Source organism: Pseudomonas sp. EB271-G4-1 (assembly GCF_058791355.1).
Window position 1 is genome coordinate 57,672 of sequence record NZ_JBYTEO010000008.1, and the last position, 56,841, is coordinate 114,512.

At 55.5% G+C, this 56,841-nt stretch carries 51 protein-coding genes and 2 pseudogenes (2 of these 53 running past the window's edge); 14 read left to right on the forward strand and 39 right to left on the reverse strand.

The genetic code is table 11. The features are described from left to right. From AC3WWR_RS06200 to AC3WWR_RS06210, 3 genes are all read right to left on the reverse strand, one after another. A protein-coding gene (locus AC3WWR_RS06200) for a CusA/CzcA family heavy metal efflux RND transporter (RefSeq protein WP_020797652.1) crosses the window boundary here: on the reverse strand, nucleotides 1-1,756 show its 5' portion. The gene continues 1,412 nt to the left of window position 1, outside the view; 1,756 of the gene's 3,168 nt are visible here — the first part of the coding sequence; its start codon is at nucleotides 1,754-1,756; the stop codon falls past the left edge of the window. A gap of 26 nt (nucleotides 1,757-1,782) precedes the next feature. Further along, nucleotides 1,783-3,015: an efflux RND transporter periplasmic adaptor subunit gene (locus tag AC3WWR_RS06205; RefSeq protein ID WP_020797653.1), complete on the reverse strand. Its 1,233-nt coding sequence runs from the start codon at nucleotides 3,013-3,015 to the stop codon at nucleotides 1,783-1,785. 88 nt (nucleotides 3,016-3,103) lie between these two features. Further along, nucleotides 3,104-4,390: a TolC family protein gene (locus AC3WWR_RS06210; protein ID WP_020797654.1), complete on the reverse strand. Its 1,287-nt coding sequence runs from the start codon at nucleotides 4,388-4,390 to the stop codon at nucleotides 3,104-3,106. A gap of 487 nt (nucleotides 4,391-4,877) precedes the next feature. Here AC3WWR_RS06210 and AC3WWR_RS06215 point away from each other — a divergent pair, with 487 nt between their 5' ends. Then, nucleotides 4,878-5,552: a heavy metal response regulator transcription factor gene (locus tag AC3WWR_RS06215; protein WP_020797656.1), complete on the forward strand. Its 675-nt coding sequence runs from the start codon at nucleotides 4,878-4,880 to the stop codon at nucleotides 5,550-5,552. Further along, nucleotides 5,549-6,985 carry a heavy metal sensor histidine kinase gene (locus tag AC3WWR_RS06220; RefSeq protein ID WP_020797657.1) on the forward strand — a complete coding sequence of 479 codons (1,437 nt, stop codon included), beginning with the start codon at nucleotides 5,549-5,551 and terminating at the stop codon, nucleotides 6,983-6,985. Before AC3WWR_RS06215 ends, AC3WWR_RS06220 begins: the two co-directional genes overlap by 4 nt. 138 nt (nucleotides 6,986-7,123) lie before the next feature. Here the strand turns inward: AC3WWR_RS06220 and AC3WWR_RS06225 are convergent, their stop codons facing one another. The 5 genes from AC3WWR_RS06225 to AC3WWR_RS06245 form a co-directional block, all read right to left on the reverse strand. Further along, the gene (locus AC3WWR_RS06225; protein ID WP_042955382.1) at nucleotides 7,124-8,035 is read right to left on the reverse strand and encodes a cation diffusion facilitator family transporter; all 912 of its coding nucleotides are present in this window, start codon (nucleotides 8,033-8,035) and stop codon (nucleotides 7,124-7,126) included. 56 nt (nucleotides 8,036-8,091) lie between these two features. Beyond that, on the reverse strand, nucleotides 8,092-8,433 hold the full coding sequence (locus tag AC3WWR_RS06230) for a DUF3703 domain-containing protein (RefSeq protein WP_042955383.1): 342 nt from the start codon (nucleotides 8,431-8,433) through the stop codon (nucleotides 8,092-8,094). A gap of 14 nt (nucleotides 8,434-8,447) precedes the next feature. Next, nucleotides 8,448-10,544 (reverse strand): heavy metal translocating P-type ATPase, encoded by a 2,097-nt coding sequence (locus AC3WWR_RS06235; protein WP_042955384.1) that lies wholly within the window; start codon nucleotides 10,542-10,544, stop codon nucleotides 8,448-8,450. A gap of 536 nt (nucleotides 10,545-11,080) precedes the next feature. Beyond that, entirely contained in the window at nucleotides 11,081-11,725 is a 645-nt protein-coding gene (locus AC3WWR_RS06240) for a DsbA family protein (RefSeq protein ID WP_020797661.1), read from the reverse strand. Beyond that, nucleotides 11,722-12,162, reverse strand: coding sequence for a disulfide bond formation protein B (locus AC3WWR_RS06245; protein WP_020797662.1), 441 nt, complete (start codon nucleotides 12,160-12,162; stop codon nucleotides 11,722-11,724). Before AC3WWR_RS06245 ends, AC3WWR_RS06240 begins: the two co-directional genes overlap by 4 nt. A gap of 102 nt (nucleotides 12,163-12,264) precedes the next feature. Here AC3WWR_RS06245 and AC3WWR_RS06250 point away from each other — a divergent pair, with 102 nt between their 5' ends. Further along, nucleotides 12,265-12,672, forward strand: a complete 408-nt coding sequence (locus AC3WWR_RS06250; RefSeq protein ID WP_020797663.1) for a MerR family transcriptional regulator — start codon at nucleotides 12,265-12,267, stop codon at nucleotides 12,670-12,672. A gap of 190 nt (nucleotides 12,673-12,862) precedes the next feature. Here AC3WWR_RS06250 and AC3WWR_RS06255 read toward each other — a convergent pair whose 3' ends face one another. Next, nucleotides 12,863-13,015, reverse strand: a complete 153-nt coding sequence (locus tag AC3WWR_RS06255) for a YHYH domain-containing protein (RefSeq protein WP_020797664.1) — start codon at nucleotides 13,013-13,015, stop codon at nucleotides 12,863-12,865. 191 nt (nucleotides 13,016-13,206) lie between these two features. Next, nucleotides 13,207-13,707: a hypothetical protein gene (locus AC3WWR_RS06260; protein ID WP_020797665.1), complete on the reverse strand. Its 501-nt coding sequence runs from the start codon at nucleotides 13,705-13,707 to the stop codon at nucleotides 13,207-13,209. A 496-nt stretch (nucleotides 13,708-14,203) separates the two neighbouring features. Here AC3WWR_RS06260 and AC3WWR_RS06265 point away from each other — a divergent pair, with 496 nt between their 5' ends. Beyond that, the gene (locus AC3WWR_RS06265) at nucleotides 14,204-15,190 is read left to right on the forward strand and encodes an arsenic resistance protein (protein WP_020797666.1); all 987 of its coding nucleotides are present in this window, start codon (nucleotides 14,204-14,206) and stop codon (nucleotides 15,188-15,190) included. A 245-nt stretch (nucleotides 15,191-15,435) separates the two neighbouring features. Here AC3WWR_RS06265 and AC3WWR_RS06270 read toward each other — a convergent pair whose 3' ends face one another. The 6 genes from AC3WWR_RS06270 to AC3WWR_RS06295 form a co-directional block, all read right to left on the reverse strand. After that, nucleotides 15,436-16,212, reverse strand: coding sequence for an NAD(P)/FAD-dependent oxidoreductase (locus AC3WWR_RS06270; protein ID WP_052024687.1), 777 nt, complete (start codon nucleotides 16,210-16,212; stop codon nucleotides 15,436-15,438). Between the two features lie 134 nt (nucleotides 16,213-16,346). Next, the gene (locus AC3WWR_RS06275; RefSeq protein ID WP_020797669.1) at nucleotides 16,347-16,697 is read right to left on the reverse strand and encodes a copper-binding protein; all 351 of its coding nucleotides are present in this window, start codon (nucleotides 16,695-16,697) and stop codon (nucleotides 16,347-16,349) included. 5 nt (nucleotides 16,698-16,702) lie between these two features. Then, nucleotides 16,703-19,852, reverse strand: coding sequence for an efflux RND transporter permease subunit (locus AC3WWR_RS06280; protein ID WP_020797670.1), 3,150 nt, complete (start codon nucleotides 19,850-19,852; stop codon nucleotides 16,703-16,705). Next, nucleotides 19,849-21,333, reverse strand: a complete 1,485-nt coding sequence (locus AC3WWR_RS06285; protein ID WP_020797671.1) for an efflux RND transporter periplasmic adaptor subunit — start codon at nucleotides 21,331-21,333, stop codon at nucleotides 19,849-19,851. The genes AC3WWR_RS06280 and AC3WWR_RS06285 overlap by 4 nt, the downstream gene beginning before the upstream one ends. Then, nucleotides 21,330-22,586 (reverse strand): TolC family protein, encoded by a 1,257-nt coding sequence (locus AC3WWR_RS06290; RefSeq protein ID WP_020797672.1) that lies wholly within the window; start codon nucleotides 22,584-22,586, stop codon nucleotides 21,330-21,332. The genes AC3WWR_RS06285 and AC3WWR_RS06290 overlap by 4 nt, the downstream gene beginning before the upstream one ends. A gap of 98 nt (nucleotides 22,587-22,684) precedes the next feature. Next, nucleotides 22,685-23,026: a hypothetical protein gene (locus AC3WWR_RS06295; RefSeq protein ID WP_020797673.1), complete on the reverse strand. Its 342-nt coding sequence runs from the start codon at nucleotides 23,024-23,026 to the stop codon at nucleotides 22,685-22,687. A gap of 195 nt (nucleotides 23,027-23,221) precedes the next feature. On the opposite strand from AC3WWR_RS06295, the gene AC3WWR_RS06300 reads away from it, so the two are divergent. Further along, complete coding sequence (locus AC3WWR_RS06300) at nucleotides 23,222-23,413, forward strand: MbcA/ParS/Xre antitoxin family protein (protein WP_020797674.1); 192 nt, start codon at nucleotides 23,222-23,224, stop codon at nucleotides 23,411-23,413. A 111-nt stretch (nucleotides 23,414-23,524) separates the two neighbouring features. On the opposite strand, the gene AC3WWR_RS06305 is transcribed toward AC3WWR_RS06300, so the two are convergent. Beyond that, nucleotides 23,525-23,890: a histone-like nucleoid-structuring protein, MvaT/MvaU family gene (locus AC3WWR_RS06305; RefSeq protein ID WP_020797675.1), complete on the reverse strand. Its 366-nt coding sequence runs from the start codon at nucleotides 23,888-23,890 to the stop codon at nucleotides 23,525-23,527. Nucleotides 23,891-24,159: 269 nt separating this feature from the next. Continuing rightward, nucleotides 24,160-24,762, reverse strand: coding sequence for a hypothetical protein (locus AC3WWR_RS06310; protein WP_042955385.1), 603 nt, complete (start codon nucleotides 24,760-24,762; stop codon nucleotides 24,160-24,162). Between the two features lie 299 nt (nucleotides 24,763-25,061). Between AC3WWR_RS06310 and AC3WWR_RS06315 the strand changes: the two genes are divergently transcribed. Further along, a complete protein-coding gene (locus AC3WWR_RS06315) occupies nucleotides 25,062-25,223 on the forward strand; it encodes a type II toxin-antitoxin system CcdA family antitoxin (RefSeq protein ID WP_020797677.1) in 162 nt (53 codons plus the stop codon). Between the two features lie 358 nt (nucleotides 25,224-25,581). On the opposite strand, the gene AC3WWR_RS06320 is transcribed toward AC3WWR_RS06315, so the two are convergent. The 7 genes from AC3WWR_RS06320 to AC3WWR_RS06350 all read right to left on the reverse strand — a co-directional run bounded on the left by AC3WWR_RS06320 (nucleotide 25,582) and on the right by AC3WWR_RS06350 (nucleotide 32,607). Then, the gene (locus AC3WWR_RS06320; RefSeq protein WP_042955386.1) at nucleotides 25,582-26,055 is read right to left on the reverse strand and encodes a hypothetical protein; all 474 of its coding nucleotides are present in this window, start codon (nucleotides 26,053-26,055) and stop codon (nucleotides 25,582-25,584) included. 45 nt (nucleotides 26,056-26,100) lie between these two features. Next, nucleotides 26,101-27,381, reverse strand: coding sequence for a DUF5623 domain-containing protein (locus tag AC3WWR_RS06325; protein WP_102669260.1), 1,281 nt, complete (start codon nucleotides 27,379-27,381; stop codon nucleotides 26,101-26,103). Nucleotides 27,382-27,892: 511 nt separating this feature from the next. Further along, nucleotides 27,893-28,393: a KilA-N domain-containing protein gene (locus AC3WWR_RS06330; RefSeq protein WP_042955387.1), complete on the reverse strand. Its 501-nt coding sequence runs from the start codon at nucleotides 28,391-28,393 to the stop codon at nucleotides 27,893-27,895. Nucleotides 28,394-28,644: 251 nt separating this feature from the next. Then, nucleotides 28,645-29,634, reverse strand: a complete 990-nt coding sequence (locus tag AC3WWR_RS06335; protein WP_042955388.1) for a hypothetical protein — start codon at nucleotides 29,632-29,634, stop codon at nucleotides 28,645-28,647. A gap of 161 nt (nucleotides 29,635-29,795) precedes the next feature. Then, nucleotides 29,796-30,131 (reverse strand): ubiquitination-like system serine protease family protein, encoded by a 336-nt coding sequence (locus AC3WWR_RS06340; RefSeq protein ID WP_081648157.1) that lies wholly within the window; start codon nucleotides 30,129-30,131, stop codon nucleotides 29,796-29,798. After that, nucleotides 30,131-31,525: a ThiF family adenylyltransferase gene (locus AC3WWR_RS06345; protein ID WP_020797680.1), complete on the reverse strand. Its 1,395-nt coding sequence runs from the start codon at nucleotides 31,523-31,525 to the stop codon at nucleotides 30,131-30,133. The genes AC3WWR_RS06340 and AC3WWR_RS06345 overlap by 1 nt, the downstream gene beginning before the upstream one ends. Beyond that, nucleotides 31,522-32,607 (reverse strand): multiubiquitin domain-containing protein, encoded by a 1,086-nt coding sequence (locus AC3WWR_RS06350; protein ID WP_020797681.1) that lies wholly within the window; start codon nucleotides 32,605-32,607, stop codon nucleotides 31,522-31,524. Before AC3WWR_RS06350 ends, AC3WWR_RS06345 begins: the two co-directional genes overlap by 4 nt. Nucleotides 32,608-33,109: 502 nt before the next feature. Here AC3WWR_RS06350 and AC3WWR_RS06355 point away from each other — a divergent pair. The 3 genes from AC3WWR_RS06355 (at nucleotide 33,110) to AC3WWR_RS06365 (ending at nucleotide 35,406) form a co-directional block, all read left to right on the forward strand. Continuing rightward, entirely contained in the window at nucleotides 33,110-33,430 is a 321-nt protein-coding gene (locus AC3WWR_RS06355; RefSeq protein ID WP_042955404.1) for a helix-turn-helix domain-containing protein, read from the forward strand. A gap of 2 nt (nucleotides 33,431-33,432) precedes the next feature. Beyond that, entirely contained in the window at nucleotides 33,433-34,317 is an 885-nt protein-coding gene (locus tag AC3WWR_RS06360) for an ImmA/IrrE family metallo-endopeptidase (protein WP_052024688.1), read from the forward strand. Between the two features lie 441 nt (nucleotides 34,318-34,758). Continuing rightward, entirely contained in the window at nucleotides 34,759-35,406 is a 648-nt protein-coding gene (locus tag AC3WWR_RS06365; protein ID WP_020797684.1) for a hypothetical protein, read from the forward strand. Nucleotides 35,407-35,453: 47 nt separating this feature from the next. Here AC3WWR_RS06365 and AC3WWR_RS06370 read toward each other — a convergent pair whose 3' ends face one another. Next, complete coding sequence (locus AC3WWR_RS06370) at nucleotides 35,454-36,155, reverse strand: RES family NAD+ phosphorylase (RefSeq protein ID WP_042955389.1); 702 nt, start codon at nucleotides 36,153-36,155, stop codon at nucleotides 35,454-35,456. A gap of 571 nt (nucleotides 36,156-36,726) precedes the next feature. Between AC3WWR_RS06370 and AC3WWR_RS06375 the strand changes: the two genes are divergently transcribed. Next, the gene (locus AC3WWR_RS06375) at nucleotides 36,727-36,903 is read left to right on the forward strand and encodes a type II toxin-antitoxin system CcdA family antitoxin (RefSeq protein WP_256228289.1); all 177 of its coding nucleotides are present in this window, start codon (nucleotides 36,727-36,729) and stop codon (nucleotides 36,901-36,903) included. 651 nt (nucleotides 36,904-37,554) lie between these two features. On the opposite strand, the gene AC3WWR_RS06380 is transcribed toward AC3WWR_RS06375, so the two are convergent. The 4 genes from AC3WWR_RS06380 to AC3WWR_RS06395 all read right to left on the reverse strand — a co-directional run bounded on the left by AC3WWR_RS06380 (nucleotide 37,555) and on the right by AC3WWR_RS06395 (nucleotide 39,668). After that, entirely contained in the window at nucleotides 37,555-37,911 is a 357-nt protein-coding gene (locus AC3WWR_RS06380) for a hypothetical protein (protein WP_020797686.1), read from the reverse strand. Nucleotides 37,912-37,963: 52 nt separating this feature from the next. Next, complete coding sequence (locus AC3WWR_RS06385; protein WP_042955390.1) at nucleotides 37,964-38,365, reverse strand: DUF6957 family protein; 402 nt, start codon at nucleotides 38,363-38,365, stop codon at nucleotides 37,964-37,966. 108 nt (nucleotides 38,366-38,473) lie between these two features. After that, nucleotides 38,474-39,202: a metallophosphoesterase gene (locus AC3WWR_RS06390; protein WP_042955391.1), complete on the reverse strand. Its 729-nt coding sequence runs from the start codon at nucleotides 39,200-39,202 to the stop codon at nucleotides 38,474-38,476. An 85-nt stretch (nucleotides 39,203-39,287) separates the two neighbouring features. Further along, nucleotides 39,288-39,668 carry a hypothetical protein gene (locus AC3WWR_RS06395; RefSeq protein ID WP_020797688.1) on the reverse strand — a complete coding sequence of 127 codons (381 nt, stop codon included), beginning with the start codon at nucleotides 39,666-39,668 and terminating at the stop codon, nucleotides 39,288-39,290. Between the two features lie 229 nt (nucleotides 39,669-39,897). Here AC3WWR_RS06395 and AC3WWR_RS06400 point away from each other — a divergent pair, with 229 nt between their 5' ends. After that, nucleotides 39,898-40,377 (forward strand): helix-turn-helix domain-containing protein, encoded by a 480-nt coding sequence (locus AC3WWR_RS06400; protein WP_146023687.1) that lies wholly within the window; start codon nucleotides 39,898-39,900, stop codon nucleotides 40,375-40,377. A gap of 68 nt (nucleotides 40,378-40,445) precedes the next feature. Here the strand turns inward: AC3WWR_RS06400 and AC3WWR_RS06405 are convergent, their stop codons facing one another. Then, entirely contained in the window at nucleotides 40,446-42,101 is a 1,656-nt protein-coding gene (locus AC3WWR_RS06405; RefSeq protein WP_042955392.1) for an NAD+ synthase, read from the reverse strand. A gap of 304 nt (nucleotides 42,102-42,405) precedes the next feature. Here AC3WWR_RS06405 and nadE point away from each other — a divergent pair. Further along, nucleotides 42,406-42,714 (forward strand): annotated as a pseudogene (gene nadE, locus AC3WWR_RS06410) (NAD(+) synthase); the annotation flags it as partial. Between the two features lie 188 nt (nucleotides 42,715-42,902). On the opposite strand, the gene azu reads toward nadE, so the two are convergent. Further along, the gene (gene azu / locus AC3WWR_RS06415) at nucleotides 42,903-43,349 is read right to left on the reverse strand and encodes an azurin (protein ID WP_020797692.1); all 447 of its coding nucleotides are present in this window, start codon (nucleotides 43,347-43,349) and stop codon (nucleotides 42,903-42,905) included. Between the two features lie 343 nt (nucleotides 43,350-43,692). Between azu and AC3WWR_RS06420 the strand changes: the two are divergent. Then, nucleotides 43,693-44,272 (forward strand): annotated as a pseudogene (locus AC3WWR_RS06420) (cytokinin riboside 5'-monophosphate phosphoribohydrolase). Nucleotides 44,273-44,341: 69 nt separating this feature from the next. Next, nucleotides 44,342-44,533 carry a hypothetical protein gene (locus AC3WWR_RS06425; RefSeq protein ID WP_020797694.1) on the forward strand — a complete coding sequence of 64 codons (192 nt, stop codon included), beginning with the start codon at nucleotides 44,342-44,344 and terminating at the stop codon, nucleotides 44,531-44,533. A gap of 205 nt (nucleotides 44,534-44,738) precedes the next feature. Here AC3WWR_RS06425 and AC3WWR_RS06430 read toward each other — a convergent pair whose 3' ends face one another. The 7 genes from AC3WWR_RS06430 to AC3WWR_RS06460 all read right to left on the reverse strand — a co-directional run. Next, nucleotides 44,739-45,629 carry a transglutaminase family protein gene (locus AC3WWR_RS06430; RefSeq protein WP_020797695.1) on the reverse strand — a complete coding sequence of 297 codons (891 nt, stop codon included), beginning with the start codon at nucleotides 45,627-45,629 and terminating at the stop codon, nucleotides 44,739-44,741. Further along, nucleotides 45,629-48,115: a circularly permuted type 2 ATP-grasp protein gene (locus AC3WWR_RS06435; RefSeq protein ID WP_492598562.1), complete on the reverse strand. Its 2,487-nt coding sequence runs from the start codon at nucleotides 48,113-48,115 to the stop codon at nucleotides 45,629-45,631. Before AC3WWR_RS06435 ends, AC3WWR_RS06430 begins: the two co-directional genes overlap by 1 nt. 88 nt (nucleotides 48,116-48,203) lie before the next feature. Next, on the reverse strand, nucleotides 48,204-51,479 hold the full coding sequence (locus AC3WWR_RS06440; protein ID WP_432668923.1) for a transglutaminase family protein: 3,276 nt from the start codon (nucleotides 51,477-51,479) through the stop codon (nucleotides 48,204-48,206). A gap of 298 nt (nucleotides 51,480-51,777) precedes the next feature. Next, the gene (locus AC3WWR_RS06445) at nucleotides 51,778-54,081 is read right to left on the reverse strand and encodes a YgiQ family radical SAM protein (RefSeq protein ID WP_020797698.1); all 2,304 of its coding nucleotides are present in this window, start codon (nucleotides 54,079-54,081) and stop codon (nucleotides 51,778-51,780) included. Nucleotides 54,082-54,270: 189 nt separating this feature from the next. Then, nucleotides 54,271-55,668, reverse strand: coding sequence for a replicative DNA helicase (gene dnaB / locus AC3WWR_RS06450; RefSeq protein ID WP_008058980.1), 1,398 nt, complete (start codon nucleotides 55,666-55,668; stop codon nucleotides 54,271-54,273). A gap of 134 nt (nucleotides 55,669-55,802) precedes the next feature. Further along, nucleotides 55,803-56,249, reverse strand: coding sequence for a 50S ribosomal protein L9 (gene rplI / locus AC3WWR_RS06455; RefSeq protein WP_008058981.1), 447 nt, complete (start codon nucleotides 56,247-56,249; stop codon nucleotides 55,803-55,805). 19 nt (nucleotides 56,250-56,268) lie between these two features. Continuing rightward, nucleotides 56,269-56,841: the 3' portion of a YybS family protein gene (locus AC3WWR_RS06460; RefSeq protein ID WP_020797699.1), read on the reverse strand. Its footprint extends 321 nt past the window's final position; the window shows 573 of its 894 coding nt (coding positions 322-894); its start codon lies off the right edge, out of view; the stop codon is at nucleotides 56,269-56,271.

Genomic DNA, 56,841 nt, shown 5'->3' on the forward strand with positions numbered 1-56,841 from the left:
ATTGTGTCAGGCTGGTGCCCGGTACACGCAATGCTTGCAGGGCCAAATCCCCTTCGCTAAGGCTCGGCACAAACTCACTACCCATTCGACTGGCGACGACACCGCACACAGCGATAACGCCGAGTGCCATGGCGAATGCCAGAGACCGATGCCCCATGACCCAGGCAAGCGCGGGGGCATAGACTCGGCGCGCCCCTCGCATGACCGCGTTCTCTTCTTCCTTAACCTTGCCAGTCACGAACATGGCAATCGCCGCAGGAACAAAAGTAACGGACAGCAGCATAGCACCCAACAAAGCGATCACGACGGTAAACGCCATTGGGTGGAACATTTTCCCTTCGACGCCGGTGAGTGCAAAAATCGGCAAGTACACGACCATGATAATCAACTGACCAAAAATCAGCGGTCGTCGGGCTTCCTTGGCTGCTGCAAAGACCTCGTGAAAGCGTTCTGAGCGAGTGAGGATTCGCCCATGATGTTGTTGCGCATGGGCCAGACGCCGGATGGCGTTCTCGACAATAACTACCGCACCATCGACGATGATGCCAAAGTCCAACGCCCCTAGACTCATCAGGTTAGCGCTGACCTTGTTGGTGAACATACCGGTGAAGGTGAAGAGCATGGCCAGTGGAATGACCATGGCTGTGATCAGCGCGGCGCGAATATTGCCAAGGAACAGAAACAGAATCGCGATCACCAGGATCGCACCTTCAATCAGGTTCTTCTTAACCGTGGCAATTGCTTTGTCCACCAAATTGGTACGGTCATAGACGGTGACCGCCACCACACCTTTTGGCAGTGAGCGGTTGATTTGCTCCAGTTTAGCGGCAACGGCCTGAGACACGGTTCGACTGTTTTCGCCAATCAGCATGAAGACCGTGCCAAGTACAACTTCACGACCGTTTTCGGTAGCCGCGCCAGTGCGCAACTCACGCCCAATATCCACGGTCGCGACGTTTTTTATGCGGATTGGCGTGCCATCGACGTTGGCCATCACAATGTTGGCGATGTCGTCGGTAGTCGCCACTTGGCCAGGCGCACGAATCAGCAGTTGTTCGCCGTTGTGTTCAATGTAGCCAGCACCGACGTTGGCGTTGTTCCGCTCCAGCGCTGTCACAAGGTCGGTCAGTGTCAGTTTGTAAGCCGCTAAACGTTTCGGATCGGGAGCAATCTGATACTCCTTGGCGAAGCCGCCAATGGTGTTGATTTCTGCGACTCCCGGAACATTGCGCAACTGGGGTTTGATGATCCAATCCTGGATCACCCTCAGGTCGGTCGGCGTATATGGAGTGCCATCCTCCTTGACTGCACCTTCCTCGGCTTCGACCGTCCACAGGAAAATCTCACCCAGACCGGTAGAGATCGGCCCCATGACCGCTTCCACACCCTCGGGAAGTTGCTCCTTGGCTACTTGCAAACGCTCGTTGACTAATTGCCGGGCAAAGAAGAGGTCGGTGCCTTCTTTGAAGATCACCGTGACTTGCGATAGGCCGGAGCGTGAGAGGGAACGTGTCTGCTCAAGAGCGGGCAAGCCAGCCATCGCGGTTTCGATGGGGAAAGTGATGCGCTGCTCGGTTTCTAGTGGCGAGAAACCTGCGGCGCCAGTATTGATCTGTACCTGGACGTTGGTAATGTCGGGTACGGCGTCGATCGGAAGCTTTTGGTAGCTGGCTATGCCAAGGCCGGCCATGAGGAAAACCGCGAGCAGCACAATAATGCGCTGCTCAATGGCAAATTGGATCAGGCGTTCGAACATGAGAACCTTCTCGTGGAAGTGGCGGATCAGTGGGCGTGTTCAGCCGAGGCTTTACCCAGTTCTGATTTCAGAATAAAGCTACCGGCAGCAGCAACTTGAACACCGGGCTCCAAGCCCCCTGTGATTTCGACCAAACCCGCCGCACGGCTACCCACCTCCACCGGCTTCGCCTGAAATCCGTCATCGGTTCGAACGAAAACGGTTGGTTTGTCCTCGACCGTCTGGATGGCGATTTCTGGCACCGCGATTCTCGTCTGTCGGGTATCGGTCTCAACCAGCACGGTCACGAACAACCCCGGACGCCAGGCACCGTTTGGGTTGGTCAAGGTCACCCGGACTGTTGCAGTGCGGGTCTGCTCACCCAACAAGCTTCCGACGTAAGCCACGGTTCCAGTGACTTCGGCGTTCAGCTCTGTTGCACTGACCGTGACAGACTTACCAACCACTACCTTGCTCAAATCTTTGGGAGAGACACCAAAGGTCACCCAAACGCGTGATAAGTCAGAGAGCGTAAACGCGTTAGTGGTTTCACTGACGACCTCACCGAGACCCAGATGCTTTTCGACCACGACGCCGTCGAATGGCGCACGTAATTCATACCGATTACCGCCGCTGGCCACCGAGCTACCACTGAGTACACTGATTTTTTGGCGAGCATTGCTGAGAGCGATTTCGGCCTCTTGTAATGCCTGACGAGCCTGAAGAAAATCCTGTTCGGCGGAGATTTTGTCCTGCCATAACTGGCGCTCACGTTCGTAGGTGGTACGCGCTAACTCAAGACGGCGTTGCGCAGCAGCTTGCTCACTGCGCTGGTCAGAAATTTGTTGGCTGGCGATGACGGCCAGTAACTGGCCTTTTTTAACCTGCTGACCCAGATTGACATGTACCGACTCGACGACACCGGGTACCCGGGGCACAACATGCGTTGTGCGGTCTTCGTCGAAACGAATTTCTCCAGGAAAGGGCAATGAAAGGCTGATGCTCTGTGCCTTGGCTTCGACCAACTGAATACCAGCCGAGTTGATCTGCTCGTCGCTCAGTGTCAGATGACCTTCTTCCTCCTCGCCTTCGGCATGCTCGCCCTCAGCTGACTCCTTTGAGGCACCCTCGTTGCCGTGTTCGTCGTGACCGTCGTGGCCCTGTTCTTCTTGCGCCTGAGCCTCACTGGACGGTGCCGAGGAGCTACCCATCCAGAGGGAACCGATTCCTATGCCCACCGTCAGGGTCAGTGCGGTGACAAGGATTTGTTTTTTATCCATGGAGACTCCCTGCGCAACTCGGTTGGCAGCCACGAAATACCGTGGCACTGCAACACCGAGCAACGGTGAAAAAAAGTTATTTGAAAATTCAAGGGGTACGATAAAGCTGGTCGACATCACCAAAAATTCGCTCAATGCGCACCCAGGCGTCTGTCGCCTCAGCAATGGCCTGGATATATTGAGTGCGTGCGCTGATCAAGGTGCGCTGAGCATCGAGCACGTCCAGGAAATTGAACTTGCCCATTTCAAACCCCCGCGTAGCGGTGTCGACTGCATTTTGTGCGGCAGGCAGGATGGTCTGATTGAACGAGGCGACTTCAGTGTTTGCCGTCATCCACTGATCCAGAGTGGTTTGAATTTCTGTGCGCAGGCGTAACTCACTGGCATTGCGAAGGTCGCGGGCTTGATCGGTACGGCGAGCAGCTGCCAGTACATTGCCCTGGTTACGGTTGAATAACGGTATAGGCATCGACAGCCCCACGACATTGACCCGCTCCCGTTCCCGTTCATCGTATTGGCTACCTACACTCACGGTGAGGTCTGGAATACGCTGAGCTTTCTCCAAACTAAGGGATGCTTCTCGCTGGTCGATTTGAAGCTTTGCCAACCGTAGCTCTGCGGTCTCGCCGATGCGGTTAATCAACAGCGAGAGTTTCGGCACATCTGGCATCGATTGACCGGTTTCCCCCACAGACACGAACGCAGGCAATGGTGCCCCCATTACCTGAGCGAGCTGCTGATAGGCACTGGCCTCATCCCGCTCGGCCCGTCTCAACTCTAGGCGCACCTCCGACAACTGGACTTCAGCTCGTGTGCCCTCAACAGGTGAAGATTTGCCACTTTTGATACGACCTTGAGCGACACGCAAACCACGCTCGGCGAGCTCAAGGGATTGACGTGCCAAGAGCAACCTTTGCTGGGCCGTTGATGAGTTGTAAAACGCCTGAATGACATCGGCACGCAAAACATTACGCTTGCGCTCCAATTCAATCCCAGCTGCATCCTGAGCTCGGCTGGCAACATCTATCCTGGCCCCACGCTTGCCACCCAGCTCAATCGGCTGGTTGATCATTACCGTCGTAGTCCGTGAATTTCGTCGAGTATCTTCAGCCTCCCAGGACAGTTCGGGATTAGGAATCAAGCCCGCTTGCTGTCGATCTCCTTGAGCGATACCAATTTCCCACTGTGCTGCAGCCAGATCGGGATTGTTGGCAAAAGCCGTTTCCAGTGCTTGATCGATGGTTAGCGTCTGCGAAGACGAAACTGCGGCAAAACTGGGGCCTGCCAGTGAGAGCATAAAACTGAAGCCTACAATCAGTAAGGCTTTTTTTATGCTAAAGGGTGCAGTTAATTTTATATGCCGCCGCAATTTCATAGTTCCTTTAAAGCCAATATTTTCTATGCACAAATGGTAGAGTTTTCCACTTATCAGCAAGGTGACTGAAAAATTACAAATACGTTATCAACCGATCTGGCTGTATTTTTTGCATTAGCATATGAGGTGTTAAAAAATAGATGCACAAGGTCGGCAACATGACGAAACAAATACCAACCAATATCTTCCGAACAGCACTTGCCGAAGCTCGAAAACCATGCGCGTTGTCATTTATAGCTAAATTCAAGAGTGTTTTGTGCGACACGTTGTCGCAAGACGCTGGCTTGATGGCTCAAGAGCGGAGCTTTGGCTTGACCCTGTAGCAGCTATAGGCTTTAGGGTGATGATCATTACCGAGCAAACGGACGTTGAGACGCAAAAACAGCTTAACAGTTTCAAAGTCGTATTGTTTCGGTCGGAAACCCTTATAAATACTAACTTTTTTAATTAACTAATATTAATTATCCTATTAAAATGGTGACATATCATGCGAATCCTTGTAATTGAGGACGAGCCTAAAACTGCCGAATACTTGCATCAGGGGCTGACTGAAAGTGGCTATGTCGTTGACCGTGCAATAACTGGCGCGGATGGACTTCATCTGTCGCGTCAACATGTCTATGACTTGGTGATACTTGACGTTAATCTTCCAGAACTTGATGGTTGGGGTGTTCTTGAACGTCTGCGCCAAAGCAGTAATGCCCGGGTCATGATGTTGACGGCCCGAGGGCGCCTGGCGGACAAAATCCGCGGACTAGATTTAGGCGCCGATGACTATCTGGTCAAGCCGTTTGAGTTTCCTGAGCTACTGGCACGGGTACGAACCCTTATGCGTCGCAGTGAGCACATTCCTGTCCCGCAGGTACTCAAGGTAGCCGATCTGGAGCTCGACCAAGGACGCCACCGTGCTTTTCGTGGAGATCAGCGCATAGACCTGACGACCAAGGAGTTTGCGCTTCTGCACCTGCTGATGCGTCACACTGGAGAAGTGCTTTCCCGTACCCAAATCATTTCATTGGTCTGGGACATGAATTTTGACTGCGACACCAACGTTGTCGAGGTTTCAATCCGTAGGTTGAGGGCCAAAATAGACGACCCCTTCGATAACAAATTGATCCACACCCTTCGCGGTGTTGGTTACGTATTGGAGGCACGCGAATGAAGCCGGTCAGCCTGTCAATGCGACTAGGTTTGACGGTAAGTATTCTGGGAGCATTGTTGGTGGTGTTTCTGGCTATCCTGGCCTTTTTCGCCCTGACGCATGAGCTGGATAAGCTGGCGAAAAATAGCCTGTACAATAAAATGCAGCAAGTTGAGCACAGCCTCTCACTATACGAGGACACGGCTGACGTAAACTCGACACCGCACTCGTTGCTGGATCAAGTCATGGGGCATGACAATCTGAACCTGGCCATCTATGACCTGACAAACCTCAGGACACCCTTACTGAAATTCGGGTCTGGTTTGTCGGATCCGCAGATTGAGTTGAAAGCTGCGACTGCTGCCGTTGACAAGATTTCATACTCCACCAATTCCGATGGTGAGGGTCGACACTTCCTTACCGCATCCAAGCTCATCCGATTAAAGAACGGTGTGAGCGTTCCCGTATTGCTGTCGATGGATTGTGCGAACGATGAAGCGCTGCTCAGCGCGTATCTTCGATCGACGATTATTGCTCTGCCTCTTTTACTGATACTCATTGGAATAAGTGCCTGGGCCGTTGTGCAACGAGGACTTGCTCCCCTGAGAGAGTTCCGGAAGGTCGCCGCCATGATCTCTGCTCAAGACCTCAGCCATCGACTCTCTGAGGTCAAAATGCCTCAAGAGCTCAGTGAATTGGCCCATGGCATCAACTTCATGCTGCACCGACTCGACAGCGGTATTCAGCAGCTGTCGCAGTTCTCGGATGACTTAGCCCACGAATTGCGATCCCCCATCACCAATTTGATGGGCAAGGCCCAGGTTACCCTGTCTCGGGAGCGTCCGGCAGAAGAATACAAAGCAGTGCTTGGGTCATGCACCGAAGAGTTGGGGCGTGTCACCCGAATTGTCTCGGATATGCTCTTCCTTGCTCAGGTCAGTCACCCCGCCGCGCTCGTCCCGTTCGAGACAATTACCCTGGAAGATGAAGCGTTGAAAGTCATCGATCTGTTTTCACTGTCTGCGGAAGAAAAACGGATCAGCCTGAGCGTCGCCGGAAACGGCAAGACCATTGGCGACAGGTTGATGATTCAGCGAGCAATATCAAATCTGTTGTCCAACGCGATACGTCACTGCCCGGCCGGACAATCCATTTCAATCGTTATCGAAAACCATGCCGATCAAGTCTCGCTACTTGTCGGCAACCCTGGCGCGGGGATCGAGCCTCAGCATCTGTCGCACTTGTTCGACCGCTTTTATCGGGTCGACACCAGTCGTTCACGTGCAGAAGGTGGTACCGGTCTTGGTTTGGCCATTGTTCGATCGATCATGAGCCTCCACCAGGGAACGGCGGACGTTCAAAGCATGCCTGGCAGCATGACCGTTTTCAGGCTGAACTTCCCAAACCTCGATGGACAGACCACCTGGCAACAGGCTAGAAAGGCTCAAGGGTAAATTCCCGCAACTAGCTTGTATAACCCGCCCCTTCCCTGCACCGCTGGAGATGCTCCGGCGGTCAGGGCTTTATGTCCGTTGGGTTCTCAGCACATCAGCAGCCCCTACCCCGACATGGGATGTTCACAAGATCCCGCTCTAGTGCTGCATGCCTTCGTTTTCTTCGAGTCCCGCATGAAACTGCGAGTTTTCTAATTGAAGAGTCGTATGGCTGATATGGAATACCTCGCTCATCAGTCGCGTCACCTCAGCCAATATATCTTGCTCGGCACGGGAGGAGCGCTGGATGACAAGGTGAGCACTCATGACATTCTTGCCGCTGGTCAGGGCCCAGATATGCAGATCATGGATATCCTCAATGCCTTCAACCGCCCTGATGCTCGCATCCACTTCAGCGATATCGATGCCATCCGGAACCCCTTGCAACAGGATGTTCATGCTTTCTTTGAGCAAAACCCAGGTTCTGGGAAGCACCCACAGGCCGATGGCTGCGGCAACGATCGAGTCAACCCAAGTCAATCCGGTAAAACGAATGATCAATGCTGCCCCTATTACGCCTATGGAGCCCAACATGTCACTCCAGACTTCTAGGTACGCGCCTTTTACGTTAAGGCTTTCGGCACTGGCAGACATGAGCAACCGCATTGAAACAAGGTTCACAACGAGCCCTATCACCGCGACGATCAGCATGCCTGTCGATTGGATTTCTGTCGGAGTTTTAAACCTCTGATAAGCCTCGTACAAGATGTACACCGCCACCATGAACAACAGGATCGCGTTAAAAGCAGCTGCGAGGATCTCAAATCGTGCGTAGCCGAATGTCCGTTTTTTATCCGCAGCGCGTTTGGCGATCTGAATAGCGATCAATGAAATAGCCAGGGCAGTGGAATCGGTCAGCATGTGAGCCGCATCGGATAACAACGCCAAGCTGCCCGTAACGAAAGCCCCAATGACCTCCGCGATCATGAAGCTTGTCGTTAACGCCAGAGCGATCCACAACTTTTTCTCGTGTCCGGCACGAGCTTGACCGTGACTATGACCAGCGCTCATATGACTCTCCAGGTGGATGAAAGGATGAGGCAACTACTCAGAAAACCGTCTGCGGGTCAATCTTCGTCAAGAAGGGATTCCAGTTCCGGAGAGAGAGGCATCACCTGAAAAGCGCTGATTCGGGCGCGACCGGTGTTCCCACGAGGCACCCATACTCTAGAAAATAGCAGTGCAGCGATGACACGTGGTATTTGCCCCAAAACCTCCCGGGGATCTTGTGCCCTGATGCCCACGAACAACATCAAGACGTGGGATTTTGCATGTAGCAGGGTGCGACGTTGCGTAAGGATGTGGGTGCGCTCGAGCCAATGGTAAGCGCGCCCATAATCCCGGGAACGAATCGCTACACGGGCTTCGCCGAAGCCCTCGAGAATTGCGTAATGCAACCTCTCTTTCATGCTCAGCCTCCGGACTATTTTTTCAGCAAGCGCAACCCATTCAGTACGACCAACAGGCTGACGCCGACATCTGCAAACACCGCCATCCACATGGTGGCGAAACCCATCAATGTGAACACTACAAACACAGCTTTGATCCCTAAGGCGAAGAAGATGTTTTGCTTTAGAATCGATGCGGTCTGTCGCGACAGGCGAACAAAGGCCGGAATCTTGCGCAGGTCATCATCCATCAACGCAACGTCAGCCGTTTCAATGGCAGTGCCCGTACCAGCGGCAGCCATAGCGAAACCAATCTGAGACTTCGCCAGTGCCGGTGCATCGTTTATCCCGTCACCGACCATCCCCACCACGTGCTTTCGGCTCTGCAACTCGCCAATGGCCGCCAGCTTGTCAGCTGGCAACAAGTTACCTCGCGGCTCATCAATGCCGACACGTTGGGCGATGGCCTGAGCCGTGTGCGCGTTGTCACCGGTCAGCATCATGGTCTTAATGCCCAGTTCGTGCAGTTCCTTGATCGCGGTCTGGCTTGAGTCCTTTACGGTATCGGCCACGGCAAACAGGGCGAAGACCTGAGTAGAGTTGGTCAACGCTACAACCGTTTTTCCCTGACGCTCCAGTCGACTCAGTGAGGCTTCCAACTGCGGTGTTCCAAGCCCCAGTTCATCGACCAGGCGATGATTGCCGAGGTGATAAAGCTGCCCCCCGATCAAGCCTTTCACCCCACGCCCAGGAATAGCTTCAAAGCTCTCCACTTGTCTGAGCGTTGAGGTATCCAGTCCTACGTGCTTGGCGATTGCCTGCGACACCGGGTGATCTGAACGAGCCCCCAAACTGGCGGCCAGCAATTGAGGTGTAGCGTCTGAAACCTCGGTCAACGGCAAGTAATCGGTTTGAACCGGTTTGCCGTGAGTGATGGTGCCGGTTTTATCCAGCGCGACAAAACTCAGCCTGGCACCAATTTCCAGGTAGACACCGCCCTTGACCAGAATCCCTTTTCGGGCCGCTGCCGCCAGCCCGCTGACGATGGACACCGGTGTGGAAATAACCAAGGCACACGGGCAAGCAACGACCAGCAGCACCAAGGCGCGATAGATCCAGTCCGTCCATACCCCGCCCATGAACAAAGGTGGCAAGACCGCAATGGCGAGGGCAAAGAAGAACACCCCCGGTGTATAAATCTTGGCGAACTGGTCGACGAATCGCTGGGTAGGTGCTCGCGAACTTTGGGCTTCTTCCACCGCGTGAATGATCCGAGCCAGCGTCGTATTGTTGGACTCAGCCGTTACCTGGTACTCAAAAGATCCCGACTCATTAATGGTACCGGCATACACAGGATCATCGACCGCCTTCTCGATGGGCAGGCTCTCCCCCGTGATTGGTGCCTGATTAACAGTGGAGGTGCCAGAAATTACGTCACCATCCAGGCCGATACGCTCACCGGGACGCACCCTGACCAGAGCCCCGATCCCGACCGACTTCACATCGACTTCCAGCCAGGAGCCGTCGAGTTGACGGACTGTCGCTCGTTCGGGACTCAAATCCAGCAAACCTTTGATGGCGTGGCGGGCACGATCCAGCGACTTCGCCTCGACCATTTCGGCAATGGTGAACAGCACCATGACCATCGCCGCTTCTGGCCACTGGCCGATCAATACGGCGCCGGTCACCGCGATGCTCATCAGGGCATTGATGTTGAGGTTCAGGTGTTTGAGCGCAACCCAGCCCTTCTTGTAAGTCGTCGGCCCACAGAGTGCGATGGCGAACAAGGCGACGACGGCAATCACCCATTCCGGGGCCGATTGGGTGAAGTGCAAGACTTCTGCGATCACCGCAGCGATACCGGATAGCGCTAATGGCCACCAAGTGCTTTTTGGTTTGTGTGGAGCTTGCGACTTGGCTTGCGCTGAATTGGCGACAGGTGCGTTGCTCTCAGACGTTTGTGGCTCTGCATGCATACCCAACGACAGCACCGCCGCTTCGATACCCAAGGTATCCGGCAGTTCGTGCCAGACGCCCAGCGTGCGGTTCATCATGTTGAATTCGAGCTTTCGAATGCCGCTCATTCGAGCGAGCTTGCCCTCGATCATAGTCTGCTCGGAAGGACAGCACATTTGTCCGATCCAGAAACTACTGAAGCGCGCCGTGTCCCCGACACCAACCTGAAGCTCCTCCGCCTCACGAGATTGTAAGTCAGATGGCGAGCAGCACACGTCAGTAAAAAGATCGTTGCCGACCAGAGCGACAGATTTGCTCGGCTCCGCCAGGGCATGCAGGTTGGACGGAGCAGTTTTAGCCGAGCAGTATGATTTGCCGGCATCCGGCAAAGACGCGCAACGACCTGCGTCTTCTGGTCTGGAGCGGGTTGTACTCCCGTCTGCAGCTTCCGGAGCACAACAACTGCTTGCGGACTGAACTTTGGCTGCGCCAGGATCGCAAGCCGTGGGGGCAGGTGCACAGCAGCCCGAGCCTGCGGATGGATCAAAAACTTCGACACAAGCCTGAGTTTCCGGCGTTGGTTTGTCACCGCAACAGCTTTTCATAAGTGCACTCTCGGCAAGTCATGGCGAAGAGTGAACACCCTATAGCCACTATAAGGTCAAGCACTTCGTGAAGCGCTTTGACCCGTTCTTAGCATCACTAACTGTGCTTATCGCGACTGTTTGATCTCAGTCCAGATCAAGTCATAAAGCTGTTGGGCACCGAAGTTGGTCAGTGGCTTACCGTTGACGAAGAAGGTCGGCGTACCACTTACGCCAACCTTTTTCGCATCGGCGGCGTCTCGTTCAATGGTGGCGGTGATCTCGGGAGACATCATGTCCTCGCGTGCCTTGGCCACATCCAAGCCTGCCTGGTCGGCAGCGTCCCACGCCGCCATAGCCTTGGCGTCATCATGCCATTGCGGCTGCGACTCAAGGACAGCTTCCAGCACCGGCACAAACACGCCTTGTTTGCGTGCGGTTTCCAGGATACGGATGGCCTCTTCAGACCCGACGTGAAGTCGAACATAACGCAGCACCAGACGAACATCGCCTGGATGCTGGGACATCATCTTTTTGACAATGGGATAGAAGGCGCGACAGCTCTCACACGATGGGTCAAAGAATTCGACAATAGTGACCGGTGCCTTGGCAGGGCCAAAGCTTGGCGAATTGAATCGCACCAAAGCGCCAGCTTCCTGCACGGGAGCAGTCGCCTGAGGCACTGTGGAGGCACGGTCATAAAAGAATGCAGCGACTGCGAAGCCAATCACGGCCATGACACTGATAGCGAGGACAAGGATGCGTCGGCTCATAGGGTGAATCTCCGGCGGATAAGAACGAAAAGAAGGATCAGAAGACTAAATACACCCAGCGATAACAATGGCAACGGCGCACCGCCGAGGATGGTCATATCCGCGCCAGAGCAAGACGGGCCCGATCCACAGGGTTTAATGCTTTCCGGGATCAGCCCGAAATAAAGCAGGTTGTGGTACAGGGCGATCAGCCACCCCATAACTGCCAAAGGCAATGCGTATCGCCAGACGCTCGTGTCCGAAATACAGCAAGCCACACCCAGCACAATCACCATAGGAAACATGAAGGCACGCTGAAACCAGCAAAGCACGCAGGGTTCTTGCCCCATGACTTCACCCACGAATAACACGGCGATGGTTGAAACAAGGGCCAGCAGCCAGGCACAGAGCAGGATCGCCCAGCCTTTGGATTGAGGCTTTTGATGTGAGGTTCGCATAGGTGTAAAGCCCTTTTTAGACGTGGTAGGGCGTGCGCACGGATTTGCTTATCGCCTGATCTGGGTAGAATGAAGGTTCTAGCGACTATAAGGTCAAGCGAAATGAATGCGGCCACGTACACGGTCGGTACCTTGGCGAAAGAAACCGACACCAAAGCGGTGACCATCCGTTATTACGAACAGCTGGGGCTGCTGCCCTCCGCCGGAAGATCGCCATCAGGCTATCGCTTCTACACCGATGAGGAGCGCGACCGCCTTTTGTTCATCCGCCGCAGTCGTTCACTGGGATTCAGCTTGGATGACATTCGTGAATTATTGGGCTTTGCTGACCGACGTGATGCTTCCTGTGCCGGGGTAGACGCAAAAGTCGAAGGACAATTGGAGCAGGTGCGAATGCGTATTCGCGACTTGCAGGGCCTGGAGGCTGAACTGGAGCATCTGACCGTCTGTTGTCAGGGTGGTGTGATCGAGCAATGCCGGATCATTGAGTCATTGTCGAAACGTGATTAGCTCGGCAATGGATTATTGTCCGAAAACAGGGACTCAAGCTCTCTAAGAATGTCCGTTTTGGGTTATCAGCCATCAAAACATGAAGTAATCGGCCAACACCGGACACTCATCGCGAACGTCTAACTGGCCTCCACAAATGTGAGAAAGCCAGTTTGCATTAAAGCCCAGCTTCAAGCTGGGCTTTTGCCGTTTAGTGGCAGTGGTAGTCGTTCGTTTTATGGTTGCGATGGCAACCTTTTGAATCAGTGCCGCCGCTGTGCGCGAAGGCAGCAACGGACGTAATCGAAAGTAAAGCGGCGATCAAAATGGCGGACAGTTTCATCAGGGCTTGCTCCATGCTCATGTTTTTACATCCGTGAGACCTCTCACGCTTCGCAGCGTATGGCTAATTGCCTTCGCTAGGCAAGTGGCTTCCTTAACCGCAGAGGGCACTGCCGGGCCAGCTGCAAGCCTTAGGCGAAAGGGCGAGTTAGGAGTACGTCCGAACAGCGGAGAACGTACTCTGCGATCTAAATAGCTAGCAAATACTTACTTTCAAGGCTTCGCCGGTAACGGCCCTTGCATATAGTTTTGATGCCACATCATGTGATCCATCATCATCTGTTGCATACCTGTGTACCTGTCCATCATGTACTGGCGTTGACTTTTTTGCTCTGGGGTCAACTTTGAGTAGTCCTGCCACCCCATCATATGGCCGCCCATCATGTGTCCATTGCCCATCCTGCCGCCTCCGCAGCAGCCCATCATTCCCGGCCCCCACATGTTGTTCATCATGCCCATGCCGCTTTGCATCGTATTCCAATGCTCCTGAAGGAGCTTCTGGCGCTGCTGGGGATCTTGGGTCTGCTGAATTTTCTCCATCTGCGTCTGCATCTTCTGGAAGGTTTCTTGCGCCTGAGTCATCTGCTTATCGAATTCGGCAACATTCGGAGCTTGTTGCTGCGTCTGCGTCGTTTGAGGTTGCTCTGCTGCTAACGCCCACATGGGGGAAAGCGATGCGGCGAGAAAAAGCACGGCCAATTTGATATTTTTCATTTCGAGCTGCCTTTGTGAAGGTGAGCTGAACCAAAATCTAATGTGCCAACCGATTGCGGTGCTTGGGTTCAAGCGCACTCACCGAGAATTATAGACTTCAGCATGACAATCGCCTGTTTACACTCAATAATTAGCAGGTCTGCCCAAAACCACCTTGACTTATGTCATTACTGAGGTGATCTCCGAAGTTCGCTGTTTACGCCGGACGCCAAAGAGTCCGCAGTGAACAGGCACAGCCCGCCAATGAACACTCGACGCTGTACAGCAGCCTCCTATCGCTGCAAGGGGCATCATTTACGCGACCATGACCAGTAATAGGCCGTGACCATCCGATCTGCACGTACAACGCACATGAATATGCTCATTGCAATGCAGTCATGACCGATGCAAATGGCTGGTCAAGTCGAATGCAAACAGGTGGTCAGGTGAATGACAGCGCGTTGACTTGGGCGCCCGTTTAGGCTGACGGCCTTTTTTGATATCCGAGGAGAGCACTATGGATAGGGATGCACTTGAACAGAACCAGATACCGATCTACTTGGTTGCAGTGATAGCGGCTGCAATTGGTGGGTTGGTGGCGCCTACAGCAGCTCAAGGCCTGAACGCGTTGGTGACCCCGACTATTGCCGTGCTGATGTACGCGATGTTCCTACAGATCCCCTTTCTTGACCTGCGCGAAGGCCTCAGCAACAAACGCTTCATTTCCGCTTTGCTTATCGCCAACTTCGTGTTGATTCCGCTGCTGGTGTGGGGGCTCACCAGAGGTCTTACGGATCACCCGGCAATCCTTGTCGGCGCACTCCTGGTGCTGCTGACCCCCTGCATCGATTACGTGGTGGTTTTTACGCACATTGGCAAGGGCGACTCTCGCGGGATCCTTGCGGCAACACCGATTTTGTTGCTGCTTCAGCTTGTACTACTACCCGTGTACTTGGCCTTCATGCTGGGTGGGCAGTCCGAAGTCGTGATCTCAGTGGGCCCCTTTGTCGAAGCCTTTCTCGTGCTGATTGTCGCGCCTTTGTTGTTGGCCGTGGTTACAGCAGCCCTGGCCAAAAAGTCGAAAATCGTCGGTGGCTGGAACGCCGCCTGGGCCTGGCTACCCGTCCCAGCAATGGCAGCGGTTCTGATCGCGGTGGTTGGTTCCCAAATCTCCTCGGTAGTTCGCGACATCGACAAGCTTGCTCCAGTCATCCCTGTGTACCTCGGCTTCATGTTGTTGGCTCCGCTGATGGGCGCTTTGGCTTCAAGAGTTTTCAAGCTGCCCTCCACGACGGCCAGAGCGGTCACCTTCAGCTCGTCAACGCGTAACTCTTTGGTGGTTCTTCCGCTGGCTCTGGCATTGCCTGAAGAAATTCGAGGGCTTGCTGCCGCTGCGGTGATTACCCAGACATTGGTTGAGTTGGTTGGTGAACTGATCTACATCCGGGCAATACCTGCTCTCGTTTGGCGCAAAAAATCGCAAATTGTGTCGATGACTTCGTAAGTACATCAGCTGCGTGCAACTTGATTCGAGCAGCCCTCTTTAAAGTTGCGGAGGACTATTTATGCTTTGCGTCGATACAACGATGAGACTTCCAGCGCATCACTGGAAGGGCTTGAGTAGCTCAAGGCAAATACTGAGGCAAAATTCGCCAGTGCCAGCTGTGCCAGCAGCGCATCCTGTCCGGACTCACTGACCGGCTCCATTGAACCGAACTATAGGTGGTCAGGACGAATGCAAATGCCTGGCTAATGCATGTAGATTTGCACACAGCCACGAGCAGCAAGAACCCGTTGACGCAGCCGCAACTTCGGCAGTCTCAGCCGCATCGGTGCAACAACTTGGCTCGCAGCAGTCTGAGTTGGCGGCACGCTCGCAGCAGTCAGAATCATCGAGCTGCGTACTGCACACGCCCATCTCTGGCAAGACCAATTCAACCGCTTGGCCGCATCCCAATCACCGGCCAGGGCCGCTACCACCGAACGCACCTGCTCATAGCCTGTTATGAGCAGGAAAGTCGGGGCACGGCCATAGCTCTTCATTCCTACGATGAAGACCCCTTCATCGGGGTGAACCAGCTCATTTGGGCGAACAGTGCCGCAACTATGCTCATTCGGATCAATCAGCGGAGCAAGATGAATGGGGCTCTGGGTCGCCGAATCTAGCGCCAAACGCAGTTCGGCAAGCAGCTCCAATTTAGGTCGGCAGCCCGTTGCTACCACTACCTCATCCACTGCGGGGAGCGCTTGACCGCCCGCCTCAACAACGATGCCATTGTCGGTTGCGGTAACCCTATCGATGGCGATGTTGGTGAACAGCTCAATGCCCCCATCATTCAACAGCTGGCGAACCGTCTGCCCCAGTTTCCCTCGCTCCTCCAGCATGTCGTTTGCCCCACCGCCCAATATGCGATCCAAGGAGGCGCCGCGAATCACCCAAAAGACTTTCGTGCGCGGCTCCTGTAGGGCAAGCCGAGCCAAGTCTTGCAAGACATTGAACGCCAAATGGCCGCCGCCAACCACCATGACTCGCCGATTTGCATAGCGTTGCCGCTTACTATGAAGTACTTCGGGAATGCCGTATCTCCATCAAGATTTTTTCTGCGTAGACGGAAAAAACCGGCACGACAATGCGTGCCGGTTTTTTCATCATTACAGTCTCATTTATTAATGGAAACAATTTCGGCTTTGCCATCCTTTACTCTAAAGGAAAACGATACATGGTCGCCGACAGTCAGACCTGTCATCTGCTTCTCTGTTACGGAAAAAGCCATCGTCATTGGCGGCCATTGCATGGCGGGAACAGCGCCGTGGGAGATGGTCACTGTTTGCTTCGTAGTATCTATAGCCTTGATCGTCCCCTCGGTGTTAGCGACTGGAGACTGTTTGGTTTCCTGCTCCATCTGCATGCCTTCCATACCGTCCATTTTCATGCCCGGCATGTCCTCGGCGTGGGCAAAAAGTGAAAGCGAAAATACGGTGCTTGCAACTGCAATCATGGTCAGTTTCATGCGACTTATCCTTGAGGGTTGAGGGGGGCAACTGAGAGGTGCCGACGACGCATCAGACGATAGGCTGCCGGAATGACGAACAGGGAAAGCAGGGGTGCCGTAACCATGCCGCCGACCATAGGCGCGGCAATGCGGCTCATCACTTCGCTGCCGGTACCGCTGCCCAATAGGATCGGCAACAGACCGGCAATGATGACGGCCACGGTCATGGCCTTGGGTCGAACGCGCTGCACAGCGCCTTCACGAATCGCTGCAACCAGCCCGCGCTCAGTGCTGTCGCCGAGGTCTTCACGTTCGGCCCAGGCGTTCTTCAGATAGAGCAGCATGATCACGCCGAACTCGGCAGAAACCCCGGCCAAGGCGATAAAGCCGACTCCGGTGGCGACCGACAGGTTGAATCCCAACAGATAGAGGAACCATGCTCCACCAGTCAGTGCGAATGGCAGCGTGGCCATGATCAGCAACGCCTCATCGAAGCGGGCGAAAGTCAGGTAGAGCAGCACTAAGATGATCAACAGCGTGGCCGGCACCACCAGTTTGAGGCGTGCGTTGGCCCTTTCGAGAAATTCGAACTGTCCTGAGTAGCTCAGGCTCATGCCGGGCTGCAACTTGACCTGTTCATTGACAACTTGGCGTAGATCGGCGACCACGGAAGCAATGTCCCGACCACGCACATCGATATACACCCAGCCTGAAGGCCGTGCATTCTCGCTCTTGAGCATCGGCGGCCCGTCCGTGACTTTGACCTTCGCCACTGTGCCGAGGGTGATCTGGCTACCTAGCGGGGTATAGATTGGCAATTGCTCCAAGGCACCGAGCGAGTCACGCCACTCCCGAGGGTAACGGACGTTGATCGGGAAACGTGCAAGACCTTCGATGGTCTCCCCGACGTTTTCACCGCCGATAGCGCCAGCCACGATGGACTGCACATCGGCGATATTCAGTCCGTAGCGCGCGGCCGCCTTGCGGTCGATATCCACGTCGATATAGCGGCCCCCGGTCAGTCGCTCGGCCAGAGCCGAACTGACACCCGGCACATCCTTGGCCACCCGCTCGACCGCCTGAGTCGCGGCGTCAATCTCCGTCAGGTTGGTGCCAGCAACCTTCACCCCGATGGGGCTCTTAATCCCCGTGGCCAGCATGTCGATTCGGTTGCGAATCGGCGGTATCCAAATATTCGTCAGCCCGGGAACCCGCACCACCCGATCCAGTTCTTCCACCAGTTTCTCCTGGGTCATGCCTGGGCGCCATTGCGCGTATGGCTTGAACTGAATGGTGGTTTCGAACATCTCCAGCGGCGCGGGGTCGGTGGCGGTTTCAGCGCGTCCCGCTTTACCGAAGACGTGTTCGACTTCGGGCACGGTTTTGATCAGGCGGTCGGTCTGTTGCAGCAGCTGCGCCGCTTTATGCACCGACAATCCCGGCAGAGCTGAGGGCATATAGAGCAGGTCGCCTTCGTCCAACGGGGGGAGAAACTCACCACCCAGGCGCGATATTGGCCATAGCGCACTGACAAAAACCAAGAGTGCCACCAGTAGCGTGATCTTTGGTCGACGCAAGACTACGTCCAGGGCAGGCTGATACATCCGAATCAACCACCGATTCAACGGGTTCTGTTGCTCACTGGGGATTCGCCCCCGAATCCAATAACCCATCAGCACTGGCACCAGGGTCACTGACAATCCCGCCGCTGCGGCCATCGCGTAGGTCTTGGTGAAAGCCAAAGGGCCGAACAGCCGTCCTTCCTGTGCTTCCAGCGTGAACACCGGAATGAACGACAAGGTGATGATCAACAGGCAGAAGAACAGTGCCGGGCCTACCTCTGCCGCTGCTTCGGTCATCACGTGCCAATGACGCTCACCCTGCAACTCCTCCCCAGGATTGGCTAGGTGCCAGACCTCAATCTTCTTGTGAGCGTTCTCGATCATCACCACGGCGGCATCAACCATGGCGCCGATGGCGATGGCAATCCCACCCAAGGACATGATGTTGGCGTTGAGTCCCTGGTAGCGCATGACGATGAAGGCAATCAACACACCAACCGGCAAGGAGATGATCGCCACCAGCGATGAGCGCAAGTGCCAGAGGAAGATCCCGCAAACCAATGCGACGACGATAAACTCTTCAATGAGCTTGTGGCTGAGATTTTCCACGGCGCGGTCAATCAGCTTACTGCGGTCGTAGGTGGTGACGATTTCCACACCTGCCGGCAAACTGCTTTTCAGTTCATCGAGCTTTGTCTTGACCGCCGCAATGGTTTCGCGAGCGTTCTTGCCGCTGCGCAAAATCACCACGCCGCCGACCGTCTCACCTTCGCCGTCGAGTTCGGAGATGCCCCGCCGCATTTCCGGCCCTAACTGAATCGTGGCGACATCACCAAGGGTTACTGGCACGCCACCCGCACCCAACTTCAGCGGGATCGCCCGAAAGTCATTGAGTGTATTTAAGTAGCCCGACGCACGCACGATGAACTCGGTCTCTGCCATCTCCAACACGGCACCACCGGTTTCCTGGTTGGCCTTACCAATAGCCTCGCTCACCTCGACTTGAGTGATACCGAGGTTAGCCAGTTTGAGCGGATCAAGCTGCACTTGGTACTGCTTGACCATGCCTCCCACCGTAGCCACTTCCGCAACGTTGGGCAAAGTCTTGAGTTCGAACTTGAGGAACCAGTCCTGGAGTGCGCGAAGCTGTGCCAGGTCGTGCCCCCCACTGCGATCTACCAGTGCATATTGATAGATCCAACCCACCCCTGTCGCATCCGGCCCCAACGCCGGCTTGGCACTGGCTGGTAACCGACTTTGTATTTGGCTTAGGTACTCCAACACCCGCGAACGGGCCCAGTACAAGTCAGTGCCCTCTTCGAACAACACGTAAACGAAGCTGTCACCAAAAAAGGAGTAACCACGTACCGTTCTGGCGCCCGGCACCGAGAGCATGGTGGTGGCTAACGGATATGTCACCTGGTTCTCGACAATCTGCGGCGCCTGGCCTGCGTAAGGTGTCCGGATGATCACCTGCACATCGGAGAGATCCGGCAGCGCGTCGATGGGCGTGCTCTGCACCGACCAAATGCCCCACGCCGTGACGAACAGTGTCGCCAGTATTACCAGGAATCGGTTGGCCACTGACCAACGAATCAGGGCCGCGATCATGGCTGCCCCCCCGATTTATCCAAACGCTCAACCCGCAAACCATCGTCGGTCTGGCTCACCGCGATCCGAACCTTGTCGCCCGTTTTGAGGCCCTGCATCAGCGCCGGATTGCCGAGCGGGAACGTCATCGTCATGCCAGGCATGCCCAGCGTCTTGAAAGGGCCATGGGCAAGCGTGACTTCTTTGTCGTTGATCTCCACGATCTGCCCATCCGCCTCATGAAAACTGGAGGCTGCTGCGCTGGGTGGTGACGCTTCCTCTGAGCTTGCAATAATGCCCTTAAGACTGGCCTCCGAGTCGAGCAGGAACTGTCCAGAAGTAACTACCTTCTGGCCTTCTTCCAGACCCTTCAGGATTGCCGTTCTGCCATCGTTTTCCTGCCCGATTTGTACCTCCACGGGACGGTAGCGTCCGGCGTCTTCGGCGAGCATCACCAGGGCACGTCGACCGGTACGAATGACGGCTTCGCTTGGCACCCACATCACACTTTGCTCGGTCGAACGATTCAGGCTCACCCCCGCTGTCATACCTGGTCTCAGGCGACCGTCCAGATTCGGGAGTTCCACCCGTACACGAATCGTGCGACTGTCCGGATTGGTCTCGGGCAAAATTGCGCTGACCTTGCCATTGAGTGTTGTCCCTGGAAAGGCAGGTAAGCGCGCTTCGACTGTCTGTCCTACGGTGATAGCTCCGGTTTCCGATTCTGGAATGGCCACGGCTAGCCAGATACTGCTCAAGCCATTCACACGTGCCAGAGTGTCGCCAATCGCCACGGTCATGCCGGCACGGACATTCAGTTCTTGCAACACACCACCAATGGGACTGGTGAGAGTCAGGTAAGGTTGAACCTTGCCGCTACGCCCTACCTGAGTAATCAGTGATGCCGGCATCCCCGTGAGCAGCAGTCGTTGGCGGGCCGCAGCTAACAGGTCAGCATCCCCGTTGCGCTTCAAGGCAAGAAATTCTGTCTGCGCAGCAGCCCACTCTGGCACCAGGATATCCGCCAACGCCGCGTTGGCCTTGAGCACATCGCCGGGAGCATGGGGGTAGACTCGCTCCACAAAGCCAGTGGTGCGTGCCTGAATCACGGCGACATCACGCTCGTTAAACGCCAGGATGCCTGTCACGTTGAGGCTGGAATGTAAGACACCACGGGTGACAGTCGCAAAACGCAGCCCAAGATTCTGAGTCAGACGCGGATCAATAGTGACAGTCGCCCGAACTCCTTCACCGCTGGCGTACTGGGGAACCAGCTGCATGTCCATGAAGGGGGATTTCCCCGGCTTATCGAATTTTTGCTGCGGGTACATGGGGTCGTACCAATACAGCGCCTTGCGTTCCGCCGCTGAATTGAGGGCCTGTTGCGGGGCGGTACTGGGGTCTCCGCTCATGCGCTGTTGAGCGAACCAGTACCCGCCGGCAACACCCAATGCGAGCGAGATGCCCACCAGCACTGCACCGTTCCATTTTTTGAGGCTCATTGGCTGGACTCCCCATAAGCAAAATACAGGCGCGCACTGGTCAGCGCTCGCTGTTCTTCCACTTCAACCTGTTTGAGTCGGGCTTCGATGAGCTCACGCCGCGCGGCAACCACGGCGTTTAAATCGCCCTTGCCTGCACGGTAACTGGCCATGGTGAGTTCAACCTTTTCCTTGGCCAACGGAAGCAAGCTTTCCTGGTTTCGGCGCACGGCACGATTGAGGCGCTCATAATCAGCTAGCTCGCTTTCCAGTTGCTGAGTGTGCTCGCGTGATAATACTTCTCGCTCAGCCTCAAGCCGGCTCAGTTCAGCCTGTTTGGCCGCGATTTTTGGGTTTTGGCGAGAGTCAGGAAACAGCGGTAAATCCCAGGAAAATTGCACGCTGACCATGTCGCCAAACTCACGGCCACGGTGCTGGTAGTCCACTTCCCAGCTCCAGTCCGACTGCTTCTCCGACACGGCTTCACGAACCTTGGCTTGCGCTTCGCGGGTCATCGGGGCAAACGCTGCCAACTCGGGATGGTGTTGCAATTTATGAGAATAACTTGAGGTGTCGACAGGCCATTCAGGCAAACGGCCCACGGGCTTCTCGTTAGCGGCATTGCCAATCCAGCGCTTGAGGGCCGCTCGTGCTTGCGTTCTCTGGAGGTTCAGATCGTCCTGTTGTTCTGCCAGTTGAGCTGCCTCTTGCTTGGGCGTCACCGCGTCAGCAGGTTGAGCGCGGCCACCGGCAATTTGGGCCCGGACTGTATCGGTTAGCAGACGATTTTCTTTGTAGAAGTCCTGGAACAGCGCATCTTTGCGCTCAACCGAGTAGCTACTGATCCACGCCAACGCTGTGGACTGGCGTACCTTCAGGCGTTCGACTAGACGTTCCGCAGAGACGCGATCAATAGCCGCATCGGCGACCTCGATGCGCGCCTTCCGCTTGTCACTATTGGGCATTTCCTGCCTGACCCCGACCATTTGCATGGTCATGAAGTCCTGGTCGATGCTCCAACGATCCGGGCCGCCAATAGGGTAGTTCTGCACGCCCACCAGGAGCTTGGGATCAGGTAATTCACCAGCAGGGATGGCTGCACTGCTGACAGCCTGAATTTTCGCGTCTTGTGCGGTCAGCGACGGCGCATTGTTTTCTGCCAGCCGCAACGCTTCATCGAGCGTCAATGCGGCAGCGAAACTCGGCAATGCCAGCACGCTTGCCGCTAGGCCGGTCACGAGAGACCAGCCTGCGCAAAAGCACTTGGAGTTCATGTTTACGATTCCTGTGATCATCCACTGCACGCGGTAAAGACGTGCGCACAGCTAGTCCATTCCGCTAATGCGGAATGAGGCTCAATGTGGGACTGGAATCAAACGCGAGGCGGTCGCCATACCCCGGAAGGGGTCTGTTCAGGTAGGGAGTCGCTGAAAAAGGAAAGCACTACGGGGCTGAATACGGTAAGCAGCGGCTTGAGGATCGAGACTTGCAACATGCCGCCCGTCTTGCACTCCTGGCCAAGCTTGCAAGGCTTGCCGTGTTCGGTAGGGCTTTTCATGTCGTTGCAGCAGTCCATCCCCATGTCGTCCATCATCGCCATGCCCATCGTCTTCATCGGGCAAGGCTCTGTCGGCGGCTGAACGCCCGCCATCCCGCTGAGGGGAAGCGCCAGGCTGATCAGAAAAATGAGGTAAAACCGCAGATAGCGTTTCATGGGCTGGAGTGTAGTCGTTGGAAATGGCTCTTACAATTGGACACGCGTCATCAATAACCTATCGTTAGGCTCCGACGTAGGCGATAACGCCGAATAGGAATTAAGCCAGCATTACGTGTAAAAAATAGACAATTAACTGTCACATTAGGTTATTTTGCAGCTTACTAGAAGATCGGTTTCACAGGAGCCCGATTGTTGGATCATGTTGATCTGATTCAGCTGCAAGCAGAGCAAGTCTTTGCAGACAAAGAGAAAGCGGCAGCTTGGCTGAACAAACCGAAAACCGCGTTGGGTGGGATGACGCCATTGCAGGTTTCAAATAGTGAGGCTGGGTACGTTGTCGTGAAAGAAGCGCTTGAGAGATTGAATCAAGGCTCTGTCGCTTGAACCCGGCAAGCTGATGCGATTCCAGACTCTCCTTTTCCAAGCGCCATGTTCGTCCCAACGCCAACAAAAAAAGGCCCTGTTTATGAGCCTTTGTTTGTACTCAAACCAAAATCAGTTGGTCAGCCAGGATTCCACGGTATCGGAACCGTACTGCGCTTTCCATTCCTTCAGCGTTTTGTGATTGCCACCTTTGGTTTCGACGACTTCGCCGGTGTGAGGATTTTTGTAGACCTTCACTTGACGAGGTTTGCGGGTGCCTGCTTTGGATTCGACGACTGGAGCGCGACGGCCAGCTTGAGGATCAAGCAGAGCGATCACTTTTGGCAGGCTGTAACTGTATTCGGCAAGCAAGGCGCGCAGCTTGGTCTCAAATTCGATTTCTTGCTTCAAGCCAGCATCACCCTTCAGGGCTTCCAAGGCCTGGATTTGCTCGGCAAGGTGTTTTTCGAGCTGGCGATATTCTGCAAGTTTAGACATGATAGATCTCTATGTAGTTAGTCACCTAACAATACACCAATATCAACAGTTCAATCAGGTGTTTTTGGCAGACTTCCGTTACTGCCTGCCGATGTAAAAGGACGCCTAGTCAACGATCTCATGCCCACGCGTCGTGCCGTAAAGCTTGTTAAAGCCCCATCGATCCCAAGTGATAGTCAGCAGCAAGTGCAAAGGTTCAAGGGGCCTACGCCCGCTTTGGGGCGAGGCCTGTTGTGTCGGGATGACGGAAGATACGCTCCCAACAAGTATCAGATCGCGCATACTCCTTTTGCACGCTCCTGATTAATCTGCGCTTTAGGCTTTGTTGCCAAAAAAACTGCAGTCCAAAGCTGTTCTGCCAGCCACTGTGCTTCGCTTCGCCTGAGACTCCAGCTAACCCAACCGAAACTCATTATGACGTATTGGCCGTCTAGTCTGATCTGAAATTCGTAGATAGGCTCTTCACCATCCCCAAATTCCACCATCGGCTCGGGATCGAGCAGGGCTCCTTCCATTAGGAAATTTCTACCAGTACTCACAACGTGGAGCAGATCAGATGTTTGGTGTGATCCAAACGGGTTATGGCGCAAAATGAGAGCAGTCCAATGATCATGAGCACTCTGGACTTTAGACTTATCCGGCTTTGAGTGATTGTGATCAAACGAGCTAATTACTGCGTTGATTAGACCAGTTGCGATCTCATAAACTTGCTGTGTGGTGAAGCTTGCTTTGAAGTCGCTTAGGGTTACACGTATGAGTCGAGACGGAGTGAGTTTGACAGTCGCACGATAATGCTCGTCTGTTTCCGGAAAAGTGAAAAACTCAGACGACTTGAAGGTGATGCGGGATTTCAGACGGTCGTTGTCGCTCATAGCACTCTCGAAAAATTGGCTTGCTAATTCCAATCGGCTCAACTCTTACGAACCTTTAACGGGTTCAAAAAATTTATTGAGCACGTCTGCCTGAGGGATGAGCCGAAATTGACCAGGGTCTCTTGAGATGGAACCAAAAACTGCCGCCAATGTGCCATTAGCAGAAGCGTCGCTTCTTCGCGTAAGCGGCTATCCGTGCGGGCTGGAATGTTCCACTCAGGAACAGCTCTATTAGCCGCCTTGAAATGAGGTGCCTGCTTAAGGGTAAGCTTGGGTATCGCGGTTGAGAGGACAAGACCATGCAAACCCAGGAAGAATCTCACACGGAGCAGGCTCTGGCCGAGGCCTTGAGGACGAAAAAGCGAGAACAATGGCTGGCAGAGAACAGCGAAGCCATGAATGCCTACAACGAGCATGTGGAAGCCCAGGGAGTATTCAGCGACAACGTATGGAGCTTCTGATGCCTATCTCTCACACCTGAGCGACGGATTGGTGAATGCCAGCCCACCCGCATCGCCCTTCTCATCTGTACGCCTCGAATCGCCCTCCCTCGCACATCCTTGGAGGAACAGCATAGGCGGACACTTCGTGTCCGTAGCAGCGACATTCTCACGGGATAGACTACAGCGCCGTCAACAACGCAAGTCCCAGCTGCGAGCCCTTTCCCGAACCGAGGCTAGGTGGACGAATCGAGCAAGAATCCCTCACCGGCCCAACTCCTTGTTCCCGCGCAAGCGGCTAGGCTAATGAAGGTAAGCCCGGCTGATCATTCCTTTCGTCAGCCAGCCTAGAGGGCTCACCTACTACGGTGAGCCTATCTCAATCTCGGACTGTCCGACGCCTCACCACCGTCCCTTTCAAAATTCTGTTATTAATTTTCTTTTTCCAAGAAATTTGATCAGGAGACAACTTTCGCTTATTCATGGTGCGTTTCAAGAACAAGTATTCGTTCTCACCGAACAGGTAACCCTTTTCCCAAGAGTACTCGATTAAATCTTCGTTTGCATTCGCGCTCGGATTAAGCGTAATTTTCCGCAATCCGGCAAACAGATTGCCCGTCTCGATTTGCAGGAAACGGTTGATACACACGTTGCCTACGTAAGTTTTGTTACCATTCCTAGAATTTATAATATAGCAGTGCTCTTTAATATCCTTCCCGCACGGACACTGATCAAACTCTTCACTAACCTCAACAGCGTGAAGTTTCCATTCAAGCCTAGCCCGATCGAACTCCGAGGCTACTGACAACTGCAATATGTGGGCCTTTAAACGCTCAAAATTATGACCTTCCACCCCTGGACTCCGAAATTAAAAACAACAAAAGCTCTTAGCCTGAGTTTACGACTTAGCGATATGCTGACGTGCCAAATCCAGCTTTCTGAAATGATCTCTCAAAGGTTTAGAGTCCAGATACGTGCCCGCCATGATCGAACGGAGACGATCCAGCGCTTCAAGCACCTCAATGCGGTTTTGGTAGCAAGGGATATCGTAGCCGCCATAGTAGGCATCTGGATCAAAGTCTGGATGGCGTTCACCCTTGTATTCGGCATCCATCCAGTTTTCCAGCTCAGCATGGAGCTCCGAGAGCTGCGTGCGGACAGTGAAAGGCATAGCTGTTGCGTACAAACGCTTAAGTATCCATCCCATTGCGTTATGGTCAGCGATGCTCATTTGCTGAGCTGGTCGCCAGTAGGAACCCCATCCTTCCTTGCGACGGTATTCGATCGCGTTTTTACTGGATCCGTACGTGGTACCAGGACGAGGCTTGCGCTTCTTCCCAGACTGCGCTCGTGCAGGGCTCACGAACTGGCTGCTGAAGTTTTCTGACTGAAAAGCCCAAGTACTAGCCTCACCTAAACTGAGGTGCTCCACCGTGGCGACGACACGGTTTATGAGATCGACGTCGTGCCCCAATAAATGCGGCGTCGCATAACCAGGGTTGTATAAACCTTCCCAGCCAGGCATTGCCAGCTTGAAGCCATTTTCGTTAGACCAGTCGTTGCGCCTAGCTTGATACTCAGGCGCAAGTACATGCCCATAGGGCTCATCAAGCATCAGCCATGCGCCGGTGTCGGCACACACCCAACGAGAGATATGATCTGAAGAAGGGAGTTCGCCTGCCCTCTCCATGGCTGACCACTGAACCTTCGTTGTTGCAGGCTGGAGCCGTGCAGCTTCCATGAATTGAAGAGAAAGAGCTGCACGAGTCAGCAACCCCTTTGCTTTCTCCAAGCTGTCGACAGTGCTCCTCATTTCGACATGATCCGACGACTCGACGAAGAACCCTTGTAGATTTTGAGCAAAGTGACATTGATGCTTGCCTAGGAAGTCTGTCAGCGGCCTCCGGAGTTTAATCCCAAGAACTTCAAGCCCAGTTGATCGTGGCTTTGTCGAAGAGTCACGCCAATACGCCGAGAGGTAAATGCTGTGCAGTGAAGGAGCACTCAGCCCGGCCTGCAGCACTCTGCGTGCGTGATGGTAGCTTTCGTAGCCGGACTGCTTTGCAGACAGATCCAAAGCAACAAGGTAGACGATTTCAGGGTTCAGGCCATTGATGCGCTTGGCCTTACGCTTGATACCGGAAAGGGTAGACGGACGAACGTCGGGAATGGTGCTCATGTTGGTTTCTCCGCCCCTAATGCAACGCCACCCGCCTACGCCGCCGCAGGGCCTCGAAATAACATGGCCTTGAGCATAAGAGAACCAACAGGTAGTGCCGTTTCCAGCTTTCAAAGACGGGTGTGATGCGCCTACCCTGCGCGGACATAAATCTAGCAAACCGGTTAACGAAAGCGCAAGCCCTCTCTACCTTGGTACCGGCGACCCTGTAGCAATGATGCGGCATTTCAATCTCTACCAAAAGGCTGGCTACCTTACAGAACCCAGCGATCCGGCACCTCGATGACGCCGGGATTCGAATAAGCCAGGGTTAGTACAAGTCCCGCCGTATTGGCCGCCTCTGAGCGCGGGATGTAGAAGCCCTCCGCTTCTGGAGGAGGCTTACGGCGCAACGTATCAGTGAGACCTCAGCCCGAAGCGCCAGGCGATCGGAAATAACCGCTGCAAGTCTCGATTTAGCTGACTCCAAAAACGACGAAGCCCGCACTAGGCGGGCTTTCGTTCGTCTTTTTCAGTTGGGATTATTAAGCCCCAATGTAAGCTGCAATTGATCCTTCAGATGGGCCACATGATATTCGAGCCCTCGTTTCTTCAAGCGCCATTCCATCAGCCCCCTTCCGTGCTTGCTCGCCTCATGCCGACTCTCATCCAACACCTTGCACGCTGCGTCGAAACGCTTTTTCACTGAAAAGGTGCCACGCAAAATTCTATCGATGGTCAAGTCGCACCAGCGAGAGAGCTTACGATCAATCTCCCTAACAAAATCGATCGCCACCTTCGGGTGCAGCCAAATGCCACCCGCTCGATCTCCACTGATCTGGATGAGCTCCTGAGGCCCTTCGGCACCTAGTGCAGTAGCAACATCAGCCAGATACTCCTGTGTCTCACGGGATCTCAACCAGCCGTCTACTGAAGCAGAATAAAGCTCCGCGACGTGGCTAGCATTCAACCAGCCGCTCGAGCTGAAAACGATGGTCTTATTTTGATAATCAATCTGGATCGAATTTTTCATATCAGGGCCTCCGCCCATTTTCTATAGACGTGCGTAAGTCTCACGAACGAGTGCTCGCGATTCTTCAGCCATTAGGCACGTAAATTAAGGGACACAAACTGCCGCTGGATGCGGCGATAGGAGAAAACCAAGACATAAAAAAACCGGCCAAAAAGCCGGTCTCTATGTCTTTATGATGCAATTACCACATCATAGGGTTTATATTGATTTAACTGTACATTTTGCGCAAGCCCCTCGTGAGACTATTTCTACTAAGAGGATTTGGTCATCCATCGGAGGCAGGAATGGCAGACGCGAAGGCTTGACCCCGCCGAGTCCTTAGTAAGCTCAGATTGGTCTCTGGTTGTGGGGCGGCGACAGGTTCTGCAGCTCATTGTCCTGCCTCGACTTGAGCGAGTGACGAGATTGCCAGGCTCGCAGTTGAGGTAATTGCCATCTTGCATGACCACCTTTTTACCTGGAGTGCGGCCTCCCTCAGCAATCAACTCAGCAAGGGGGAGATGACTACCGCCTGCCTCGCCTGCATAGCTGATCCTGATTCTGGCTCGACGACCTCTTTCAGCGAACAGGCTTTCCACGATCTGCTCAAGCCAGTGCTGATGAGAGCCTTCCGCCCCATATTCCCTGGCCAGGTTCTCTTTCTCCGAAGGCTTCAAGCTGCTGAACAGTGTTGCTGGTGATTGCGAGCGGATCGGCGTGAGGCCAGATAAGCTGATCTCGATGGTAATGCCGAGCCTATCTCGAGGGGTCTCTCCTCGAGGAAGCGCGAGCCACTGCTTAGGTTTCTTATACCCGTCGGAGCTCAGTTCTGATCTCCTGTCCAGGTAGATCCAGGTATCCTCGTAGGGGAAATACCCATACAGCATGAGCTCAAGCAAACGTGTCGTGGGAGGCGCCTTAAATTCGACGCCGTGGTATACCCCCCGCCGACTGAAATGATAGGCATGATGAAGTCGCAGCTTCGCCTCTGTCGGGGCTAGGAAATGGCTCGCGGGCGGGCATTTAAAAATCTCGTCCAAGTGGCCGATGAACTGGGCCTCTGCCTCAATGCAATCCAAACGATGGCCCTCCACCCCGAAAAGCTGCCACCACCGAACTGAGGCCTCATGCTCCATCCTTTCACGAATTTTGATCGCCAGCTCGCGATCTAAATACTCCTCCTCCTCAGCCGAGAGGCATCTTGCTTGTTTGGCCTTGGCACGTAGCCACGCCCAATTTCTTTCCCAATCACTGTAAGACACGAACACCTGACCTTAACGAGCATCTGAGCCGGTGATGCTGCTGGATTCCAACTCAGAACGAAAGATCCAAGAGGCAGATGTGAAGAAGCCCTCCTCTCCAGCGAGTCCTAGTCCTCGAATGTGCGAAACACTGACCCAAGCGCCAGCGCTCCGCTTCGTCTTCACACCCAAATGACCCTGCCCTCTCGCAGCCAGAAATGTGACTTACAGCCATTTTTTAGCCACACGGATGGATGCAGCGTTGGCCGCCCTAGGGGATCGGTACTGCATGTCCACCTTGGCGTCATATCCGGCGGCAGTGAAAGCTCAATCGTCCGACCACAACCACATGGACATTTGAACCCAACGCACCAGTCCTCCGCGCCATCCTTAACAAGAATTAGAGATCGAAAAGGCAGTTGGCTTGGCAGGACATCGCCTTGCACGACCTGCAATTTCCTAGCGGGGAGCAGGCCGTCTAACCAGCGGTAAACAGCTTTCTTTAAGGCCTTGAGCATCACACATCACCTGCCAAGTCAGCGATCCCGAGAAGCGGCTCAACGGCGCCGAGCGCAAGCCCTGGATCCGGGATCTTCGGAAAGTCATTTTCTGCGGTGAACTCCTGCTCTGCCTCTCTGAACTTGATTAACGTTCGCGCGTAGTTTCTGTTTGGCTCTTCACGCATCGGAAATGCTCTGGCCAAAAACTCCATCACACATGAGGATGCCGCTAGCATGTTCAGGGAAATCACAGCGGGAGCTTCCTCATGGAACCCTCGAATGTACCCATGCTGAATCTGCTGTTGATAGGCCTCAGGATTCGCAGCCAGAAGACTCTCGGCACGAAGCGATTCACCGGTGTAGACCTCACGATCAGCGAGAGATGATCCACCAGGCTGCACATAATCTATGCGGCCATAAACTCCCGCGATCATCACTCCCGATTCATCCTTCATCGTAGGAATGAGCACGCCAACATCAAAGAGCGGGATGAGAAAACGGCTAGCGATTCGATCAGCGATCATCCTGGCGTATCGCGTGTCCACACAGCAGAAGAGAATGTCCGCATCAGCTGCCGCTAATACTGCCTCGCGAGTCCCGATCGATTTTGCAATCGGGCGGGCCACTCCTTTACCCCGCACACGCTCGATGGAGCTCGCGAACATCTCCACCTTGGATGCAGAGTAGTTCGCGTCCTCCTGGGTGCTGTTCAAAATCCGATTGAGGTTTCTCTCCTCAACGCGGTCATGGTCAATCAAGATGATCTCGCCAAAGCCCAAACGGGTAACTTGCTCGGCCACAACTGAGCCAGTACCAGAGACCCCGATGACAGCCACGCTCAGCTTCGCCAACGCTTGGGTCATTTCAGAGGTGAATGCCATCGGCGCTCCAGATCTACCGTCCAGGACTACATGGTCTTCGACTTCGTCGAAATACAACCTTATGTCATCACCGATTACTGAGACCAGCCGTACATTGGTAGGGCATTGCGAATCATCGTACGTGCGAGCCACCACCCTGCCGTCCGGGATCATGACAGCTGAGCCATGGATCACTTCCACTCCAGCGTACAGCGATCGCATGGTGATCTGGTCGCTCTCATCATCCAGATCTGAGAAGCCCAAGAAACCGCCTGGATGAGAATGGACGAGCACGATTGAGGACTGAGTTTCCTCACTCTGAGCTATAGCAAGATCAAGGTACTCGCCAGGCCAATTCAAAAAATCCTTCTGCCTGACACACGCTCCATGGGGAACCGGGATCACAGATTTCGCGAGCAACTTGGTGCGCTCACCTTCGTGTCGCGTGCAGATGAGGATGGCCGCTGCCTCTAAACCGTCCCCCGGGAACAGATGCTCCCGGAGTGCGGAGTGCAGGGCTTCGGTCATTACGAGCGTCGCCCCAGCTTTCATTGACCAACCTCCTTGTGAAGGCAGCCTTCGACCAGAGCCAGTTGCGAAATGACGTTATCGGCATGCGGATTCCACGGAACAGTTGTCCGGTGGCGTGACCACCCCTGGAAGCCCAAACCGTCGATCTGAGCCGTCAGTTGCACGTTGGGAGGGAGCACACCTGTGGCCAGTGACACATGTGGGTACAAGTAGAAGCTATCCAACGGCTCGACCGGGTAACCTGCCAGGACTTGAATCGCCAGCTGAACATACTGGTGGTTGTAGCCCGCCGGCAGTTCATAGTTGTGGATCACCAAATAGCGCAGGCCATCTGTCCCGATGCAGGTTTCCCAGCACAAGCCAAGCTGGTCAAGGTACGCCGTGTCAGCTGGAAGCAAGTTGAAAACACGACGGGGCGCCGTTGCGACCTCACCGTTCCCAACATCCTTAGGAGTGAAGCGCAGCTTCTCAATGCCCGGAGCGCTGAGGTCAACGATCGCGTCCATGCTGGGCAGTTCGGAATGGTGCCCTGCAGCCGTGAGGGTAATCTTCCAATGCTGGGAGACATCCAGCCCAGCGCGCAAAGCGGCTTCACGAACAGTGACCTGTGGCTTGCCGAACTCCAAGGTACGACCTTGGATCTTGAGCTTCCAGATCGCCTCGCGAATGACAAAGCGCTCAATGCCCTCCTCACCCAGATTGATAACGTCAGCGTCTGCGATTTCGCGATCGACTTCTTCTTCCAGCTGCTGCACCAGGCGCATGTTCTCAGCAATCTGTGCCAGCTTCCGGACTGTGTGGCCATTGATGATCTTGCATGGCCATTCATAACGCTGGCCATCGACCGCGAAGAAGTAGGAGCGGTCAGATTCGACCACGATGAAGCGGCGCGACGTTGCCACCAAATCCACAAGCTCGTCCGGACGAATATCTTCGAATGCACCGGATGGAAGTGCCTGGAGAATCGTAGGCATCTGATCAGGGAGATAGCCACCGGCACGGGCAATCTGTGTACCGATCGGTGTCTCGTCGTTGATGGGAACCGGCTTGAATTCAAGATCCAATCCGGCGATGAAAATATGACTCTGAGTAATTTCGTTCATACGTATCTCCACACGCCTTTTCTCTGGCGTGAACAGGTGCCCCGACGGGCTTCGTGAGTGCGTCAGAGCAGCGAGTAGCCTTGACTACCCGATGGCGCATGAAGATACTGAATCTGTGCCTGCATTCTTCATGCACTCGCTGGGGCGCAATTGCAGTTGCGATTCCCAGCATCTCCGACTCGGTGAGCGGTCAATTTCTTTCTTCGCTAGTCCATCCTTGCCCCCTTAATTCCCCTTCCGTCGTAGCGTCTCCGCTCATCCGGACGTTAAGCCTATCCTCATTGTCATACGGCCAAGCTGACCAATGAGCACCTCAGCCTGCCTAAACGTAGAGCCCATTCCAACGATATTACAAAGCTCTACATTCCTTTTCACCGAACGCTGACATATCAGGCCACCGAACGACGACTTCACTGTGCGCCTGATCTAACCACCCTGTCAATAGGGTTTTTTTCGTTCGGTACAGTGGTACACTCACCGAACGACTTGGGAGGTGATTACGGTGGCATCAAGCCTTGGAATGAAAATCAGCGCCAGGAGGCGAGAGCTCGGCATTTCTCTGGAGCGCTTGGCGGAGCTAACAGACTCCAGCAAGAGCTACCTGTGGGAGCTCGAGAACCGAGACAAACCTAATCCGTCAATGGACAAGGTGAACAAGATTGCGCTCGCGTTGAATCTCGCGCCTGAAACACTGCTCGGAAGCGCTACAGAAACTTCTCAAGATGTGGAAACTGACAGCGCTTTCTTTAGGAAATATCAAGCGCTTGACGAAGGTGACAAGAAGCGCCTTCGAAAAATCGTGGACGATTGGTGGGAAGACTGACGATGCAAAAGAACCCGAAGAATGAAGCAAACAAAATCACGAAGGTTCTACGTACTGCTGGATTCGACCAGTTTCCAATCAAGGTTAGGGAGGTTGCGCTCGAGTACTCGAAAGCTGTGTGCCCTGAAGCACCTATTTCGGCTATCAAGCCGGTACCTATCCCTAGCTTTGAAGGCATGCTCAAAAAAAGCCCCAAGGGGGACAAATGGATCATTGGGGTCAACGAAAATGTGGCTTCATCGGGACGGATAAACTTCACGATCGCTCATGAGTTCGCTCACTACATACTTCATCGCGATCTGCAGCAGGATTTCCAATGCGCCCCCAAGGACATGCACACCTGGGATGCACTTGGGAAGAAAATTGAAGCAGAGGCAGACGTATTCGCCTCCTATCTCCTCATGCCCGCTGACGACTTCCGTAGCCAAGTGTCCGGTCATGAGCTTTCCATAGATTTGCTCAGGCATTGTGCGGATCGATATGACGTATCTCTCACCGCTGCAGCCCTCAAGTGGCGGGAGATTGCTCCTGGGCGGGTAGTCGTACTTGCCGCCAAGGATGGGTTCCTCGATTGGTCATCTTCGAATGATCGGGCATTCAAAAGCGGAGCCTACTTAGCCACCTCTAAGCAGCCCATCGAGGTGCCTGCGGCATCGGTGCTCACACGCTCTTTTCGTTCAGCATCGGGAGATAAGGCGCGAGTTGATGCGCGAGCTTGGTTCCCGAAAGAGCCCGAAGGGCTGGAAATCACAGAACACGCATTTGTGGTGGAAGGTGATGGGTACAACTACACCCTGGGAATCTTGACGCTGCCCGAGCGGGATCGCGAAGAGGATGACGAGGAAGATTTACTGGCCCCTCTTACGGGCATGCCTACATTTCGCTGAATGGTACCAGCTGAAGCGTGGGACGTACGATGACAAAGCACTGGCGAGTCGCAGTCTCCCGTAAAGCACCAATAAGATCTTACCCCAGCGGGTTTGCCCATGAGATAGCGCATAGCTGAAGCCATTCCCAGGTCGAAAATCCCGATGAACAAATCGCCACGGCGACAGACATCCCGGGATGTGTATCCCGCAGCAGCTCATGAGGCAGCGGAGCCATGCAGTTGCTGCCCTCAAGCCTCATCAGGTTCGGCATCTCAACCCCATCCTTACCCTTCCAAGAAGATCAGTCATCCCCCCCCAAACCACGTATGGTTACGTCGACTCGGGCGTGGTTTTCCCAGACGCTCGCGGCTCCGTCCGTCGCCTGACCAGCAATATGTTTGACGATTTTTTACAGTTATTGTTATAGTGAATCGTCAACCAAGAACACTGAGGTGCTTTATGGACTCGCACAGATCAATTCATGCAATAGTCGATACCCTGGCCGCTACCCTGGAAAAGGTTCCAGATGTAGCAGGTGGATCGGTGCGCGTGCTGAAGCTCCTAACCAATGTGTTCCAGCAGTGGTCTGAGGAAAAAACCAAGGAAAATCTCGGATCCTTGACTGATGCAGAGCTTCTCCAAAAGCTTGCAACCAGCGGATCTATTGCCGGGGCCCTGAGTACTCGGGAGACGCGAAAGCAAGCTCGACGCGTAGCCGCAAAGATTGAGTTCTTCGAACGACTCAAAGAGTTTGGCGGTGTACTGAAAAGTCAGGCTGTAGCGAGCGCCTTGGGTACGACGAGGCAAACCATTAATAACCACGTGAAGAAAGGTACTTTAATCGCGATCCAGGAAGGAAACGATTACCTCTACCCTGCATTCCAATTTGTGGGGGACGTGAAGTTGCCTCACCTCGAAGAAATTTTGGGTCTAATGAAAAAAAATGTCAGCGCTGAGGCTCAGTGTACATTTTTCCTAAACCCTATTGCCTTCGGTGATGGGCAGGTAGAGTTACCGTATGTAGTACTAAAAGGCGGAGCTAATGAGGAACAGTTGAGTGCGATCAAGCGTGAAGCTGCTCTTTTCATGAGCTCAACTCCTGCTTAAAAAACAGCGCACCCAAAGGTGGGGCGCTGTGTGAAGGGTAGCGGAGCTTAAGAGCCAAGCACCTTATAGCCGAGGATTTCGGTCATGATTTCCTCTGCATCAATGCTGTCTTCTTCAAAGCCTTCCGGAAGTTCTCCTTTGTACTCGAACTCCGAAAGCTTCGTCATCTTAACGGTCTTAACCGTTGTGGCCTCACCTGGTGCCGTCCACAGTGCATAACAACTGTGGCCGTCCGGGTGATGCCGTGACTCGTAAGCGATACCATCGAAAGGGTTGCCTGGCAACCTGGCCACCGCTGCCACAATTTCTTGCGTAAGCGTATAGTCAGGGCCGGTCACTTCGTCCACCGTCCGGTTCATTTTGGACAGACATAGCCTCAGATTCAGCAGCTTCAAATCTCGGGTCGTCTCAACTACACACATATCCCTTGTTTCGAGATCTGTGGCGTTGATTACGATACCCAGCCCTCTCGACTCCTTGGGCCGAAGCCTTCCGAACGTCTCGGCCAGCGCTCCGCTAGGGTGTTCAGCCCCATACCAGATCCCGATTTCTTTTTTGGGATCGTTAAACCTACCCAGTTCTTCAGGCTCTTGAGGGCATCCGTAGTACTCCGCATTCTCATGCCCGGAATCCTGAGCCCTGTAGGAAGTTGAGCCGCCCGGGAGCAGTTTTACGCTCAGCTTACCTCCAGAGTGCAGCTTTTGAACCAGTTGCTCGGTTTGTTTAATATCGTCGTCGCCTGTAGCCATTAATCACCTCGTTAAAGAAAAGTAGTGTCATAAGTTCACCATTCAAAGGTTTCTTACGAAAAGGACGCTGGAAACCCAGCGGCGTCGACACCCGCCGAGCGCACGCGAATTCTACCCTTCCATTTCAAGTAGTGGGCATTACTATTTGGCTGCCATCGCCCAGAGGGAAGTTGGCTTCCTATAGATGACTCTTCCCCTTCCGATAATGTTTTCTCGCTCCTCCCAACTACCACGTGATGATCTGGCGCGTGCATTTGCTTTCGGCTTACCCGCCAGTTCACGAGCTGTCTTCTCGATCACCACACTGAATTTCTTGCGCAACGTTCAGGGATTCGTTTTGGAAAGATCCCAGGCTGTCTTGCTACCCATCCCCTCCAGGCACTGCGGGCGATCACGCCCTACTCAGATCGTTGTTCGATAGCACCGCGATAGGTGTCTTGGCCAGGTCAGGTCGGAATACGCGCTCACACGCTGAACGTCACCACAGCCCAGATGACCAGTTCATCGCCCTCGAGGAAATAGCGCGACAGATAAGGGTAAGCCTGGGTATCGCGGCTGAGAGGACAAGACCATGCAAACTCAGGAAGAATCTCAATTGGGGCCGGCTTTAGCCGAGGTCTTGAGGACGAAACAGCGCGAACAATGGCTGACAGAGAACAGCGAAGCCGTAAATGCCCATAACGAAGACGTAGAAGCCCCTGGCGTTCAGCGACGACGTACGGAGCTTCTGATGTCTATCTCTCGCTAATTGGTTGTTTTTCGGCCTGCAACAACGAGCCTCAGATGAATATCCGGTGCTTCATCTCTCACCCGGTGGCGCGAGCCGAATAGCTTGCCGATACGAATATCGAGCGTTTCATCTTTCGGCTCTCCATCCCCGTTTGAGCCTTAAAACGCGGGCATCAGACGAATATCAGGAGTTTCATCTCCCACCGGCTGGAGCGGGATAAATCAGCTGACCGATACGAATATCGAGCGTTTCATCTCTCGACACTCCATCGCCGTTTGCGGCAGACAACGCGGGCCTGAGACGAATATCAGGAGTTTCATCTCCCATCTGAAGGCGCGGGCGAATAAGCTGGCGGATACGAATATCGAGAGCTCTGTCTCTCAACTCCAGGGTTGCTGAGGCACGCAACTCCGGGCCTCGGAGGAATATCAAGGTTTTCATCTCTCACCGGCTAGAGCGGGTCGGATTGCCTGGCTTAAACGAATATCGAGCGTTTCATCTCTCGGCTGTGTGGCTGTTGTCCAGCGCCGACGTGAGTTTCTACAGAAATTGCTGGCTGACTACGGATATTAAACGCAGCTACAGATTGAAAATGGCTTACAGCTGATGTGTCCGGTGCACCAGTATCAGCGTCCTGTTGCGCCACTGAAACGTTGCTGATTTAACCCCTCAACAACGCTCACCTGAGCGAAGCAATTCGCGAAAACTGCGCCGTCCAAAATCTCGCAGGAAGCTGCAGAGGACGTAGTTGCCGGTTTGAGATTCAAGAAGCCAGTAACGCCCCTCTTTCCATGCCCTCTGAATTTTTCCTGTACGAAGAAGGCCGCCATCTGCTGGGCGAAAAGCGTCACCTTGCCCAACATGATCGAAGGACACGCCCAGGCATGTGTCATCTGCGATGAAGGCGTCACTGACGAATGCAGTGACCGGCACCGAATACTTTCGGATGCTCGCTTGCCCGAGGCGGCAAAGCTGAAAGTCGGTCAACTCTTTGCTATGAAATTCGACTTCGATGATTTCAGACATCCCGAAAATACTCCAAAACGAATCCAGATGATTTGCCGGCGCGTTTCACTCGTCAGGCCGACATCGAAAAAGCTGCACCGACGGAGGCCTCTTTTCTCAGGCCCGCCCCCCAGAGGAGATACACGGTACTTTTGGTTTCAAACATGCAACCCTGGCTAAAAGACACGCCAAAGTTGCTGCGTACCCACATGCTGGGCTGAAATCGATTTCGACTATCGAAAACGACTTCGTGCGCATACATCGTTGCGGGAAGCAGACCGAGTCCGGTGAGCCTTTCTTTCTCACCCGAATTAACCGTAAGGTCGATCAAAATCCATTGCCGTACTACGCAAAATGGTTTCCCTGGGAACGCTTTTGCAGCCAACGCAATCAGCTCATCCTGGGTACCCTGCCAGCCAGCCATCACCTCCCCTGCGCCGTAAAGGAGCTGGGAAATTTCTTCCAATGTAACCATGTAAATTTCTCGAATTCGATTCAGGTGCAGCTGACACCGATAGTGGAGCCCGACGCCTACATGCAGTGAAACTCTGTCCGCGGAGTGTCATGACTGAACGACTGCATATCAAAGCTCGATCAAAAAATCCGGATCGAAACCAGTCTGTTGATTTGGATATCCGCGAGCATTGGAAACGACTCGGCATCCACACCTTAAGAAATCCGCTGCAATGTGTGTATGTCCGTAAACCCAAAGATCCGCCTTGCCCAGAAGCTCCGGCCAATCGTTGGCGTAGGCTGCGATCAGGTGTGCGGGAAGATCATCAGCCACGTGATCCAATGCCGGCGCATGGTGCGTAACTACAACGGTTTTGCCATCAAATGGTTTGCCCAGTTCCTGTGTGAGCCAAGCATAAGCTGCTTTAGATTTAGCGATCAGATCATCGGGACGAAGGCGTCGGTAACTCTCATCTGTTCTGATAACGGTGAAGTCGTTCATCCATTCCCAGGCGACGCGTTTCGCGGCAACGACATCTCCGGTCGAGGAGTAATCTGTCCAAGCTGTAGTGGCCAAAAACCTAGTTTGGTTCAGGATCAAAGCTTCGTTTTCCAGGACGTGGACATGAGGAGCTGCCGCCTCTTTCATTTTGCGAAGCGTGCGCCCGGTGTGGCCGCCGTAGTACTCATGATTTCCGCAGACGTAAATCACCGGGCAGTGGAATGTGTCGTTCGCCCATGAGACTCCACGCGATTTGATATCAATGTCGCCGGCCAGGATGACCACATCAGCATTGCTTGAGGCCGGCTCGAACCGAGCGAACTCGAGGTGCAGATCTGAGTAGACTTGAAGCTTCATTGCGTCGCCGTGTTGTTCAGTGTTGAGCACATTCCAGAATTGCTGAATGAGCAGTTTTCGTAACTGCAGCCAGCCTCGCCAGTCATCACCCTCTAGCGCTTGAGTAGATCTGCCCGCTTTTGGTAACAAACTCGTAGACAGGACTGGCTTCACTACCTTCCTTGATCCGGATCTCCGACAAGGGCTGCATAGAAAATCCCGACTGCTTCGTCATGGCGGGCGGCGCCATCAGCTGAATCTTGTTCACGCTCAACGTGTCGACCTGTCCTCCCCTACACAGGGAATCGACTTCATCGACGCTCGACACTAGACGTACCCAAGGCCCAAAGGAACCATCCACCAGCCCGCAACCTTCGACTACGAAGTAGTAACTGTCCGGATTGAGACTTGCTGATTTCCACAGCAAGCGAAGGCTGTCCTGAGCAAGAAACTGTCCCTGAAGTTTTGCCTGATTAGTGACCAACACGACTTACTTCCCGCCTATCTCTTACGGGCTCAATCGGTACTGACGAGCCCTGACAACAATGCATGTAAATTGACAACTCTGCGTCTGCCAGCGATTGTCCTGCTACACCACCTTCCACCTGCTGGAACGGATAGATACACCATATCATCGATTCACATTCGCATACTATATTTCATGGATGTGAATTTTGCGATATGGCCTTATCCTTCCCTTTGCGGGAAGACGCCTCATGCCATCGCGATACACTCTGGCAGCAGTACTCCGCACCGTTCGCGCCGCACGCGGCCTCTCCCAAGAGCAGCTCGGAAGCGCATTGGAAGCTCGCCATCTGCACAACGTAGAGCATGGTACGTCCAACGTGACCTTGAAGATGCTGGAAAGCATTAGCGAACGCTTGGACGTTGATGTTGTAGCTTTGCTAGCTGTCGCCTCCAGCTACGACCGACAAGAGACGCTTGAGGACTACATGTCCTATCTTCAGTCAGAAATTGAAAAGCTGCGTGATTTGCGAGTATTGGAAAACGTCCCAGCGAAGTTTGATAACGGAGAATTAGTTGCTGCGAAAGCGGGCAAGCCACCAATTGCTTCAGACAAAATTAAAGCCGTACTAAGCTTTAAAGCTGATGGACTGACTCAAAAAGAGATTTCAGTGAAATTGGGTATGCCGGTGTCCACGGTGCATAAGATTTGGCACAGTGGGAATAGTTGAATGCGATTTTAGGCTGGGCCTGTTAGTACCAGCCCCATTGCTGGAGCTGGCTATCTTATATCGACTATTTAATCGCCAATGCGCCACCCCGAGGTAATCGGGTAACGGCGATCCCTTCCAAAACCTCGCTCAGTTACTCGCGGGCCAACTGCAGCCTGGCGGCGCTTATACTCGTTAATATCAACGAGTCTAATTACCTTGCGCACCACTTCTTTGTCGAAACCGGCATCAATAATGGCGTCTGCTGAGTAGTCATGTTCAACGTACAATCGCAAGATTTCATCGAGGACAGGATATGGAGGAAGCGAATCTTCATCCTTCTGATCCGGCGCAAGTTCTGCTGACGGCGGTCGATCTATAACTCGCTGAGGAATGACATACCCAAGGGTGTTACGGTATTCACACAAGCGGAACACCAAGGTCTTAGGAACATCTTTCAAAACATCGAAGCCGCCCGCCATGTCGCCATAGAGGGTTGCATATCCGACTGCCATTTCGCTTTTGTTGCCAGTGGTTAAAACCAAGTAGCGTTTTTTATTGGAGATAGCCATGAGAATTACCCCACGACAACGGGCCTGCAGGTTTTCTTCGGTGGTGTCTTTGGGCAGCCCTTCGAAAGCGGGTGTAAGTGTACTTAGGAAAGCCTCAACCATCGGCTGAATCGGCATCACGCTGTACTTGACGTTAAGCAGTTCGGCCTCTTCCTTCGCGTCGTCCTGGCTCATCTTGGCCGTGTAGTGGTAAGGCATCATTACCGCTTCCACGTTTTCAGCTCCCAAGGCATCGACCGCCACGGCAAGCGTTAAGGCCGAGTCGATACCGCCAGATAGACCCAGTACAACGCCCTTAAAGCCGTTGCGCTGAACGTAATCACGCACACCAATAACCAATGCTTGGTAAACGCTCGCCTCTAAGCTCAGAAGTTCAGCCTTCCCTGCCTCAACTGGTACGAGGGAATTTTCTTTTATGGCAAAGTCAGCATGGAAGAGCCCTTCTTCAAAGGCCGGGGCTCGTTGAGTAACTTTTCCGTTTCCATCAACAACGAAGCTGTTGCCATCGAAGACCAGTTCGTCTTGACCGCCAACTTGGTTTACATAAATCATCGGAATCGAGCACTCATTTGCTCTCTGCGCAAGAAGCTCTTCGCGCTCCGCTTGTTTGCCGCGATGGAAAGGTGAGGCATTCAAAGTGAGCATGATTTGCGCACCTGCGGCACAGGCTTCATTCAAGGGTTCTGGGAACCAGATATCCTCGCAAATACCGAGAGCGATCTTCACCCCGAAGAGTTCAACAATGCATGGCCCCTTACCAGGCACGAAGTATCGTTTCTCATCGAATACGCGATAGTTCGGGAGTTTTTGCTTGTTGTAACGTCCGACTTCCAGTCCATCAGCAAAGATAGCGCAACTGTTGTAGCGATTACTTTGTAGTTCCTCGTGACCAGAACCACTCTCTACCCAAGGGAAGCCAACTACTATAGCTATACCCTGTGCGGCTTCACGAACTTCATTTAGAGCCTTTTCAATTCGGCGCTGCATACTAGTGCGCAGCAGAAGATCCTCTGGCGGATAACCGCACAAAGTAAGTTCAGGGAAAACGATGATCTGGGCATGGAGTTCGTCACGAGCTTTCTTCGCCGCTTCGATGATCATTTCAACATTGCCTTGAATATCCCCCACACGGATATTCAACTGGGCCATTACCACCCTCAAACTCTGCGCCATGGTTCCTCCTATGCCTTTGTGCGGTACCGCAAAATGTGGCTCTCTCGCCGCCTCATCATCAGATCGTTTTGCCTTGCCAGGCTCCAACGTGAAACTACAACAGGTAGAGCCACCTCTCGCGATTGTCGTTCATTATGCCTCATCCATTCCTCGAGCCTATGGCCTGAGTGGTAAGCGGGTGAGGAGGGATTGAAAAACTCTTACACTTTTTTCCAGCTGTGCAGTTTTCCTTTTTGCACAATACACAAGATAGGCTGTACGCTAGCATCTACAATTGTTTGGGCACTTTTTCGGGGGGTGGAATGTGATGGGTTTCTTCACCAAGTTTGGTGACGGCGCCTGCGACCTGGCACCGCTCAGTGGCCTGGTAAAAAATCAGGTCCGTGCCATCGCCCGCAGCTTCGGCGCGCCGGAGGCGCTGGTGGAGAAGATCCCGACCGCCGACCTTGAAGACCTGTCACCGGGCAAACCGGATGAAGCGTCCCATGGCGTGACGTACGCCGAGATCGACGCCTTCCTGCACGGCGAGCCGGTGCGCGAGGAAGCGTTCAAGATCATCGTCGACACGTACAACAAGACTCATCACAAGCGCGTGATGCCATTTGCGCCTTGAGGCGTGAGTGAATGAAAAAGCCCGCTGAGGAGTGATTCTCAGCGGGCTTTTCTTTGGCCAGCACATTTGCTGAAGCCGATGGCCCATTCGTCGGAACGCCGCCCGGAGCCGGCTCGCTCCCACATTTGATCGCGGTCTAATTGTGGGAGCGAGCCTGCTCGCGAAGAACGATAACGCGGTGAACCTGCTTATTTCAGGGTCACAGTGCCTTTCATCATCGAGATGTGGCCCGGGAACGAGCAGAAGAAGCCGTATTTCTCGTTGGCATCGAGCTTGGACACGTCGAAGGTCACCGAGTCGGTTTCCTTGGCGCCGATGACCTTGGTGTGAGCGATGACGCGGGCATCACCTTCCTTCAGGTAGTTCTTGTCGATGCCTGCACTCAGGCCGTCGGTGGCGATCGGCTGCATGTCGGCTTCTTTACTGATCACCAGGTTATGGCCCATGACGTTTTTCGGCAGGCTGCCAGAATGGGTCAATTCAACGGTGAAGGTCTTGCAACTCTTGTCGATTTCAATGGCCTTGGTGTTGAAGGACATTTGGTCAGTAGAGTCAACGGTGACTTTGCATTCGGCAGCCATCAATTGGCTGCTCGCCAGTGTCAACAGGGATACCGCAACAAGTTTGGCAAACATGGTGAATCTCCAAGGCAGGGTGAATGAACATGCGAATGAACAGAAGACTGCCTGAAAACTTCGCAAGTTCCTATGACCTGAAGCAAAAATTGTATACAACTTTCGGGCTATGGGACCGATCGAGACAATCTACCAGCCAGGTGTCTGCCCCGGCCCTATCATCAGAGCGTCCTCATTTTTCGGAGCGCCTGTCGTGTCTATCAATACCCTGTTGTGCAGCTTGCTCGCCGCGTATGCCTGTGGGGCCAGCGGAACCTGCGAAACGCCCAAGCGCGAAGTTTAGCCCTTGGAGCGCAGCGCGCCTGCCTTTACTCTGTGGCCCTGATCGACCCAGGAGTAATGCATGTCTTTAGCATCCGTTTGTGTGTTCTGCGGCGCCAGCACTGGCACGAACCCCGCTTACCGTGAAGCAGCCGTGGCGCTTGGCCAGGCCTTGGCCGCTCGCAAGCTGACCCTGGTCTACGGTGGTGGGCCTGATGGGCGTCGTCGCCGATGCGGCACTGGCGGCAGGTGGCGAAGTGATCGGCATCATTCCGCAGAGCCTAAAGGACAAGGAAATCGGCCACAGTGGCCTGACCCGCCTGGAAGTGGTCGACGGCATGCATGCGCGCAAGGCGCGGATGGCTGAACTCAGCGATGCTTTCATCGCTTTGCCCGGCGGCCTGGGCACCCTGGAAGAGTTGTTCGAAGTGTGGACCTGGGGCCAGCTGGGTTACCACGGCAAACCGATGGGCTTGCTGGAAGTGAACGGCTTCTACAGCAAACTCACTGGTTTTCTCGATCATATCGTCGGCGAAGGCTTCGTTCGCGCGGCACACCGTGACATGCTGCAGGTGAGCGAATCGCCACAGACGCTGCTCGACGCCCTGGATCGTTGGCAACCGACCGTTGCGCCAAAATGGGTCGAGCAAAAACCCGACTAACGACTCGACACCGATACAGGGCAGAATACGCGCCGCTCAAACCTCACCTTCGACCCCAGAGGATCGCCCATGGCCAAACCCAATTACTCCTTCGCCAAACGTCAGAGAGACCTGGCCAAGGAACAGAAGAAAGAGGAAAAGCTTCAGCGCAAGAAAGCAATGGCTGAAGAAGACGCAGCGGCACTGAACCCGGATGCAGAAGGTGAAGTGGCGGCAGAAAGTGATGTAGAGGCACCGAAAGATCAGGCGCCCGACGCCTGAGCCCCTCCGGGCCGGATGATTTGATCGGGCCCACGGATCTGTGACCGGGGTTGGCGGCGATGCTGCCGGCCTCACTGTCCATTCCGAAATACTGCATATTCCTTTGTGGGAGCGGGCTTGCTCGCGAAGACGGCGGCACATCCAGTATTTATGTAACTGAAGGATCGCTTTCGCGAGCAAGCCCGCTCCCACATGGTGATCGTCGTTACTCCAACGGCATCACTGTGACCCGAACCTCGGGATCATGATTGCCGCCCCCCAGAATGACTCCACGCAACGGCGACACATCGGAAAAGTCCCGGCCCCAGGCCAGGGTGATGTGTTCCAGCGCCGGTTGCACATTGTTGGTCGGATCGAAGTCCACCCAGCCCGACACCGGACAAAACACTGACACCCAGGCATGGGACGCATCGGCGCCGATCAATCGCGGCTGACCGGGCGGCGGCTGGGTCAACAGGTAGCCGCTGACATAGCGCGCAGCCAACCCACGAGAGCGTACGCATGCGAGCATCAGGTGGGCGAAATCCTGGCAAACCCCGCGCCGTCGCTCCAGCACTTCCACCAGGGGGGTCGCGACCTGCGTCGCTTCGGCATCGAAAGTGAACTCACTGAAGATTTTCTCCATCAAGGCCTGGACCCCGAGCAACAGCGGCCGCCCCGCCGGAAAACAGCTCTCGGAAAATTCAACGAAGTTGCGCTTCAGATGCACATAAGGTGATTCGAACCGGTATCGGCAGGCTTCAAGCAACTGCGGCGAAAGCGCCTGGCTGCTGTAGGTCAGCACGTTGCGGGTATCTTCCCACGCTGGGGATCGATTGAAATCGACCCGGGACCGGGGCAGTACCTCAATCGTCAGGCTAGCATTGACCAGCAGTTCATCATGGGGGCGCTCGAACGCCAACCGGGTCAACGGGTTTCCGAACACATCCAGCTCATCGCGGCGTGAAGTCGGGTCCGGACTGATCTGCAATTGCTGGTCGCTGCATCGCTGCCATTCACAAGGCCTGGGCCACAAATGCGCCAGTTGCTGGGCCAAGGACACCGGACTGTCGTAGTGATAATGGGTATCGTGGAAAATCTGGTAATGAGCGCTCATCAGACGGACACCGTGCGCTGGCTGACATCATCGACGTGGGCGAAGTGACGCAAGGCCAGGCGATCCGATACCTGCCCGCTCGCATCGGCAATCTCTTGCAGCAGATCAGCCAGCCCTTCGACGGCAGCACGCACGCTGGCGGCGCCAAACAACGGGTTTTCCAGGCAGCCCAGATCGAAACGCGCCAGACGCTCCACCAACTGTGGCAGGCCCGCTTCGCGAGGTACGCCAAAGTCGTCGCACAGGCGCTTGAGCGTGCGGGTCACCAGCTTCAACTGGAACAGCACCGCGTGCGGGTTCTGCTCATCAAGCAATAACAGGTCGAGTACCGGGATCAATTGCGCCACCGCCAGGTACCGCGAACGATAGGTAATGCTGCTGTTGCCCAGCTCCAGCAACCACTCCAGCCCTGCCTGATCAAAAGCCCCGGCGCCACGCAGGAACGCTGCCAGGCTAGCGCTTAGAAATTGCAGGCGCTCGATCCGCCGACCGATCATCAGGAATCGCCAGCCTTCGTCCCGGGTCATGTCGTCCAGGGCAAAACCGGACAGCGCCGCCAAGGACATCACCAGCCGGTTGAGGAAGTCGAGTAACTCGCCGAAGTCCGGTTCTTCGGTCTCGAGTTCCATCGCTTCGCGTTGCAACTCCACCAACGCCTGCCAATTCTCCCGCGAGAGCTTGCCACGCACTTGCGAGGCCGCCCATTGCAAACGTTGCAGGTTGGAACGCAGGCTGAACGGCCAGTCATCGCCGAGTATCGCCGCCAGCAACCGCTCCGGCAGCTCACCTTCGTCAGGCAACAACATCAATCGTTCGCCAAGATCGACCGCAGCCTCCAGGGCCTGCGGGTCATCGCCGTCGACATAACGTGCCAGCATGATTCGCAGCAATCGGGCGCTGTCATCGCAGCGTTCGCAGTAACGGCCGAACCAGAACAGGTTTTCCACCACCCGCGATGGCAGGTAAGGATCGCGGCGCACCAGGTCATGCACGCCGATATTGCGCTGGGCTTTCCACTGTTCGCCGTTCGGTGGACGTTCGCCCAGCACCCAGGTGTCCTTGCTCGCCCCGCCGCGCTGCATCGATACCACCTCGGCATCCGCCTGCGCGGCCACTCGGGTCAAGCCACCCGGCAACACCCGATAGCCGTCGCGACTGGCCACCGCATACACACGCATGCCGATGGCCCGGGGTTGCAGTTGACCGTCCTCGGCTTGCCATATCGGCGCTTGGGACAATTGCGCGAGTTCTTGCGCAACATAAGCATAGGGCCGCGCCTGCATGCGCTCGGCCAGGACCTGACGCTGTTTTTCACTCAAGTCGCGGCCAAATACCGGTGCAAAGCTCTGGGACGGAAACGCCGGTTTAATCAGCAGCTCCGGCAGTTTTTCCAAGGCCTGGGCCAGCACCGGCGCCTCACCGCACCACCAGGTGGCTATGGACGGCAGGATCAATTCTTCGCCAAACAGGTACTGGTTGATCTTCGGCAGGAAACCCAGCAAGCCTGGCGACTCCAGCACGCCACTGCCGAGTGCGTTGGCCACCAGCACCCGCCTCTGGCGCACGGCTTCGAGCAGGCCCGGAACGCCCAGGGCCGAGTCGGTGCGCAACTCCAGCGGGTCGCAGAAGTCGTCGTCGAGCCGACGCATGATCGCGTGGACCCGGCGCAAGCCACTCAGGGTCTTCAGGTAGACCGTGGCATCGCGCACCGTGAGGTCGCCACCTTCCACCAACGGATAGCCGAGCTGACGAGCCAGGTACAGGTGTTCGAAATAGCTTTCGTTGAACCGCCCCGGCGTCAGCAGGACCACCAGCGGTGCGTCATCGTCGCTTGGCGCCTGACGCGCCAGTGTTTCCTGGAGGGTGCGGAAGAACCCCGCCAGGTGCTGCACCTTCAAATCACGGTACAACTCGGGAAAGGCCCGGGACACGATGGTGCGGTTTTCCAGGGCGTAGCCAGCCCCGGACGGCGCTTGCGTGCGATCGGCGGTTACCCACCAGCGGCCATCGGGCGTGCGCGCCAGATCAACGGCGAACAGATGCAAAAAAGCAGCGTCAGGCGGCTTGATGCCCTGGCAGGGCCAGAGGAAATTGTTGTGGCCAAATACCAGTTCGGCCGGCAGCAGACCTTCGGCGATCAAGCGTTGAGGGCCATAGAGATCGGCCAGTACGGCATTGAGCAAGCGCGCACGCTGGGCGATACCGGCCGACAACTGCTCCCACTCATCGGCGGCAATCACATGGGGCAACAAGTCCAGCTCCCATGGCCGATCGGCGCCCTTGGGATCGGCGTAGACGTTATAGGTGACGCCGTTTTCCTGGATTTGTCGGGTCAGCAACGCCTGACGCTGCACCAACTGCGCGGGTGTGCTGCGCTGCAATTGGTCGAACAGTCGACGCCAGTGCGGCCGAATGGCACCGCTGTCGTCGAGCAGTTCGTGATAGGTGCCCGCCGTCAGCGGGTAGCGGTCTAGCAAGTCAGGCATGGAAAGCTCGGCAGACAGCAGTGATCGGTCAGACTAACGCACGCTCATGACACCCGGATAGACGAAAAATCCGGGCGTCGTGTACGAATTAGAAACGTCGTAAATCGAGCGTCATCGGCAGCTCGTCGTTAATTTCCATCTTCGGTATCGGAAGTTTCCCCGGCGTGTGTCCGATACGGAAGAACCGCGCCATTCGCCGGCTCTCGGCTTCATTGGCGTTCACGGGCAATGCCTCGTAGTTGCGCCCGCCAGGATGGGCAACGTGATACTGGCAACCGCCCAGCGAACGCCCCATCCAGGTGTCGAGCAGGTCAAACACCAGCGGCGCATGGACCGGGATGGTCGGTTGCAGGCAGTTGGCCGGTTGCCAGGCACGGAAGCGCACACCGGCGACGAATTCGCCGACCCGCCCAGTGGGCTGCAACGGCACAGGTATACCGTTGCAGGTCAGCAGGTAGCGTTGCGGCGGCAATCCACTGAGCTTGACCTGCAGGCGCTCCAGGGACGAGTCGACGTAACGCACCGTACCGCCGACCGCGCCCTCCTCGCCCAACACATGCCACGGCTCAAGTGCCTGGCGCAGTTCCAGGGCGATGCCATTGACAGCGTAGTCTCCGACCTTGGGAAAACGGAACTGCAGGTGCGCCGCGAACCACTCTGCCCGCACTGGATAACCGGCGACATTGAGATCGGCAATAACGTCAGCAAAATCCTGCTCGATAAAATGCGGCAACAGGAACCGGTCGTGCAGCTCGGTGCCCCAGCGCGCCAGCTTCGGCGGTGCATAAGGCTCACGCCAGAACCGTGCTACCAACGCCCGCAGCAAGAGCTGCTGGGCCAGACTCATGCGTGCATGGGGTGGCATTTCAAAGGCGCGCAGTTCCAGCAAGCCCAGGCGACCGGTCGCGCCATCCGGTGAATAGAGCTTGTCGATGCAGAACTCGGCGCGATGGGTGTTGCCGGTCACGTCGATCAACAGGTTACGCAGCAGTCGATCCACCAGCCAGGGCGCGCACTCCTCGCCCGGCCCGGGCATCTGGGCGAAGGCGATTTCCAGTTCATACAAGGCGTCGTTGCGCGCTTCGTCGACCCGCGGGGCCTGGGACGTCGGGCCGATAAACAAGCCGGAAAACAGGTAGGACAAGGACGGATGATTATGCCAGTAGCTGATCAGGCTGCGCAGCAGATCCGGACGCCGCAGAAACGGTGAATCCGCCGGTGTCGCGCCTCCCAGTACGAAGTGGTTGCCCCCACCGGTGCCGGTGTGTCGGCCGTCGATCAGGAATTTTTCGGTGGTGAGTCGGGTCTGGCGCGCTTCTTCGTAAAGAAACTCGGTGCGTTCGACCAACTCGTCCCACGTCGCGGATGGCTGCACGTTGACTTCGATCACGCCGGGATCGGGGGTGATGCGAAAGTTGCCCAGGCGCGGATCGCCCGGCGGTTCGTATCCCTCCAGCAATACCGGGCAATCGAGCTCCCGGGCCGTGGCTTCGATGGCTGTCACTAACTCCAGATAGTCTTCGACCCGCTCCAGCGGCGGCATGAACAGGTACAACCGGCCTTCCCGCGCCTCGGCGCAGAAGGCGGTGCGGGTCAGCCAATCGGCGGACTCGTCGACCTTGGGTGCCCGATCTTCAATCAGCGCCGCAGCACCTTGGCGCTGTATTTGCTCAGTGCCAGGCAGCGCCGGGAAATCCTGGTTGGGATCATTGGGGTGAATGAACGGATACTCCGCCGCCTTCACCCACGGCTGCGAACCCAGCGGCAGTCGATAGCCCAATGGCGAATCTCCCGGCACCAGGCGGCAATGTTCGTCACGCAGATACCAGCGGCCGCTTTGCCACTGATCACCCTTGGCGGTGCGCGCTAATGGCAGGACTTGGCCAATCACCTTGTCGAGGCCCTGACTGAAGACTTTGCGCAAACGCGCACGCTCCAGAGGCTCTTCGAGTCGTGAATCTTCGGCGCTGACATTTTGCGGCAAAGCCCCTTCGCGCCAGAGGTAATAGAAATTGTCTTCGTAGGCTGGAAACACAAAGCGCGTAGGAATGTTCAAGCGCTCGGCGACACTCGCCAGAAAACGCCCGGCCAACTCGCCATCGGCGCCATAATCTTGTTGCTCGTCGGCAATCAGCGCGCTGTCGTGCCAGATCGGCACGCCGTCGCGGCGCCAATAGCAATTGAGCGACCAGCGCGGCAGTTGTTCACCGGGATACCATTTGCCCTGGCCATAATGCACCAGGCCTTGCGGGGCATAACGGTTTCGCATGCGCTGGAACAGTTCGGCGGACAGTCGACGCTTGTTCGGTCCCAGCGCTGCGGTGTTCCACTCGGCACCGTCCGGGTCGTCGATGGACACAAAGGTCGGCTCACCGCCCATGGTCAGGCGCACGTCGCCTTCGAGCAGGTCGGCATCGATCTGCCGGCCCAGGGCCTGGATCGCCAGCCACTGCTCTTCGGTGTAGGGCTTTGTAACCCGCGGGGCTTCCCAGATCCGCTCCACCGACATTTCATGGCTGAATTCGCACTCGCACGGTTCCACCAAGCCGCTGATCGGTGCCGCAGAGGAGGGATCGGGACTACAGGCCAACGGAATATGCCCTTCACCGGCAAACAGCCCTGAGGTTGCATCCAGGCCGATCCAGCCAGCACCGGGCAGGTACACCTCGCACCAGGCGTGCAGGTCGGTGAAGTCCACTTCGGTCCCGGAAGGGCCGTCGAGGCTTTTCAGGTCGGCGGTCAATTGGATCAGGTAACCCGACACGAAACGTGCGGCCAGCCCCAGGTGACGCAGCAGTTGCACCAGCAGCCACGCTGAATCGCGACAGGAACCGGAGGCCTGCTCCAGGGTGTGCTCGGGCGTTTGCACTCCCGGTTCCATGCGGATCAGGTAGTTGATGTCTTCGCTAAGACGCTGGTTGAGCGCGACGAGGAAATCCACAGCGGGCAATGGCGTGCGGTCGATGCCGTCCAGATAAGCCTTGAACTTTGGCGTCAGGGGCAAGGTTTCCAGGTATGGCGCCAGCTCCTTGCGCTCGTCGGTGGCGTAAGTGAAGGGAATCTTTTCGGCGTAGGGCTCGAGGAAAAAGTCGAACGGATTGAACACCGCCATTTCCGCCAACAGATCGACCTCGATCCGCAACTCGTTGGTTTTTTCCGGAAACACTAGCCGTGCCAGGTAATTACCCTGGGGGTCCTGCTGCCAATTAATGAAATGCTGCTCGGGCGAAATTTTCAGCGCGTAGGACAGTATCCGCGTGCGGCTGTGGGCGGCGGGACGCAGGCGAACGATCTGCGGCCCCAATTCGACAGCGCGGTCATAGCGGTAATGTGTGACGTGGTGCAATGCGACATGAATCGACACGGCGTGCCTCCTGCGAGCCCTAAGCGTATTGGAAAGCGCGCAAGACTTATGCCATCCAGCAGTGCTGGCGCTTTCTCCCGTTGCAGGAGGCAGTACAGCACCAAAATCGGGCGATGAAGGAAATTGGTTGGAGAGGATTGCACGGATTTGTGGCGAAAGGGCGGCAATCGTTCCCACGCTCCGCGTGGGAATGCAGCCCGTGACGCTCAGCGTCACTGGACGCGGAGCGTCCCTTGAGGCATTCCCACGCGGAGCGTGGGAACGATCAGGTTGGCGTTCTGTTCAGCTCAAGTGAGTTTTAGCGCGGCACGACCGGCTTGCGCGCAGGCTTGGGCCCTTTGCCCTTGGCTGCTTCCTTGCGCTCCTTGGCCGCCTGCTGGTTGCGAGCGAATGCCGCCGCCTTGGCCTGCTCACGCTTGTCCCACGGGTTGCCGCCATCGCTGGCGCGTGGAGGCAGGCCGGTGTGCTGGGTCAGGATCTTGGTGGTCTTTTCCCCTGCAACCTTGTGGCTGCCCGCCGGCGTCGAGTTCTTGCGACGGGCACTCTGATAGCTGTCGGTGGACGGCTGGTGCAGCGGGATCAACTGGTTCTTGCCCGGCCCGATCAGGTCCGCGCGGCCCATGCGGGTCAACGCCTCACGCAGCATCGGCCAGCCTTTCGGATCGTGATAACGCAGGAACGCCTTGTGCAGGCGACGCTGCTCCTCGCTCTTGACGATGGTGACCGCGTCACTCTTGTAGGTGACCTTGCGCAGCGGGTTCTTGCCCGAGTGGTACATCGCGGTGGCAGTGGCCATCGGCGACGGGTAGAACGCCTGCACCTGGTCGGCACGGAAACCGTTGCCCTTGAGCCACAGGGCCAGGTTCATCATGTCTTCGTCGGTGGTGCCCGGGTGGGCGGCGATGAAGTACGGAATCAGGTACTGCTCTTTCCCGGCTTCCTTGGAATACTTCTCGAACATGCGCTTGAACTTGTCATAGCTGCCGATGCCCGGTTTCATCATCTGGTTGAGCGGACCTTCCTCGGTATGTTCCGGGGCGATCTTCAGGTAGCCACCAACGTGGTGGGTCACCAGCTCTTTAACGTATTCCGGGGACTCGACCGCGAGGTCGTAGCGCAGGCCGGAGGCGATCAGGATCTTCTTCACACCCGGCAATTCACGGGCGCTGCGGTACAACTGGATCAGCGCCGAGTGGTCGGTGTTGAGGTTCGGGCAGATGCCCGGGAACACGCAAGACGGCTTGCGGCACGCGGATTCGATTTCCGGGGTCTTGCAGGCGATGCGGTACATATTCGCCGTCGGACCACCCAGGTCGGAGATCACGCCGGTAAAACCGGGAACCTTGTCACGAATTTCCTCGATCTCACGGATAATCGATTCGTGGGAGCGGTTCTGGATGATCCGGCCTTCGTGCTCGGTGATCGAGCAGAAAGTGCAGCCGCCGAAGCAGCCACGCATGATATTCACCGAGAAACGGATCATGTCGTAGGCCGGGATCTTCTCCTTGCCATACGCTGGATGCGGAACGCGTGCGTAAGGCATGCCGAAGACGTAGTCCATCTCTTCGGTGGTCATCGGAATCGGTGGCGGGTTGAACCAGACATCGACTTCGCCGTGCTTCTGCACCAGGGCACGGGCATTGCCCGGGTTGGTTTCCAGGTGCAACACGCGGTTGGCGTGGGCGTAGAGCACAGCGTCATTGCGGACCTTTTCCACCGACGGCAGACGAATCACAGTCTTGTCGCGGGTCATCTTCGGGCTGGCCAGGATCTGCACGACCTTGGCTTCCTGTGGATCCTCAACCGGACCTTTTTCCTGCTCGATGGCGCAGGCCTGGGTGTCCTGGGTGTTCACGTACGGGTTGATGATCTTGTCGATCTTGCCCGGACGGTCGATACGCGTAGAGTCGACTTCGTACCAGTCTTTCGGTGTATCGCGACGGATGAACGCGGTGCCGCGCACATCGGTGATGTCTTCGATCTTGTGACCGTAGGACAGACGCTGCGCAACTTCGACGATCGCACGTTCGGCGTTGCCGTAGAGCAGGATGTCGGCGCAGGCGTCGATCAGGATCGAGTTACGCACCCGGTCCTGCCAGTAATCGTAGTGGGCGATGCGGCGCAGGGACGCTTCAATGCCACCCAGCACGATCGGCACGTGCTTGTAGGCTTCCTTGCAGCGCTGGCTGTAGACCAGGCTCGCGCGATCCGGACGCTTGCCCGCCAGGCCACCCGGGGTGTAGGCGTCGTCGGAACGGATTTTCTTGTCGGCGGTGTAGCGATTGATCATCGAGTCCATGTTGCCGGCCGCGACACCGAAGAACAGGTTCGGCTCGCCGAGCTTCATGAAGTCGTCCTTGGACTGCCAGTTCGGTTGGGCAATGATCCCGACGCGGAAGCCCTGGGACTCCAGCAGCCGGCCGATGATCGCCATGCCGAACGACGGGTGATCGACGTAGGCATCACCGGTGACGATGATGATGTCGCAGGAATCCCAGCCGAGCTGATCCATCTCCTCCCTGCTCATCGGCAGGAATGGCGCCGGTCCGAAACATTCGGCCCAGTACTTCGGATAGTCAAATAACGGTTTGGCTGCTTGCATGTCGATAACCGGTGTTGGCTTTCATTGAATTTCGCGGGCGCGGAATATAGCACAAATTTTGACCAATTCCGACGACTGTGGTCGGAAATTGCGCCACCCCCATTCGCGAGCAGGCTCGCTCCCACAGAGATCACACTGAACCTGTGGGAGCGAGCCTGCTCGCGAAGAGGCCATGGCAGACGCTATAACTTATTCGTCGTCGTCGAAGTTGTAGCTACCGGGCGCCAGGTTCTCGAACCGCGTGTATTTGCCGATAAAGGCCAGGCGAATAAAGCCGATCGGCCCGTTCCGCTGCTTGCCGATGATGATCTCGGCAATGCCTTTGTGCTCGGTCTCCGGGTGATACACCTCGTCGCGGTACACGAACATAATCACGTCGGCGTCCTGCTCGATCGCTCCGGATTCACGCAAGTCGGAGTTCACCGGGCGCTTGTTCGGGCGTTGTTCCAGGGAACGGTTCAGCTGGGACAGCGCAACGACCGGGCAGTTGAATTCCTTGGCCAGGGCTTTCAGGGACCGGGAGATCTCGGAAATCTCGTTGGTCCGGTTGTCACCGCTGGAGCCCGGGATCTGCATGAGTTGCAGGTAGTCGATCATGATCAAGCCGACTTCGCCATGCTCACGCACCAGGCGGCGGGTTCGTGCACGCATTTCCGAGGGGCTGATGCCGGCGGTATCGTCGATGAACAGCTTGCGATCGTTGAGCAGGTTGACCGCCGAGGTCAGGCGTGGCCAATCGTCATCTTCCAACTGGCCGGAACGTACCTTGGTCTGGTCGATTCGGCCGAGGGACGACAGCATACGCATGATCAGCGATTCGCCTGGCATCTCCAGCGAGTAAACCAGAACCGCTTTCTCGCTGCGCAATACGGCATTTTCCACCAGGTTCATGGCAAAGGTGGTCTTACCCATGGACGGACGGCCGGCGACGATGATCAAGTCCGCCGGCTGCAGGCCGCTGGTCTTCTCGTCGAGGTCGGTGTAGCCGGTGGAGAGGCCAGTGATGGCGTTGTCAGTGTTGAACAGGGTGTCGATGCGATCGATGGCCTTGGTCAGCAGGTCATTCACACCCACCGGGCCACCGGTTTTCGGCCGGGCCTCGGCGATCTGGAAGATCTGCCGCTCGGCTTCATCGAGAATCTCGGCGGCGGTACGGCCTTCCGGGTTGAAGGCACTGTCGGCGATCTCGGTGCTGATACCGATCAACTGACGCAGGGTGGCCCGCTCACGAACGATTTGCGCGTAGGCCTTGATGTTGGCGACCGAAGGCGTGTTTTTCGCCAGTTCGCCCAGGTAACCCAGGCCACCGACTTGCGAGGTCTGACCTTCCTTGTCCAACTGCTCGGACAGGGTCACGACGTCGATCGGCATGTTCTGATCGGCCAGCTTGGCGATCGCACGGAAAATCAGGCGGTGGTCATGTCGATAGAAATCGCCGTCGGAGACTTGATCAAGCACGCGCTCCCAGGCGTTGTTGTCCAGCATCAGACCACCGAGTACAGCCTGTTCGGCTTCGATGGAATGGGGCGGCACCTTCAGCGCGGCGGTTTGCAGATCGTATTGCTCGGGAGCAGAGATTTCGTTCATGGCCACTTGGTTGTTTGAGGAAAAGCAGGGATTGAAAACGGGCGTTACCAGAAAGACAAAGGGCACGACCTGTGAACAGGATCGTGCCCGATGTTACCGGCAAGCACCCGAGGGTGCCAGCCGACAAGTGCTGCTTAAGCTGCTACCACGACAACGCGTACAGTGGCTTCAACTTCGGCGTGCAGGTGCACGGCTACGTCGAATTCACCTACGTTACGGATAGTGCCGTTCGGCAGACGAACTTCGCTTTTCGCTACTTCAACGCCGGAGGCGGTCAGTGCGTCAGCGATGTCGTGAGTACCGATCGAACCGAACAGCTTGCCTTCGTCGCCAGCGGTGGCAGTGATGGTCACTTCCAGCTCGGCCAGTTGGGCAGCGCGGCTTTCAGCCGACGATTTACGATCTGCTGCGGCTTTTTCCAGCTCAGCACGACGCTCTTCGAACGCAGCCAGGTTGGCTGGGGTCGCAGCGGTAGCTTTGCCGTAAGGCAGCAGGTAGTTACGACCGTAACCAGCCTTAACGTTCACTTTGTCACCCAGGTTGCCCAGGTTGGTGACTTTTTCCAGAAGGATCAGTTGCATGTGAAAATCCTCTTAACTTTTAACCTTCACCGTTCGCGTCATCGGCGTCTTTCGGCGCGAGACGACCGCGAAAATCAATCAGGCTGTCGACGATGGCCAAGACCACCAGCAACGGATAGATCAGCTGCATGAACAGCAACAGCGTGACGTACAACCCCACCAGCCAGAATTTGGCCAGTCGCTTTTGCGCCACCAACCCGTGAATCAGGGCCAGCCCGGCGAAAACCAGCGGTACGCTGCACAGCGGTACCAGCATGGACATCTGGACACCAAGGTTCGGTGTCACAACCATGCCCGCCAGCAGCAACATCGCGGGACCCAGCGGGATTCGGACGGCGCGAAACTCGCGACCAAAACCACCGGGGTTGTACAACAACGCCTGCCAGTAGCGCCCGACAATCAGGCTCAGCACACTGACGATTTGCAACAAGGCCGCAATCAGGCCGGTCAGGATCGGTGTAATCAGGGACGCGAAACGCGCTTGCTCGTCTACCGACATTTGCTGGTAGACCTCACCGAGTAGCGACGGCATGACTTTTATCAAAGCCTGCGCCAGCATCTCGATCTGGGGACCAAAAACCGCCCCCAGCAC

Excerpts from the sequence above, each read along its gene's own strand:
- AC3WWR_RS06285 (WP_020797671.1), bottom strand. The coding sequence starts at position 21,333 with ATGAGCCTCAAAAAATGGAACGGTGCAGTGCTGGTGGGCATCTCGCTC.
- AC3WWR_RS06240 (WP_020797661.1), bottom strand. The coding sequence starts at position 11,725 with ATGAGCCGACGCATCCTTGTCCTCGCTATCAGTGTCATGGCCGTGATT.
- AC3WWR_RS06255 (WP_020797664.1), bottom strand. The coding sequence starts at position 13,015 with ATGAGCATGGAGCAAGCCCTGATGAAACTGTCCGCCATTTTGATCGCC.
- AC3WWR_RS06400 (WP_146023687.1), top strand. The coding sequence starts at position 39,898 with ATGCCATCGCGATACACTCTGGCAGCAGTACTCCGCACCGTTCGCGCC.
- AC3WWR_RS06275 (WP_020797669.1), bottom strand. The coding sequence starts at position 16,697 with ATGAAACTGACCATGATTGCAGTTGCAAGCACCGTATTTTCGCTTTCA.
- AC3WWR_RS06220 (WP_020797657.1), top strand. The coding sequence starts at position 5,549 with ATGAAGCCGGTCAGCCTGTCAATGCGACTAGGTTTGACGGTAAGTATT.
- AC3WWR_RS06235 (WP_042955384.1), bottom strand. The coding sequence starts at position 10,544 with ATGTGCTGTCCTTCCGAGCAGACTATGATCGAGGGCAAGCTCGCTCGA.
- AC3WWR_RS06260 (WP_020797665.1), bottom strand. The coding sequence starts at position 13,707 with ATGAAAAATATCAAATTGGCCGTGCTTTTTCTCGCCGCATCGCTTTCC.
- AC3WWR_RS06215 (WP_020797656.1), top strand. The coding sequence starts at position 4,878 with ATGCGAATCCTTGTAATTGAGGACGAGCCTAAAACTGCCGAATACTTG.
- AC3WWR_RS06295 (WP_020797673.1), bottom strand. The coding sequence starts at position 23,026 with ATGAAACGCTATCTGCGGTTTTACCTCATTTTTCTGATCAGCCTGGCG.
- AC3WWR_RS06310 (WP_042955385.1), bottom strand. The coding sequence starts at position 24,762 with ATGAGCGACAACGACCGTCTGAAATCCCGCATCACCTTCAAGTCGTCT.
- AC3WWR_RS06345 (WP_020797680.1), bottom strand. The coding sequence starts at position 31,525 with ATGAAAGCTGGGGCGACGCTCGTAATGACCGAAGCCCTGCACTCCGCA.
- AC3WWR_RS06430 (WP_020797695.1), bottom strand. The coding sequence starts at position 45,629 with ATGAGCGCTCATTACCAGATTTTCCACGATACCCATTATCACTACGAC.
- AC3WWR_RS06375 (WP_256228289.1), top strand. The coding sequence starts at position 36,727 with ATGCAAACTCAGGAAGAATCTCAATTGGGGCCGGCTTTAGCCGAGGTC.
- AC3WWR_RS06445 (WP_020797698.1), bottom strand. The coding sequence starts at position 54,081 with ATGCAAGCAGCCAAACCGTTATTTGACTATCCGAAGTACTGGGCCGAA.
- AC3WWR_RS06250 (WP_020797663.1), top strand. The coding sequence starts at position 12,265 with ATGAATGCGGCCACGTACACGGTCGGTACCTTGGCGAAAGAAACCGAC.
- AC3WWR_RS06270 (WP_052024687.1), bottom strand. The coding sequence starts at position 16,212 with ATGGTGGTTGGCGGCGGCCATTTGGCGTTCAATGTCTTGCAAGACTTG.
- rplI (WP_008058981.1), bottom strand. The coding sequence starts at position 56,249 with ATGCAACTGATCCTTCTGGAAAAAGTCACCAACCTGGGCAACCTGGGT.
- AC3WWR_RS06380 (WP_020797686.1), bottom strand. The coding sequence starts at position 37,911 with ATGTCTGAAATCATCGAAGTCGAATTTCATAGCAAAGAGTTGACCGAC.
- AC3WWR_RS06360 (WP_052024688.1), top strand. The coding sequence starts at position 33,433 with ATGCAAAAGAACCCGAAGAATGAAGCAAACAAAATCACGAAGGTTCTA.
- azu (WP_020797692.1), bottom strand. The coding sequence starts at position 43,349 with ATGTTTGCCAAACTTGTTGCGGTATCCCTGTTGACACTGGCGAGCAGC.
- AC3WWR_RS06390 (WP_042955391.1), bottom strand. The coding sequence starts at position 39,202 with ATGAAGCTTCAAGTCTACTCAGATCTGCACCTCGAGTTCGCTCGGTTC.
- AC3WWR_RS06210 (WP_020797654.1), bottom strand. The coding sequence starts at position 4,390 with ATGAAATTGCGGCGGCATATAAAATTAACTGCACCCTTTAGCATAAAA.
- AC3WWR_RS06280 (WP_020797670.1), bottom strand. The coding sequence starts at position 19,852 with ATGATCGCGGCCCTGATTCGTTGGTCAGTGGCCAACCGATTCCTGGTA.
- AC3WWR_RS06425 (WP_020797694.1), top strand. The coding sequence starts at position 44,342 with ATGGCCAAACCCAATTACTCCTTCGCCAAACGTCAGAGAGACCTGGCC.
- AC3WWR_RS06370 (WP_042955389.1), bottom strand. The coding sequence starts at position 36,155 with ATGGCTACAGGCGACGACGATATTAAACAAACCGAGCAACTGGTTCAA.
- AC3WWR_RS06205 (WP_020797653.1), bottom strand. The coding sequence starts at position 3,015 with ATGGATAAAAAACAAATCCTTGTCACCGCACTGACCCTGACGGTGGGC.
- AC3WWR_RS06305 (WP_020797675.1), bottom strand. The coding sequence starts at position 23,890 with ATGTCTAAACTTGCAGAATATCGCCAGCTCGAAAAACACCTTGCCGAG.
- AC3WWR_RS06315 (WP_020797677.1), top strand. The coding sequence starts at position 25,062 with ATGCAAACCCAGGAAGAATCTCACACGGAGCAGGCTCTGGCCGAGGCC.
- AC3WWR_RS06405 (WP_042955392.1), bottom strand. The coding sequence starts at position 42,101 with ATGGCGCAGAGTTTGAGGGTGGTAATGGCCCAGTTGAATATCCGTGTG.
- AC3WWR_RS06230 (WP_042955383.1), bottom strand. The coding sequence starts at position 8,433 with ATGAAAGAGAGGTTGCATTACGCAATTCTCGAGGGCTTCGGCGAAGCC.
- AC3WWR_RS06385 (WP_042955390.1), bottom strand. The coding sequence starts at position 38,365 with ATGGTTACATTGGAAGAAATTTCCCAGCTCCTTTACGGCGCAGGGGAG.
- AC3WWR_RS06325 (WP_102669260.1), bottom strand. The coding sequence starts at position 27,381 with ATGAGCACCATTCCCGACGTTCGTCCGTCTACCCTTTCCGGTATCAAG.
- AC3WWR_RS06340 (WP_081648157.1), bottom strand. The coding sequence starts at position 30,131 with ATGCTCAAGGCCTTAAAGAAAGCTGTTTACCGCTGGTTAGACGGCCTG.
- AC3WWR_RS06350 (WP_020797681.1), bottom strand. The coding sequence starts at position 32,607 with ATGAACGAAATTACTCAGAGTCATATTTTCATCGCCGGATTGGATCTT.
- AC3WWR_RS06435 (WP_492598562.1), bottom strand. The coding sequence starts at position 48,115 with ATGCCTGACTTGCTAGACCGCTACCCGCTGACGGCGGGCACCTATCAC.
- dnaB (WP_008058980.1), bottom strand. The coding sequence starts at position 55,668 with ATGAACGAAATCTCTGCTCCCGAGCAATACGATCTGCAAACCGCCGCG.
- AC3WWR_RS06365 (WP_020797684.1), top strand. The coding sequence starts at position 34,759 with ATGGACTCGCACAGATCAATTCATGCAATAGTCGATACCCTGGCCGCT.
- AC3WWR_RS06265 (WP_020797666.1), top strand. The coding sequence starts at position 14,204 with ATGGATAGGGATGCACTTGAACAGAACCAGATACCGATCTACTTGGTT.
- AC3WWR_RS06245 (WP_020797662.1), bottom strand. The coding sequence starts at position 12,162 with ATGCGAACCTCACATCAAAAGCCTCAATCCAAAGGCTGGGCGATCCTG.
- AC3WWR_RS06225 (WP_042955382.1), bottom strand. The coding sequence starts at position 8,035 with ATGAGCGCTGGTCATAGTCACGGTCAAGCTCGTGCCGGACACGAGAAA.
- AC3WWR_RS06330 (WP_042955387.1), bottom strand. The coding sequence starts at position 28,393 with ATGAAAAATTCGATCCAGATTGATTATCAAAATAAGACCATCGTTTTC.
- AC3WWR_RS06290 (WP_020797672.1), bottom strand. The coding sequence starts at position 22,586 with ATGAACTCCAAGTGCTTTTGCGCAGGCTGGTCTCTCGTGACCGGCCTA.